59 protein-coding genes and 1 pseudogene are annotated in these 49,129 nt (G+C 43.6%); 30 read left to right on the top strand and 30 right to left on the bottom strand.

The window, feature by feature from the left end; all coding sequences use genetic code 11:
- Positions 1-46: 46 nt before the first annotated feature.
- The 3 genes from OSCI_RS16885 to OSCI_RS16875 all read right to left on the bottom strand — a co-directional run bounded on the left by OSCI_RS16885 (position 47) and on the right by OSCI_RS16875 (position 2,152).
- Positions 47-637: an anti-sigma factor family protein gene (locus OSCI_RS16885; protein ID WP_007356258.1), complete on the bottom strand. Its 591-nt coding sequence runs from the start codon at positions 635-637 to the stop codon at positions 47-49.
- A 141-nt stretch (positions 638-778) separates the two neighbouring features.
- Positions 779-1,438 (bottom strand): sigma-70 family RNA polymerase sigma factor, encoded by a 660-nt coding sequence (locus OSCI_RS16880; RefSeq protein ID WP_007356257.1) that lies wholly within the window; start codon positions 1,436-1,438, stop codon positions 779-781.
- Positions 1,439-1,666: 228 nt separating this feature from the next.
- Positions 1,667-2,152, bottom strand: a complete 486-nt coding sequence (locus OSCI_RS16875) for a molybdenum cofactor biosynthesis protein MoaE (RefSeq protein WP_007356256.1) — start codon at positions 2,150-2,152, stop codon at positions 1,667-1,669.
- Positions 2,153-2,483: 331 nt separating this feature from the next.
- Between OSCI_RS16875 and OSCI_RS16870 the strand changes: the two genes are divergently transcribed.
- Together OSCI_RS16870 and OSCI_RS16865 are read left to right on the top strand one after the other, a co-directional pair.
- Positions 2,484-2,885 (top strand): SH3 domain-containing protein, encoded by a 402-nt coding sequence (locus OSCI_RS16870; protein WP_007356255.1) that lies wholly within the window; start codon positions 2,484-2,486, stop codon positions 2,883-2,885.
- A gap of 273 nt (positions 2,886-3,158) precedes the next feature.
- Complete coding sequence (locus tag OSCI_RS16865; protein WP_007356254.1) at positions 3,159-3,926, top strand: Uma2 family endonuclease; 768 nt, start codon at positions 3,159-3,161, stop codon at positions 3,924-3,926.
- A 33-nt stretch (positions 3,927-3,959) separates the two neighbouring features.
- On the opposite strand, the gene OSCI_RS16860 is transcribed toward OSCI_RS16865, so the two are convergent.
- Complete coding sequence (locus OSCI_RS16860) at positions 3,960-4,163, bottom strand: hypothetical protein (RefSeq protein WP_148288868.1); 204 nt, start codon at positions 4,161-4,163, stop codon at positions 3,960-3,962.
- A 63-nt stretch (positions 4,164-4,226) separates the two neighbouring features.
- Between OSCI_RS16860 and OSCI_RS16855 the strand changes: the two genes are divergently transcribed.
- Positions 4,227-5,147 carry a macrolide 2'-phosphotransferase gene (locus tag OSCI_RS16855; protein WP_007356252.1) on the top strand — a complete coding sequence of 307 codons (921 nt, stop codon included), beginning with the start codon at positions 4,227-4,229 and terminating at the stop codon, positions 5,145-5,147.
- A gap of 64 nt (positions 5,148-5,211) precedes the next feature.
- On the opposite strand, the gene OSCI_RS16850 is transcribed toward OSCI_RS16855, so the two are convergent.
- A complete protein-coding gene (locus OSCI_RS16850; protein ID WP_007356251.1) occupies positions 5,212-6,201 on the bottom strand; it encodes an aspartate carbamoyltransferase catalytic subunit in 990 nt (329 codons plus the stop codon).
- 98 nt (positions 6,202-6,299) lie between these two features.
- Between OSCI_RS16850 and OSCI_RS16845 the strand changes: the two genes are divergently transcribed.
- Both OSCI_RS16845 and OSCI_RS16840 read left to right on the top strand, forming a co-directional pair.
- Entirely contained in the window at positions 6,300-6,839 is a 540-nt protein-coding gene (locus tag OSCI_RS16845; protein ID WP_007356250.1) for a hypothetical protein, read from the top strand.
- Between the two features lie 317 nt (positions 6,840-7,156).
- Positions 7,157-7,375 (top strand): DUF4327 family protein, encoded by a 219-nt coding sequence (locus OSCI_RS16840; RefSeq protein WP_019487428.1) that lies wholly within the window; start codon positions 7,157-7,159, stop codon positions 7,373-7,375.
- A 72-nt stretch (positions 7,376-7,447) separates the two neighbouring features.
- Here OSCI_RS16840 and OSCI_RS16835 read toward each other — a convergent pair whose 3' ends face one another.
- Complete coding sequence (locus tag OSCI_RS16835) at positions 7,448-8,701, bottom strand: FHA domain-containing serine/threonine-protein kinase (RefSeq protein ID WP_007356248.1); 1,254 nt, start codon at positions 8,699-8,701, stop codon at positions 7,448-7,450.
- 195 nt (positions 8,702-8,896) lie between these two features.
- Here OSCI_RS16835 and rplL point away from each other — a divergent pair, with 195 nt between their 5' ends.
- Complete coding sequence (rplL, locus tag OSCI_RS16830) at positions 8,897-9,283, top strand: 50S ribosomal protein L7/L12 (RefSeq protein WP_007356247.1); 387 nt, start codon at positions 8,897-8,899, stop codon at positions 9,281-9,283.
- 272 nt (positions 9,284-9,555) lie between these two features.
- On the opposite strand, the gene OSCI_RS16825 is transcribed toward rplL, so the two are convergent.
- Positions 9,556-11,895 (bottom strand): PAS domain-containing sensor histidine kinase, encoded by a 2,340-nt coding sequence (locus tag OSCI_RS16825; protein WP_007356246.1) that lies wholly within the window; start codon positions 11,893-11,895, stop codon positions 9,556-9,558.
- A gap of 395 nt (positions 11,896-12,290) precedes the next feature.
- On the opposite strand from OSCI_RS16825, the gene OSCI_RS16820 reads away from it, so the two are divergent.
- The 3 genes from OSCI_RS16820 (at position 12,291) to OSCI_RS16810 (ending at position 13,373) form a co-directional block, all read left to right on the top strand.
- Positions 12,291-12,503 carry a hypothetical protein gene (locus OSCI_RS16820; RefSeq protein WP_007356245.1) on the top strand — a complete coding sequence of 71 codons (213 nt, stop codon included), beginning with the start codon at positions 12,291-12,293 and terminating at the stop codon, positions 12,501-12,503.
- Positions 12,500-12,928, top strand: a complete 429-nt coding sequence (locus OSCI_RS16815; RefSeq protein WP_007356244.1) for a type II toxin-antitoxin system VapC family toxin — start codon at positions 12,500-12,502, stop codon at positions 12,926-12,928. Before OSCI_RS16820 ends, OSCI_RS16815 begins: the two co-directional genes overlap by 4 nt.
- 178 nt (positions 12,929-13,106) lie before the next feature.
- Positions 13,107-13,373 carry a hypothetical protein gene (locus OSCI_RS16810; RefSeq protein WP_007356243.1) on the top strand — a complete coding sequence of 89 codons (267 nt, stop codon included), beginning with the start codon at positions 13,107-13,109 and terminating at the stop codon, positions 13,371-13,373.
- Here the strand turns inward: OSCI_RS16810 and OSCI_RS16805 are convergent.
- Both OSCI_RS16805 and OSCI_RS16800 read right to left on the bottom strand, forming a co-directional pair.
- Positions 13,292-14,437, bottom strand: a complete 1,146-nt coding sequence (locus tag OSCI_RS16805; RefSeq protein WP_007356242.1) for a fatty acid desaturase family protein — start codon at positions 14,435-14,437, stop codon at positions 13,292-13,294. The genes OSCI_RS16810 and OSCI_RS16805 overlap by 82 nt on opposite strands.
- Positions 14,438-14,959: 522 nt before the next feature.
- Complete coding sequence (locus OSCI_RS16800; protein WP_007356241.1) at positions 14,960-16,435, bottom strand: leucyl aminopeptidase; 1,476 nt, start codon at positions 16,433-16,435, stop codon at positions 14,960-14,962.
- A 498-nt stretch (positions 16,436-16,933) separates the two neighbouring features.
- Here OSCI_RS16800 and OSCI_RS16795 point away from each other — a divergent pair, with 498 nt between their 5' ends.
- Positions 16,934-19,111: a transglycosylase SLT domain-containing protein gene (locus OSCI_RS16795; RefSeq protein ID WP_007356240.1), complete on the top strand. Its 2,178-nt coding sequence runs from the start codon at positions 16,934-16,936 to the stop codon at positions 19,109-19,111.
- 78 nt (positions 19,112-19,189) lie between these two features.
- A complete protein-coding gene (locus OSCI_RS16790; RefSeq protein ID WP_007356239.1) occupies positions 19,190-19,549 on the top strand; it encodes a DUF5678 domain-containing protein in 360 nt (119 codons plus the stop codon).
- Positions 19,550-19,608: 59 nt separating this feature from the next.
- On the opposite strand, the gene OSCI_RS16785 is transcribed toward OSCI_RS16790, so the two are convergent.
- Positions 19,609-20,493 (bottom strand): pentapeptide repeat-containing protein, encoded by an 885-nt coding sequence (locus tag OSCI_RS16785; RefSeq protein WP_007356238.1) that lies wholly within the window; start codon positions 20,491-20,493, stop codon positions 19,609-19,611.
- 107 nt (positions 20,494-20,600) lie between these two features.
- Here OSCI_RS16785 and OSCI_RS16780 point away from each other — a divergent pair, with 107 nt between their 5' ends.
- Entirely contained in the window at positions 20,601-20,972 is a 372-nt protein-coding gene (locus OSCI_RS16780; RefSeq protein WP_007356235.1) for a phage holin family protein, read from the top strand.
- A 37-nt stretch (positions 20,973-21,009) separates the two neighbouring features.
- Here the strand turns inward: OSCI_RS16780 and OSCI_RS16775 are convergent, their stop codons facing one another.
- From OSCI_RS16775 to OSCI_RS16765, 3 genes are all read right to left on the bottom strand, one after another.
- A complete protein-coding gene (locus OSCI_RS16775) occupies positions 21,010-21,519 on the bottom strand; it encodes a cobalamin biosynthesis protein (protein WP_267879571.1) in 510 nt (169 codons plus the stop codon).
- A 372-nt stretch (positions 21,520-21,891) separates the two neighbouring features.
- Positions 21,892-23,466 (bottom strand): NAD(P)H-quinone oxidoreductase subunit N, encoded by a 1,575-nt coding sequence (locus tag OSCI_RS16770; RefSeq protein WP_007356232.1) that lies wholly within the window; start codon positions 23,464-23,466, stop codon positions 21,892-21,894.
- A 123-nt stretch (positions 23,467-23,589) separates the two neighbouring features.
- Positions 23,590-23,799 carry a CsbD family protein gene (locus tag OSCI_RS16765; protein ID WP_007356231.1) on the bottom strand — a complete coding sequence of 70 codons (210 nt, stop codon included), beginning with the start codon at positions 23,797-23,799 and terminating at the stop codon, positions 23,590-23,592.
- Between the two features lie 111 nt (positions 23,800-23,910).
- Here OSCI_RS16765 and OSCI_RS30070 point away from each other — a divergent pair, with 111 nt between their 5' ends.
- From OSCI_RS30070 to OSCI_RS16755, 3 genes are read left to right on the top strand one after another with little or no spacing between them, the layout of a single operon-like run.
- On the top strand, positions 23,911-24,054 hold the full coding sequence (locus OSCI_RS30070) for a hypothetical protein (protein WP_007356230.1): 144 nt from the start codon (positions 23,911-23,913) through the stop codon (positions 24,052-24,054).
- Entirely contained in the window at positions 24,054-24,386 is a 333-nt protein-coding gene (locus tag OSCI_RS16760) for a DUF6883 domain-containing protein (protein WP_007356229.1), read from the top strand. The genes OSCI_RS30070 and OSCI_RS16760 overlap by 1 nt, the downstream gene beginning before the upstream one ends.
- A 17-nt stretch (positions 24,387-24,403) precedes the next feature.
- Complete coding sequence (locus OSCI_RS16755) at positions 24,404-24,646, top strand: DUF4926 domain-containing protein (protein ID WP_234708764.1); 243 nt, start codon at positions 24,404-24,406, stop codon at positions 24,644-24,646.
- Positions 24,647-24,798: 152 nt separating this feature from the next.
- Here the strand turns inward: OSCI_RS16755 and OSCI_RS16750 are convergent, their stop codons facing one another.
- The 3 genes from OSCI_RS16750 to OSCI_RS16740 form a co-directional block, all read right to left on the bottom strand.
- Positions 24,799-25,842: a DUF6745 domain-containing protein gene (locus OSCI_RS16750; RefSeq protein ID WP_007356226.1), complete on the bottom strand. Its 1,044-nt coding sequence runs from the start codon at positions 25,840-25,842 to the stop codon at positions 24,799-24,801.
- Positions 25,843-25,918: 76 nt separating this feature from the next.
- Positions 25,919-26,254 carry a XisI protein gene (locus tag OSCI_RS16745; RefSeq protein ID WP_019487943.1) on the bottom strand — a complete coding sequence of 112 codons (336 nt, stop codon included), beginning with the start codon at positions 26,252-26,254 and terminating at the stop codon, positions 25,919-25,921.
- The gene (locus OSCI_RS16740) at positions 26,242-26,661 is read right to left on the bottom strand and encodes an element excision factor XisH family protein (protein WP_007356224.1); all 420 of its coding nucleotides are present in this window, start codon (positions 26,659-26,661) and stop codon (positions 26,242-26,244) included. The genes OSCI_RS16745 and OSCI_RS16740 overlap by 13 nt, the downstream gene beginning before the upstream one ends.
- A 329-nt stretch (positions 26,662-26,990) precedes the next feature.
- Between OSCI_RS16740 and OSCI_RS16735 the strand changes: the two genes are divergently transcribed.
- The 5 genes from OSCI_RS16735 (at position 26,991) to OSCI_RS16715 (ending at position 28,593) form a co-directional block, all read left to right on the top strand.
- Positions 26,991-27,191 (top strand): type II toxin-antitoxin system VapB family antitoxin, encoded by a 201-nt coding sequence (locus OSCI_RS16735; protein ID WP_007356223.1) that lies wholly within the window; start codon positions 26,991-26,993, stop codon positions 27,189-27,191.
- A 122-nt stretch (positions 27,192-27,313) separates the two neighbouring features.
- Positions 27,314-27,607, top strand: a complete 294-nt coding sequence (locus OSCI_RS16730) for a DUF433 domain-containing protein (protein ID WP_007356222.1) — start codon at positions 27,314-27,316, stop codon at positions 27,605-27,607.
- Positions 27,604-27,948 (top strand): DUF5615 family PIN-like protein, encoded by a 345-nt coding sequence (locus OSCI_RS16725; protein WP_007356221.1) that lies wholly within the window; start codon positions 27,604-27,606, stop codon positions 27,946-27,948. Before OSCI_RS16730 ends, OSCI_RS16725 begins: the two co-directional genes overlap by 4 nt.
- A gap of 170 nt (positions 27,949-28,118) precedes the next feature.
- Positions 28,119-28,376 carry a hypothetical protein gene (locus tag OSCI_RS16720; protein WP_007356220.1) on the top strand — a complete coding sequence of 86 codons (258 nt, stop codon included), beginning with the start codon at positions 28,119-28,121 and terminating at the stop codon, positions 28,374-28,376.
- Entirely contained in the window at positions 28,366-28,593 is a 228-nt protein-coding gene (locus OSCI_RS16715) for a hypothetical protein (protein ID WP_007356219.1), read from the top strand. The genes OSCI_RS16720 and OSCI_RS16715 overlap by 11 nt, the downstream gene beginning before the upstream one ends.
- Before the next feature lie 73 nt (positions 28,594-28,666).
- Here OSCI_RS16715 and OSCI_RS16710 read toward each other — a convergent pair whose 3' ends face one another.
- The 3 genes from OSCI_RS16710 to OSCI_RS16700 form a co-directional block, all read right to left on the bottom strand.
- Positions 28,667-28,891, bottom strand: a complete 225-nt coding sequence (locus OSCI_RS16710; protein ID WP_007356218.1) for a DUF433 domain-containing protein — start codon at positions 28,889-28,891, stop codon at positions 28,667-28,669.
- 350 nt (positions 28,892-29,241) lie between these two features.
- A complete protein-coding gene (locus tag OSCI_RS16705; protein WP_007356217.1) occupies positions 29,242-29,766 on the bottom strand; it encodes a hypothetical protein in 525 nt (174 codons plus the stop codon).
- Complete coding sequence (locus OSCI_RS16700; protein ID WP_007356216.1) at positions 29,763-30,146, bottom strand: hypothetical protein; 384 nt, start codon at positions 30,144-30,146, stop codon at positions 29,763-29,765. Before OSCI_RS16700 ends, OSCI_RS16705 begins: the two co-directional genes overlap by 4 nt.
- 476 nt (positions 30,147-30,622) lie before the next feature.
- Between OSCI_RS16700 and OSCI_RS16695 the strand changes: the two genes are divergently transcribed.
- On the top strand, positions 30,623-30,880 hold the full coding sequence (locus tag OSCI_RS16695; protein WP_007356214.1) for a hypothetical protein: 258 nt from the start codon (positions 30,623-30,625) through the stop codon (positions 30,878-30,880).
- Positions 30,881-30,932: 52 nt separating this feature from the next.
- Here the strand turns inward: OSCI_RS16695 and OSCI_RS16690 are convergent, their stop codons facing one another.
- From OSCI_RS16690 to OSCI_RS30065, 4 genes are all read right to left on the bottom strand, one after another.
- The gene (locus OSCI_RS16690; RefSeq protein ID WP_007356213.1) at positions 30,933-31,964 is read right to left on the bottom strand and encodes a DUF6745 domain-containing protein; all 1,032 of its coding nucleotides are present in this window, start codon (positions 31,962-31,964) and stop codon (positions 30,933-30,935) included.
- An 11-nt stretch (positions 31,965-31,975) separates the two neighbouring features.
- Positions 31,976-32,278 (bottom strand): type II toxin-antitoxin system RelE family toxin, encoded by a 303-nt coding sequence (locus tag OSCI_RS16685; RefSeq protein ID WP_007356212.1) that lies wholly within the window; start codon positions 32,276-32,278, stop codon positions 31,976-31,978.
- Positions 32,275-32,499 (bottom strand): hypothetical protein, encoded by a 225-nt coding sequence (locus OSCI_RS16680; RefSeq protein WP_026103884.1) that lies wholly within the window; start codon positions 32,497-32,499, stop codon positions 32,275-32,277. Before OSCI_RS16680 ends, OSCI_RS16685 begins: the two co-directional genes overlap by 4 nt.
- 103 nt (positions 32,500-32,602) lie before the next feature.
- Positions 32,603-32,809, bottom strand: a complete 207-nt coding sequence (locus OSCI_RS30065) for a hypothetical protein (RefSeq protein ID WP_234708763.1) — start codon at positions 32,807-32,809, stop codon at positions 32,603-32,605.
- A 41-nt stretch (positions 32,810-32,850) separates the two neighbouring features.
- On the opposite strand from OSCI_RS30065, the gene topA reads away from it, so the two are divergent.
- The 3 genes from topA to OSCI_RS16665 all read left to right on the top strand — a co-directional run bounded on the left by topA (position 32,851) and on the right by OSCI_RS16665 (position 36,272).
- On the top strand, positions 32,851-35,547 hold the full coding sequence (gene topA, locus OSCI_RS16675) for a type I DNA topoisomerase (protein WP_007356210.1): 2,697 nt from the start codon (positions 32,851-32,853) through the stop codon (positions 35,545-35,547).
- Positions 35,548-35,696: 149 nt separating this feature from the next.
- Entirely contained in the window at positions 35,697-35,927 is a 231-nt protein-coding gene (locus OSCI_RS16670) for a hypothetical protein (protein ID WP_007356209.1), read from the top strand.
- A gap of 84 nt (positions 35,928-36,011) precedes the next feature.
- On the top strand, positions 36,012-36,272 hold the full coding sequence (locus OSCI_RS16665; RefSeq protein WP_007356208.1) for a hypothetical protein: 261 nt from the start codon (positions 36,012-36,014) through the stop codon (positions 36,270-36,272).
- Here the strand turns inward: OSCI_RS16665 and OSCI_RS32280 are convergent.
- Positions 36,269-36,406 (bottom strand): hypothetical protein, encoded by a 138-nt coding sequence (locus OSCI_RS32280; protein WP_007356207.1) that lies wholly within the window; start codon positions 36,404-36,406, stop codon positions 36,269-36,271. The two genes, OSCI_RS16665 and OSCI_RS32280, sit on opposite strands and share 4 nt — an antisense overlap.
- Positions 36,407-36,628: 222 nt before the next feature.
- Complete coding sequence (locus OSCI_RS16660; protein WP_019487948.1) at positions 36,629-37,060, bottom strand: Spy/CpxP family protein refolding chaperone; 432 nt, start codon at positions 37,058-37,060, stop codon at positions 36,629-36,631.
- A gap of 519 nt (positions 37,061-37,579) precedes the next feature.
- On the opposite strand from OSCI_RS16660, the gene OSCI_RS16655 reads away from it, so the two are divergent.
- Entirely contained in the window at positions 37,580-37,996 is a 417-nt protein-coding gene (locus OSCI_RS16655) for a hypothetical protein (protein ID WP_007356205.1), read from the top strand.
- Positions 37,997-38,049: 53 nt separating this feature from the next.
- Here OSCI_RS16655 and OSCI_RS16650 read toward each other — a convergent pair whose 3' ends face one another.
- The gene (locus tag OSCI_RS16650) at positions 38,050-39,396 is read right to left on the bottom strand and encodes an N-acetylmuramoyl-L-alanine amidase (RefSeq protein ID WP_007356204.1); all 1,347 of its coding nucleotides are present in this window, start codon (positions 39,394-39,396) and stop codon (positions 38,050-38,052) included.
- A gap of 166 nt (positions 39,397-39,562) precedes the next feature.
- Positions 39,563-39,747 (bottom strand): annotated as a pseudogene (locus tag OSCI_RS31560) (transposase); the annotation flags it as partial.
- Between the two features lie 259 nt (positions 39,748-40,006).
- Here OSCI_RS31560 and OSCI_RS16645 point away from each other — a divergent pair.
- The 4 genes from OSCI_RS16645 (at position 40,007) to OSCI_RS16630 (ending at position 43,872) form a co-directional block, all read left to right on the top strand.
- Positions 40,007-40,273, top strand: coding sequence for a hypothetical protein (locus tag OSCI_RS16645; RefSeq protein ID WP_019487949.1), 267 nt, complete (start codon positions 40,007-40,009; stop codon positions 40,271-40,273).
- 159 nt (positions 40,274-40,432) lie between these two features.
- On the top strand, positions 40,433-41,971 hold the full coding sequence (locus tag OSCI_RS16640) for a DEAD/DEAH box helicase (RefSeq protein WP_007356202.1): 1,539 nt from the start codon (positions 40,433-40,435) through the stop codon (positions 41,969-41,971).
- Between the two features lie 209 nt (positions 41,972-42,180).
- On the top strand, positions 42,181-42,642 hold the full coding sequence (locus OSCI_RS16635) for a DUF3598 family protein (RefSeq protein ID WP_007356201.1): 462 nt from the start codon (positions 42,181-42,183) through the stop codon (positions 42,640-42,642).
- Between the two features lie 15 nt (positions 42,643-42,657).
- Positions 42,658-43,872, top strand: coding sequence for a DUF790 family protein (locus tag OSCI_RS16630; RefSeq protein WP_007356200.1), 1,215 nt, complete (start codon positions 42,658-42,660; stop codon positions 43,870-43,872).
- Between the two features lie 373 nt (positions 43,873-44,245).
- Here the strand turns inward: OSCI_RS16630 and OSCI_RS16625 are convergent, their stop codons facing one another.
- Complete coding sequence (locus tag OSCI_RS16625) at positions 44,246-45,949, bottom strand: SulP family inorganic anion transporter (protein ID WP_007356199.1); 1,704 nt, start codon at positions 45,947-45,949, stop codon at positions 44,246-44,248.
- 704 nt (positions 45,950-46,653) lie between these two features.
- On the opposite strand from OSCI_RS16625, the gene OSCI_RS16620 reads away from it, so the two are divergent.
- Positions 46,654-47,433, top strand: coding sequence for a hypothetical protein (locus OSCI_RS16620; protein WP_007356197.1), 780 nt, complete (start codon positions 46,654-46,656; stop codon positions 47,431-47,433).
- A 32-nt stretch (positions 47,434-47,465) separates the two neighbouring features.
- Here the strand turns inward: OSCI_RS16620 and OSCI_RS16615 are convergent, their stop codons facing one another.
- Entirely contained in the window at positions 47,466-48,755 is a 1,290-nt protein-coding gene (locus tag OSCI_RS16615) for a recombinase family protein (RefSeq protein WP_007356196.1), read from the bottom strand.
- On the bottom strand, positions 48,755-49,114 hold the full coding sequence (locus OSCI_RS16610; RefSeq protein WP_026103886.1) for a VOC family protein: 360 nt from the start codon (positions 49,112-49,114) through the stop codon (positions 48,755-48,757). The genes OSCI_RS16615 and OSCI_RS16610 overlap by 1 nt, the downstream gene beginning before the upstream one ends.
- Between the last annotated feature and the right edge of the window lie 15 nt (positions 49,115-49,129).

The raw sequence follows: 49,129 nt of genomic DNA, 5'->3' as shown, positions 1-49,129 counted from the left end.
CCCAATTACCCATTACAGTTAACAGTTAACAGTTAACTATTACCAATTACTGCCCTCTAGAAACTCCCGAACCCGGCTTGGGAATTTCCACCACAGGCTCGTTCACAGTTAACATCAAATCATTAGGATTCACTATATCCATTACAGGCTCATTCAAAGCGAGCATCAAGCCATCAGCAGTCGCAGGAACTGGAGCTCCAGCTAACTGTGGAGAAAATAATTGTTGGTCGGATACAATACCGGACATCATCGCCACAAACATCGCCGCGATCGCACTTCCCGCCCAAACCAGAGTCCGATTCCGCCTGCGGTCAACTTGTTGGAAAACCCGATTTGCCAAATCTTGTGCAGGTTGCTGTGCAGGTGGTACAGGCATTACCTGTAACTCGTGTCGTAAAGACAGCAATCGATCGTATAAGCCGCGAACCGAGGGATCTGCGGTCAACCACTCTTCAACTTGGCGGCGTTCAGCAGCCGTCACTTCACCATCCAGGTAGGCACTCAGCAATTCAAAGCGATCTCGCATCATAGTGTTTATGGCACCCTGCCGTTGATTGTTAGAAGCTGGATTCCTAGTTAGTGAATCCCGTAGGAAGTGCTCTTGATGATTTTTATCGGACTCAAATTTAGGATTCATTAGTCACACCACCTCATGGAATTTCGGAACTCACGCGCTGGTTACTCAGCAAAATATCCTTTATTTACGATCTTAAAAGAGAAGTTTGGAGTCAAAGGAAAACTTTACCAAAACCTCACACTACCGTCTCAAAAAGCTAAACTAGCGACCATCCAGATACTTTTGCAATTGTTGCTGGAGTCTCTGGCGAGCACGAGCAATTCTGGACTTTACAGTTCCCAGGGAAACACCAGTTATTTCGGCTATTTCTTCATAGGCTAACCCTTCGATTTCCCTAAGAACAATAGTCGTGCGGAATACTTCTGGTAGATCTGCGATCGCTTCGTGTAGCTGATCGTAAAACTCCCTCGTCGTCAAATCTTCATCAGGCCCCGGAGAGTCAGCAGCAATTTCCCAATCTATCTCTCCATCTTCTAGAAAGCGGGGAGCATCTAGAGACATGGGGGGACGAACCCGCTTGCGTTTTCGCAACTCATCATAAAACAAGTTTGTCGCGATCCGGCTGAGCCAGCCCCGGAACTTAGCAGGCTCTTGCAAGCGCTTAATATTCCGGTAGACTCGAATCCAGACCTCCTGAGCCAAGTCTGCCCGATCTTGCCAGTCCGGTGCCAAGTGATATAGAACCCGATCGACGTGAGACTGATAGCGACGCAGCAGTTCGGAAAAGGCAGCGCGATCGGGGCGCAACCCTTCTTGGCATCGCAACACTAAGTCGTAGTTAGAAAGTTTTTCGGCTGGCAATTGCACTTGAGGAACGGTCGCCTCAACCGTAGACCAGGGTACAGAAATAAAGTGACTCATGGGCGGAATTCGCTGTGTCAAACTTTCCGCTTTTAATGACGCGCCCCTGAATGCGTGAGTTCCCTAAATTTTGGTACATTTTCAGGATATTTTTTGGGCAACCGGAACAAACCGGACTTTCAAAAATATTTACACAGCATCACTTACTCAAGGTAAATAGAGTACCCAAAGCTTTTAGCATTATGTTAAAAGCTCTTTTGTCTAAATAACTGAATCTGACACTAAAACTTAACAATTAGCTTCACACGCTCCTATGCTGACCCAACTACTAGAGCCATCAGTAGAAAATTCTTTCTTCCAGATCGGAGCATTGTGTTTCAAAGTGTCCATCCCGTACTGGCAAGCTGCAAATGCTTCTGAACGGTGGGGACAACCAACAGCAACTAACACACTGATTTCCCCAATCTCCAATCGCCCAACGCGGTGGTGAATTACTACTCGATTAACATCTGGCCACTGACGGCGAATCTCGGTTGCTATCTGCCGGAATACTCGGACAGCCATCGGTTCGTAGGCTTGATATTCCAGAGCCACTACAGGTTGACCATCAGTTTGATTGCGTACAGTACCGCTCATCATTACCACAGCCCCATTAGCTGCGTCATCAGCTAAAGTGTATATTTCTGCGACTGATAGTGGAGCAAAAGTAATAGCAAAACTATCTTTAGGATGATTGTCTGAAAGAGTGTTGAGGGAAATTGTAAGGGTATTCATGGGCTAATAATAGTTGTGATGCAACTGAATATTGAATCTATTTTCAGCGATCGCCTATCCATAACTCTAACTCAGCACCATTGATAAGCTTCAGTTACAGATGTTCCGAGCTTACTTCTAGGATTTGTAAATTTTATTAGATTTTTCTTTGCGAAAAACAAGCCAAGTGCTATGGTATTGGCTATAAACTCGGTAAAATTCCCCAAACTTCGACAAAAATAGAAAATAACCAGGGTTACTGATGTGTTTTCCGACCCATGAGTAATTCTTCTGAAATTAGGAATTTTTGCCTGAGTTTAGCCAGACCAATCTGACATTAAATCAGGAAATTATGGAAACACTAGCATTTACTCATTCCTACGTTACCTACGAAAACCCCGGCCCAGAACTTAAGCTGAGATCCCTTGAGCAACTAGGCTTAAATATTCCCAGTTCTGCATGGATGGGTCTTGCAGGTATTGCAGTTGCTCTATCTGTCTTAGCCGTACCTAGTGACGCATACGCCGCCTATGTCCGCACCAATGGCGGTCGGCTAAATGTCCGTTGCGGGCCTGGCATTGATTATTGCGTACACTCCAAGCTACACAATGGTAGTCATGTCAAGCTTACGGGTCATTATAAGAACGGGTGGGCTCAGATCAAAGGCGGTGGCTGGGTAGCTTCCCAATGGCTAGGCTACCGTCGCGCTTCTTCCCATTCCCACAGCCAGAAATGCAAGCATTACTATCATTAATAAATTGAACGATCGGAATTAGTTGAACTTTGCTAAGCCCAACCAATGGGCTTTTTTTGTGCAATAACTAGCAGACTAGGGGCTAGGGCGTGTTTTCAAACCCTGGGGGCTAGGGAAGAAGGGAAGAAGGGAAGAAGGGAAGAGAATAAAAGTAAGAGCTTTGTCGCGATCGCGCTTGCCGAACGGTTCGATCGATTTAGAATACCCTAATGTTCTTGGCGGTTGCTATACTATATAAATTTGCACAAAATTTATTGGTTGAGGGTTAATATAATGGTACTTGAAGCCCCTTCTATAAAAGCTAAGCCAACTGTCACTTGGGAACCCTTACCAGCCAACTTCGTATTACCAGACGATCCTGTGGAGAATATTCAACAACCTTCTCTCGCGGCTGCTCTCACCGATACACTGGGAGCCGCAGGATATATCCAGCCAGAAATGCTCATTGCCTCTAATTTGGGGCTAGTTGCTACTGTCAATAAAAAGATTGTAGTCAAAGCACCAGACTGGTTTTATGTAACTCAAGTGCATCCTTTAGCAGCGGGGGTCATTCGTCGTAGTTATACTCCTAATACTGATGGTGCTAATGTTGCGATCGTGATGGAATTTCTCTCAGAAGCAGATGGAGGAGAACTATCAATTCGATCGACTCCCCCCTATGGCAAACTCCACTTTTACGAACAAATTCTTCAAGTGCCTACTTATGTCACTTATGACCCCTACGAAGTTAATTTGGAAGTGCGTTATTTGCAAGATGGACGATATGTTTTACATCCAGCAAATGCACAGGGCCGGGTGTGGATTCCACAACTGGAACTAGATCTGGGGATTTGGTCGGGGCAACGGTTGGGACAAACGATGAACTGGCTGCGCTGGTGGGATAACTCAGGTAATTTGCTGCTATGGAGTTCAGAACAAGCAGAACAGGAACGCCAAAGAGCAGAACAGGAACGCCAAAGAGCAGAACAGGAACGCCAAAGAGCAGAACGATTGGCAGCAAAGTTACGTGAATTGGGAATCGATCCCGATTTGCCAGATTGAAAGCTGATGCGCGATCGCGTCTTTCTTTATTAATTAAGACACTGTTTCAACTAGCAGTCTCCCTAATAGTTTCTCGTAGCCGCTCCACATCGCGTGTGCAATCAGCTCAGTCAGTTCGTCTCTGTGGGCTTGCGCTCTGTCTGCCTCACGCTTTGCCTGCGGGTCGTTCATTAACTCCATATCGGACTTTTCACTCGTTTTGGCAGCGTTAATTTCTAAGTTTGCAGGATTGTACAACAATGTTAGACGATAGTTCTATATATAGATGTTAGCCAATGCTCATGAAGGAGCGAATTTAAAATGACTAAATCTATTAGTGAAGACTACCAAATCAGGACACTACTTAGCATAGCCGACAAAAATGGCTTCATTTTGGACGCAGACTTAAATATTAACAAATCGGGAATGGACTTCATAACTACGTTTGCTACTGCCAAAGAGAATAATACAAAATGGGTATTGCGATTTCCCAGAAGACTTGATGTTCTTGAGCGTATGTATTATGAAAGAGAAGTTCTTGAACTGGTTAAAAGCCAAGTCGATGTGAGCGTTCCCGTCTGGAAAATTGTTTCGGATGAACTGGTTGCCTATCCGCTATTAAAGGGAATTCCTGCCGGAACCATAGATCCAGATATCGGCGATTATGTATGGTACATCGATCCGAAGTCTCCGCCTGCTGTATACATTTCTTCTGTGGCAAAAACACTGGCACAACTCCACAAAACACGCATTGAGGTAGTGAAACAATTCAGTATCCGAGTTCAAACAGTCGATCGAGTGCGGCAATCTATGGGAGAGAATATGGAGAAGACCAGAGAACTGCTTGGTGTTTCTGATAAACGCTGGGCACGTTGGCAAGACTGGATTGCCAATGATGCCTTGTGGCCTCAGCATTCGGCTTTGATTCACGGAGACTTTCACCCTGGTCATACGCTTGTGGACAAAGACGGAAATTTGATGGGACTAATCGATTGGACAGAAGCCGCAGTAAGCGATCCTGCCAAGGATTTCGTCTGTTTCTATGCCACCTTCGGTGAGCAAGTTCTCCAGGATGTGCTTGAGCATTACCAAACTGCTGGTGGGATCGTATGGTCTTATATGAAGGAACACATCATAGAACTCTGGAATGCTAATCCCGTGGAATACGCCTTATTCGCCTTGCTAACTGGAAAGGAAGAACATATTGCGGGGGCTCGAGCCTCTTTAGCTTGGAGTGGATGATATTGGTTCAATATTCTTGAACTGGCTAACCTCACATAGATTTTTTCTGAATTCGCCAACAGTGTTAATTAAGCTTACCACCCCCCATCAGATAGAGCAAAGCCATCCTGACAGCAACACCACTGGTAACTTGTTGGGAAATTAAACTAAATTCGGCATCATCCATCAAGTCAGAACTAATTTCTACACCTCGGTTAACTGGGCCTGGATGTAAAACTTTAACATTGGGTTTGCAGAGCTTAAGGCGATCGCGCGTAATCCCAAACAACTGATGATATTCTCGCAAACTCGGCAACAAATACTGACCCATCCTTTCCTTTTGTAGCCGCAAGGCCATCACAAAATCAGCATCTTGTAAAGCAGGTTCAACTTGCCAATGTAAAAATAAGTTTCCTTCCCTACCATTGCCACACTCAGCAAATAATAACGGCAACAAAGTAGGTGGCCCCGCCAAATGAACTTCAGCTCCAGTTGCAGTTAAACTCCAAATATTAGACCGAGCTACTCGCGAATGCAGAATATCGCCAACAATAGCAATTTTTTTACCAGCTAAAATTTCTAGGCGAGGGTGTTCGGGGTCTAAGAGCGAACAGATAGTAAATAAATCTAACAAACCTTGAGAAGGGTGTTCGTGCTGACCATCTCCAGCATTAAGGACGCTCACCTTTGAACCCAAACGATCCATTTCCTGCGCGATCGCCATCGGTACTCCAGCCTGCTCGTGGCGAATTACCATCATATCCGTTCCCATTGCCAAATAAGTCTTCGCCGTATCTAAAATAGTCTCCCCCTTGGTCAGAGAAGAACTTCCCGGCGTAAAATTCAGCGTATCTGCCGACAACCGCTTCGCCGCCAACTCAAAACTATTACGAGTCCGAGTAGAAGGCTCAAAAAATAAATTAGCCACCACTTGACCTTGTAGAGCCGGCACCTTCTTTGTGCGGCGACCAAGCACTTCTCGAAAACTCCCAGCAGTTTGCAGTACCGCGTCGTATTCACCGCGAGTAAAATCAGCAAGAGAGAGAATGTGGCGGCGAGTCCAAACCATAGCCATTTTAGATTTTAGATTTTAGATTTTAGATTGACTGCTGTTTCCTGCGGAGCTGTTAAAAACCTCACCGAAATTCATATAAAGAGTTTGGTGGTCGATCGATGAACAGTATCCAGCAATATCAGGCGGCCTTTGCTGCCAGCCTGATTATATTTAGCTTAAATAGTTGCACTCCGCTACCCCCTGAGCTGGGAGAGTCCATTCCCCCGATACCATCACCCACAGCTACGCCACAGCCTGAAACTATCTATCCCCCAATACTGCCAGCAGTTGAGGCTCCTGTAGCGCCTGATACGAAGACAGTCACCATTTATGGAGTAGACAGTCAGTGCCAAGCTTTAATTCCTGAAGATGTCACCGTTCCGGTAGAACACTCCCTTGAGGCAACAGTGGCACAAGTTTTAGAACAACAGTACACCACAGACTTTGAGTTGAGTTATCGGGTAATTCTCGATCGCCAGAAGAGTTTAGCTATAATAGATTTGCGTATTCCTCCCAACTCCAAACGCCGATTAACCTCTCTTTCCAACTGCGAACAGTTAGCCTTGTTTGGTGGTCTGCGCCAGACTCTCATGGCAAACCGGGGGTGGAAGATTAAAAATGTGCGCTTTACAGAGGAAGGTAAAGAAATTTGGCTCTAGTGTGGCGATCGCTCCCACAATTGCTATATTTTTCGTCATTGAGGCCGAAAGTGTGGTAGAGCCCACTCTCAAGATTTAACTTCTTCCTGGTTCCTTGACCTTCGCCGGTAGCTATAGCAGCCTGAAGCCCTCAACTCCATGATTAATTCTTTCAACTTAGCCTTAAATCTTCAGTCTTGCTTATACCTACTTGTCAAAAGTAACGATAGTGCGCTAAAAGGTTAGATGGTGACTTTCCAACAAAAATCTACACATAGGCAAAAAGTGAGAGCAGGAAAGTCTTAATTCGAGAGGATTTAAACAATTCAAGAGGTATTATGAGCCAGCAGGTTATACACCCGATGGTCAAATTTCAACGTCAGGTGCAATCACTTGTGAAATCCAACATCATCAAACCGACAGATAGTCTGTGGAAAATCGCTTTACTGTACGGAGACGAGTGGCCGTACTGGAAACAACAACTCCAAGAGTTTGATTTTTCCATGCAAGACCCCGTTAGCGAGTTGCTAGTTGTCGAAGGTTGGGATGAGGACTAGAAAAGTTTTGAGTTTTGAGTGTTTAGTTTTGGGTAACTCTTTTAACTAAAAAGGGTTTCAGTGTACTTTTGCCTAGAGGCAAGCTGCTAAGGCTTCGGCTAGTTTTTTAGCTGTAGGATAGCGATCGCCTGGTTTAGGTTCCGTTGTCCGCGAAATCACAGTCCGCAATTTCGGCGCGATCGTGGGTACCCTTTCCACGTTGAACCCAAAATCTCGACCTCTCTTGCCGTAAAACTTTTGGGGGCTTTCCCCCGTTAGCAAAAAAATCAGCGTTGGGCCAATAGCATACAAATCGGATTGACTTAGCGGCTGACCCCGATCCTGTTCCGGGGCAGTGTAGCCCTCAACGCCAATGCGAGTACCAGGGGGCGTGCCAATTTCTTTGACGGCCCCAAAATCGATTACCGCGATCCCATTGTCGCGGTGGCGTACCAGCAAATTAGCAGGCTTAATGTCTCGATGAACGATCGGGGGCTGTTGCGAGTGAATGTAGTCCAACACCTCACAGGTTTGAATCATCCACTCGATCGCCTGTTGGGGAGTAACCGGCCCCCGCTGATAAATCCGTTTTTCTAAATCTTGACCGTGAAGCATCTCCATTGCCAGGTATTTCTTCCCCCCTTCCACAAAAAAGTCAAAAAACTGAGGAATACCCGGATGGTGTAGCGCTTTAAGGGTACGGGCCTCCCTTTCAAAAAGTTCTTGAGCTTTGGCGATTTGGGCCATATCCGCATTCATTTCCTTAAGGACTACCAAAGATGCGGCCGGGGGAATTCCAGGCTGTTGCGATCGCGCCTTCTGGCTATCCCAGGCTAAAGTCGTAGTCCCCATCCCCCCTTGACCTAAAGTTCGCAACACTTGATATTGGCGAATCGTGCGTTCCACGCTAATTGGTTTGCCACAATGGATGCAGAATAAACTCCCTGGCGGGTTGCCAACATGATTGCAAGTAGGGAGGGGCGCAGGATGCGGACTTGGGGAGGGAGAATGGGGCAAATTAGCCAATATATCTGAGCTTACCTGGAATTTCAGGATGGGCCCGCCTCGTGCTAGCTGGATCAGGGAACCGTCGGAGACAACACCCTGAGACATCAAAACACCATTGACAAAAGTCCCATTGGTGCCTTGATTAACAAGCAACCAAGTGCTGTTAGATGGTGAATTATTAATTTTTCGTAACTCTAGGTGTTGCCGGGAAACTAGGGAATCGACAATAATAACGTGATTTTCTGGAGAGCGGCCAATGCGAATGATTGACTCGCTATCAAAGATCCAGCGTTGCAGAGGAGTCTGTTTTTGGGGGTCTAAGAGAGTGAGAGTCAACACATTTATAGCTAGGGACTAGGGGAAGAAGGGACTAGGGGCTAGGGGTTAGGGACTAGGGGAAGATGGGGGAGAGGGGGAAGAGGGGGAAGGTAAGTAGCTAAGGGATTCAGAGAATTAACAATTAGCAATTAGCAATTAGCAATTAGCAATTACTATGACTTACACTCATCCAAAATCGAACTAGGAGTTCAACAAATGTCTGCTGCAACCGATCAAATTCTCGAACAACTCAAATCCCTAACTCTGTTGGAAGCTTCCGAATTAGTGAAGCAAATTGAAGAAGCCTTTGGCGTTAGCGCTGCGGCTCCTACTGGCACTATGATGATGGCTGGCCCTGGCCCTGCTGCTGTTGAAGAAGTAGAAGAGCAAACTGAATTCGATGTGATTCTCGAAGAAGTTCCTGCTGATAAGAAAATCGCTATTCTTAAGGAAGTGCGGACTATTACCGGTCTGGGTCTGAAGGAAGCCAAGGACTTGGTAGAAGCTGCACCGAAGGCTGTTAAGGAAGCGATCGCAAAGGCTGCTGCTGAAGATATCAAGAAACAGTTAGAAGCCGTCGGCGCGAAGATCGCTATCAAGTAATTAACTTGACTAAGTATTAGCATCTTTGCTTACCCCCCCTTAAAAAGGGGGGTTTTTTGAGTTTATTATATATAGTAACCGCTTTCGTGGGTTAGGACTTTCTGATTTCCACCAAAGTCGCTGATTGTTTCCCCCTTCTTTCTCTTCTTTCCCTTCTTTCTCTTCTTCCCCTTCTTCCCCCTTCTTTCCCTTCTTCCCCTTCTTCCCCTTCTTCCCCCTTCTTTCCCTTCTTCCCCTAGCCCCTAGCCCCTAACCCCTAACCCCTTCTTTCCCTAGCCCCTAGCCCCTAACCGCTGAAAGCGGTTGCTATCTTTCCGCCGCACTGGAATGGCGATCGCAAAGGTAGCGCCACAGCCAGGTTCTGAGATGCACTTGAAAACGCCACCGTGCTTCTGGACAATAATCTGATAACTGATAGACAAGCCTAAACCAGTACCTTTACCCACCGGTTTTGTGGTAAAGAAAGGGTCAAATATCCGACGGCGCACCTCCTGGGACATTCCTGGACCATTATCGGTAATCCAAATTAGCACAAATTCAGGATTGGGGAGTTTTGAGTCCTCAGTCCCCAGTTCCCCGTCTGTAGTCAATTCCGGGTAAGAACTCGGAGCGATCGCCAAATCCTCAACCCTATTTTCCCAGTCCCCAATCCCTACTTCCGTGCGAATCGTAATCAAGCCAGGGGAAGGTTGAGTATCCAGAACGTCGATCGCATTGACCAGGACATTCATAAACACCTGATTTAACTGACCGGGGAAACAATCAACTTTAGGCAAATGACCGTACTCCTTAATCACTGCGATCGCGGGTTTTCCCGGCTTTTCTCGCAGCCTGTTCTGTAAAATCAACAGCGTACTATCAATACCTTCGTGAATATCTACAGGCTTCATCTCAGCTTCATCAAGCCGAGAAAAATTTCGTAAACTCTGGACAATTTCGCGGATACGCTCTGCTCCTAGCCTCATGGAATCGAGAATTTTGGGCAAATCTTCTAGTAGGAAATCAAGTTCGATCTCGTCAATAACTGTTTGAATTTCAGGTATAGGATCGGGATAATACTGCTGGTAAAGACCGACAATTTGCTGCATCTCTGCAAAATAGGAATAAGCATGGGAGATATTGCCATAAATGAAATTGACAGGATTATTAATTTCGTGAGCGACACCTGCAACCAACTGACCGAGGCTAGACATTTTTTCAGTTTGAATGAGCTGAGATTGAGTCTGTTTTAGTTCTCGCAAAGCCTCTTTTAACTGCTCATTTTTCTCTGTTAGTCGCACTTCCGATTGTCGCAGGGCCAAATTTTGCTCCGATAATTCCTGAGTGCGTTCCTCAACTCGGCATTCTAACTCAGCTTTTGCCTGTTGCAAAGCAGCTTCAGCACGTTTGCGCTCAGAGATGTCAGTGCAAACGCCTACTAATCCTAAGCGATTGCCAGTATCATCAAAAATGCAGTCAACACGTAACAAAGTTGGTACGATCGCACCAGATTTAGTTCTGAGTTCGATTTCACCGCTCCAACAACCAGTATCGTTAATAATTTGATAGACCTCAGAGCCTACTTCTGGAGTGAGGTAGAGCGCAATTGGGCCGCCAATGGCATTGAGTTCATCGACTGTGTAACCAAACAAGTCGATGAAAGCTTGGTTGTGATAAATTGATTGGTTATCGGCGTCAGTTATTCTGATTGCACTACCAGTGAGTGCGATCGCATAACTATAGCGCAATAATTTTTCTTGCAACATTTTGCGCTGCGTAGCATCGCGAGTTACTTTCGAGAAGCCGCGCAACATTCCAGCTTCATCCCTCAGCGAAGTAATCGCAACATTTGCCCAAAATCTAGATCCATCTTTTCGTAATCGCCAGCCTTCTTGTTGAAAATGACCCTCAGCTAAGACTATTTCTAAGAACTCTTCAGGTTTCCCCAAACGGACTGCTTCTTCTTCGTAAAAACAAGAGAAATACTGACACATAATTTCCTCTGCCTTGAAGCCAGTAATTCTTTCTGCACCGCTGTTCCAACTAACAACTTTGCCTTCAGGATCGAGCATCACCAGAGCATAATCTTGGACACCTTCAACTAATAAACGAAAGCGTTCTTGACTTTCGCGCAATTGTGCTGTCCGCCGGCTAACTCGCAGTTCCAGTTCGGCATTAAGTTGAGAAATTTGTGCTTGAGCCGCCGTGCGATCGCGAATTTCTTGTGCTAGTTTTTCATTAGCCGCCTCTAACTGTGGGGGACTAGGAATACTCAGAGCTTGCGGCATCAGCGGTAACAGCGATACAGCAGTATAAACTGAGATTATAGCAGTAATAAATTTAACTATCCCAGACAGCCAATAAGTCGGATACCAGAGCGTCCAAACATCTATTAAATGGCTAGTTCCGCAGGCGACAATAAAAGATCCAAACAACCAAATCACCCAGGGAAAAGGCAAGTCCCGCCGCCGATAGAGGAAATAGGCCATCATCAGGGGAATTGAATAATAGCTCAGAGCAATCAACGCATCAGAGGCGGCGTGCAGCCAGATTAATTCAGGATTCCAGAGGTAGCAATACCCCTGCGGGAGAAATGGGTTTGAGGTCAAAAAGTTTGTCAGGAGTTCCGGCATAAACTTTAGAGTTTGGACGATGGATTTGAGACTTTAGACTTAAAGGGATTTGTCTATAATCTGGCTGTTTCCCATTTTGGCAGAAATTTTATTTTTTGGCGGGGTGGATCGCAATAATTATATCAATGAGTATTTAAAGGGCTAACTTTCTCTTGCTCTTTACTCTATCTTTTCTTGTTCTTTATTTTCTCTGATTTTAGTTTTGGTAAGACCGACTAACCATCAGTGTTATTTCGATTGGTTAGGATGGGGAGCGAAAGATAAAAATATTTTTTGATAGCCTTTTGACATCTTACCTGTGTATAATTTATTAAGGCGATAGCGTAAAATAAAACAGACATCTGTACTTAGCAAACTTAACAGCTAAATCATCGCTGATACTTTTAGGAGGGAAAATGTTAAACGAAACGACCATTGAACAACGCTTAGTAACTCTCGAACAAGCGGTTGCTGACCTCCAAAGCAAGTCCCAGAGCACGTCTGAAAATTGGCTGGAAAAATTTACCGGCTCAATTTCCGATGAAGCAGCTTTTTTGGAAGCTTTAGAATATGGACGCGCTTTTCGTCAAGCCGATCGACCTCTTGATGAAGGCGATGAACGATCGTGAAATATTTACTCGACACCGATCGCATTAGTTTCCTACAGCGACGTTCAGGCTTAGAATTTACTCGTTTGACGGCTCGAATGAGTCAACACTCACCATCGGATTTTGCTTTATCGGTTGTGAGTTTTCACGAACAAGTTCTTGGCGCACACGATTTCATCAATCGTGCTAAAACAAATACCGAAACCCTTCGCGGATATACTTTATTGTTAGAAATCCTTCAAGGTTTTGCACAAGCTCCCGTTTTCCCTTTCGATCCAGTTGCGATCGCAATCTTTGAGCAAATGCGGTCGCAACGGGTTCGCGTATCTACAATGGATTTGAGAATTGCAGCGATCGCCATATCTCGTAACTTGGTGTTATTGACTAGAAACTTTAGCGATTTTAGCAAAATTCCAGGTTTGAAAATAGAAGATTGGACGGTATAGCGTAAGTAGGAACTTCTTTGCGTGTTTGTAGGATGGCGATGCGCCTGCGGTGAGACTCCCCTAAAACAATCCCAACTCGGCAAAACCTAGTTATGATAGATGCGATCGCATAAAGATAGCGATCGCCTATCTTTGCTAGAATAGCCTCCAGAAGTTTAATCCTAAAGGAAATAGCTTAATGGCAATTATTGTTACTCTCAGCCCAGAATTAGAAGCGCAACTCCGCGATCGCGCTATTCGGAAAGGTCAAGATGTCAATCTCCTGGCATCTGAATTGCTAACTAACTTCCTAGAGTGGGAAGCGCAAGACTCAGAAGAAGCGATCGAGGCTATTCAGCAAGGATTAGAGAATTTTGCCGCAGGTCAGTTCCGGTCTTTTGATGAATCCAAAGGCATGACATCAGAATTATCCAGAGGGCAATTTACCGAAACTTTACCCGAATAATCAGTTAAGGTGACATCATCTTTGTAATGGCGGGGAGTTTCCATTAACAATTGCCAAGCTTCACCCGCAGTCAGTAAATTCATCCGGCCAGGATAGTGAATTTCTATCAACTCTTGAACTAGAGGATAATAGTCTGAGTTGAGACTAGGGAAAATATGATGTTCCGTGTGATAGGAAAAGTTAAAGTGCAACAGATCGACAATTTTAGGAACCCGGAGAGAAAGACTATTGATCAACGGATCGTTAATACTCGTCATCCGGCAAATCAGGTGATTCGTGTAAATATAAAACATGATTCCTGAATGACCAATTGCTAGCGGTAGAAAGTAACCAAGAGCAAGTTTGAGCGGATGAAAGTCTAGATAGAATAATATGCTGAAATGCAGGCCAAAAATTGCCAGTAATTCAAGGGCAATCGTCCATCTATCTTTTTCACTGACTGTAAAAGCAGCCGGCACATAATCAACTGACTTATTATTAAACAACAGGATCGAAGAGAGGTTAGAAAAATTATGAAATAACCACGAACCAGCCATCCCAATTATGAAAAACCAAACTGGATTGAAGTCAAGGGATGGGACAAAGAAATCTTGAATCTTTTTTCCCCAAGTATTAGGTTGTTCGTAAAGGTAATTGCGGTCGGGATCTGCCACAGAATTTGTTTGACTGTGATGTACAATGTTGTGTAGAGTTTTCCACTGAGTCGGGGGCATAAACAACATTGCAAATCCTAGAAAACTAATGATATAACTCAGTCTAGACTTTTTCTGAACGCTACCGTGCATGAAGTCATGGGAGATAAATGACATAGCTACGATACTATTACCCATAATCAAAGCTAAAGGTAAATAAAGCCATAAAAGATAGATAGGCCACTGGTTTAAACGATCGGCAATTCCCCAACCTAATAGTAAAATGCCCATATTAATTAACAATATGACTAACTTACTAGAATCTGGTTGAAAAGCTGCTGGTGGCAGCAAAGGACGCAATTTTTTAGCATACACCGATTGGTGAATCAGCATTCCGGTGTCTACAGTATCATTCAATTTTTCTGACTGCATTGTGTAATTCCTAAATCTTGAGCATACAGCTCTGAATTATTTTATAATAGCACTTCTGTGAATTATATCATATTGGGTAAAGAAATGAAAAAAATCAAGTTTAATTATATCCTTATAAATATGTCGTTGTAAATATGTCATCATAAATATGTCATTGTCAATATGTCATTATAAATTATGCCATCGTCAATATGTCATTGCGAAAAGCCGAAGCCGCGAGCGAAGCGTGGCGGGAAGCGAAGCAATCGCAAAGCCTTGAGATTGCTTCGCTTCGCTCGCAATGACAAGGAAGATCAGCTCGCAATGACACGGAATATTAGCTCGCAATGACAGGGAATATAGTAGTTTTCAATTGGATAGGTATTGCTTTTAATTACCAATTACCAATTAGCCATTAGCGATTAGCCATTAGCCATTACCAATTACCAATTACCAATTACAGTTAACAGTTAACAGTTAACAATTACAAAGAGAAAGAGGGCGCAAAGCACGCCCTAATTGCGTTATTAAATCGGTTCTATTCTAACCATTACCCAACACCCAATTTACCAAAGTCCGAACTCCAAAACCAGTTGCACCAGCACTGTTATAACCATTTTCCTTGTCAGTCCAAACTGGCCCAGCAATGTCTAAGTGAACCCAAGGAGTATCCTTAACAAATTGCTTCAAAAACAGTGCCGCCGTAATCGAACCGCCGGGACGTGGCCCCGTATTTTTCATATCAGCGTGCAAAGCTTTCAAACCTTCAAAATACTTCTCTTCCAAAGGCATTCGCCAGAATTTTTCTCCGGCAAGTTCAGAGGCAGTAGCAAATTGAGCAGCAACCTTATCATCAGGACTCCATAAACCAGCAATATCATCACCCAAAGCAATGATACAAGCACCTGTTAAAGTAGCAAGATCGACAATGGCATCTAATCCCAACTTATCAGCATATACCAAAGCATCTGCTAAAGTTAAACGCCCTTCAGCATCGGTATTGTTAACTTCAATAGTCTTACCATTAGAAGCTGTCAAAATGTCTCCAGGGTGCATGGCTTTGCCACTGATCATATTTTCAGTGACGGCACTAATAAAGTGAACTTCGACATCTGGCTTTAAATGTCCGATCGCTTTGGCTGCACCTAAAGTAGCAGCAGCGCCACCCATGTCTACTTTCATCATTTCAATACCGCCAGCAGCTTTAATATTCAAGCCACCAGAATCGAAGGTTAAGCCTTTACCAACGATCGCAACTTTCCGCCGAGGTGTTCCCTCCGGTTTGTAAATCATGTGAATGAATTTAGGCGGCAAGTCGGATGCTAAAGCAACTCCCAAAAATGCTCCCATGCCTAGTTTTTCGCAGTCTTCCCGCTCTAATATTTCTAAAGCTAGGCCGCATTCAGAGGCTAGAGATTGAGCAGTCTCGGCCATCGTTATCGGCGTGACAGAATTAGCGGGTGCGGCTACCAATTCCCGTGCTAGAATCACTCCAGCAGAGATTTGATAGGCGCGGGTAATGGCGGCTTCAGTGCCACCTAAACCTAGCAAGTCTATTCGCTCGATCGCAGGCCCTTTGTCGTCAGGTTCGGACTTGAATCGGAGATCTTGATATAAAGCTAGTTCTATGCCTTCTGCGATCGCCTGCACTGTAGCATCCCGTCCATCCTCTAAGGCGGGAAAGCTAATTCCCAAGGTTTTGCATTTTTCCTTTTTGGCCAGTCTAGCAGTGGCGGCAGCGGCGCGGCGCAAAGTTTCTAATTTTAGTTCTTCTGGTTTACCCAAACCAACGATGATGATTTTGCGGATCTGACTGTGACTACCAACGCGAGCGATCGCACTGCTGCCAGTTGTACCTTTAAATTCTACCTCATCAATGAGTTCTTTTAAAGTACCAGCTAGCTTTTCATCTAGTTTTACGAGTTCATCGGTTAATTCTACCGCTTCCTCGAATAAACCAATAGCAAGAGCGTCTCCCGTCCATTCCAAGCGGGCTGTATCAGTGGGTTGAAATTCCATGTTCCAATTTTTAGATTTAGATTTTAGATTTTAGATTGTACTTTGTAGATGGTGGTTTAGTTGTTTATCAAGAGTTAGGCATTACTTGGGTAACGCCGCCTCTGGGGGGTTGATTCATTCTCCCGAAAGCCACCAGGGAATAAATTCCCTCTCTCATTACTGAAGTCGGTTGAAACCGACTGAAATACTAGGTCTGTAGTCGTCTTCAGACGACTTAAACTATCAGACAGGGGTTTTTAACCCCTGGCGGACTATAGCTTTAAAACAATGAATCAGCCCTAACCTTTGGGGGGTTGTCGATCGCCGCCCAGAGGCGGCGTTATAGCAACCGCTTTCGTCAGTTAGGACACTCGCTCATCGCTGAAGCCTTGATTCTATTCCCCTCTTCCCCTAGCCCCTAGCCCCTAGCCCCTAGCCCCTAACCGCCCTGGCGGTTGCTATACAATCTCGGATTTAGTCCTATTATCTTGTACTTTAGTCCCCATTCTCTAATTTCCTATGCTCAAGCAACGCAAAACCACAGTTCCTCTATTGATAGGTGTTTCCGTTTGCGCTCTGGCGATCGGAGCTTTTGCACCGGTGACAAAGTGGATTGGATTTGGTTCGTCTGTGAATCAGAATCCCCAGGATACGGCGATCGCGGAGGCGGAAGTTAGGACTTTGGTATCGCTCTCGCCAATAGAGCGATCGCAGAAGTTGGAAGCGATCGCACAACAGCCACAATCTAAGGCTCGTAGCGAAGCGCGTTATCTGCTGGCGAAAGATTTAATGGCAAAGGGAGAAGCGGCAAAAGCTCTCACTTTGTTAGAGAGATTAGAGCAAGATTATCCGATTTTAGCATCTCACATTGTGATGCTACGCGCCCAAGCTTACGAAGCAGCAGGTGAAGCAGGTAAAGCTGAAAATACTTGGCAGGATTTGCTCAAACGCTATGAGAACGATCCAGTGGCGGCTGAAGCTTTGTATATTTTAGGAAAGACGCAGCCGGAACATTGGGACAAGGCGATCGCGCAATTTCCGTCTCATCCCCGCACTATAGAAATGGCGCGATCGCGGCTGAAAACCAATCCCAATCAGCCAGAATTGCTATTACTGATCGCCAAACATGGCTTGTACCTCAAAGATTACGGCTCAATAGTAGAAACCTTAGCCCAGAAATATTCTGCCTTCTTGAAACCCGAAGATTGGGAAGCGATCGCCTTCGGCTATTGGGAGAAACAGGATTACGGCAAAGCTGCGATCGCCTACGCCAAATCTCCCCGCACCCCCCGCAATCTCTACCGTAAAGCGCGAGGTTTATGGTTAGACGGAAAAATACCTGAATCTAAAATTGCTTATAAACAACTGATAACTGAATTTCCCGATGGAGGCGAAGACACCGCTTTAGGTTTAATCAGAATTTCGCGGCTTTCCGAACCCAAAGAAGCTTTAGTTTACCTCGATCGCGCTATTAGCAAATTCCCCGATCGCGCACCCGAAGCACTGTTAGACAAATCTAAAATTCTTGACAAGCAAGGAAGCGAAAAATTAGCCTCCCAAACTCGTCAACTGTTGCTACAAAAATATAACAATTCAGATGCCGCCGCTGAACTACGGTGGACGATTGCCCAACAAGCCGCGAAGGCGGGAAATTTAAAAATAGCTTGGCAACAAGCCAGAGATATAACCAATAATAACCCCGATAGCATATTAGCACCAGAAGCAGCATTTTGGGTAGGAAAATGGGCGCAGCGAATCGGTCGTCAGGAGGATGCACAAAAAGCATTTGAATATACCATCGCCCGCTATCCAGAATCTTATTTTGCTTGGCGTTCTGCGGTATTTCTGGGTTGGCCTGTAGGAGATTTTACCACAGTGAGAAGCTTATCTCCCAATGTAGTCCCACTCGCTCAAAGACCAGAACCTCCCGTCGGTTCTGAAGCATTAAAAGAACTCTATCAATTAGGTCAAGATCGTTCGGCTTGGACGCTATGGCAAGTTGAGTTTAAAAATCAGATGAAGCCGTCAATACCGGAACAATTTACTGATGGTTTGATGCGAATAGGAGTAGGAGATAATCTAGATGGACTGTGGATGATTTCAAGTTTACGGCAACGAGAAGAACCAGAGGATAAAAACCAATATTTATCCTTAAGACAGCAACCTGCTTACTGGCAAGCATTATACCCATTTCCCTACTTAGAAACAATTGTCAAGTGGTCGGGAGAAATGCGTTTAAATCCAGTATTAGTTACCGCCTTAATTCGGCAAGAATCGCGATTTATGCCAGGGATTAAATCAGCAGTCGGCGCAACTGGTTTAATGCAGGTTATGCCAGAAACAGGGGATTGGATTGCTAAGCAAATTCAACTCAAAAACTATTCTTTAGAGAATGTAGACGACAACATTAAACTCGGCACTTGGTATCTCGATCACACCCACGATGAGTACAAGAATAATTCAATGTTAGCAGTAGCCAGTTACAATGCCGGGCCTGGTGCAGTCGGAGATTGGTTACAGAGATTTGGCTTTAACGATCCCGATGCTTTTGTGGATAAAATTCCCTACGATGAAACTAAGGGATATGTGAAGTCTGTGTTTGAGAATTACTGGAATTATTTAAGGATTTATAATCCCGAAATAAATCAGTTGGTAGCACAGCATAATGCAGCGAAGCAACAACCAACTAAACCTTAATCCCGACGGAGGTTAAAACCCCTGTCGGACTCAATGTTTACGTTAAGCTACAATAGCAATAAATACAGAGGTTAATCTATGACTTATAATTCCCCAGAAGAATACATCGAAGCCATGCGAACTATTTTGAATAGCGGCGATTTTGCAGGAGCACAGCAGCTATCATTTAAAGCCGTTGAGCATTACCCCGATCATGCTGAAATTAAGAAGATCGCTCGCATCTTAGCACCATCGGTAGTTAGAGTCAGTAAACGCCCCCCAGATCGAGATACGCTGGTCAATCAAAACTGGATCAAGCAGAACCGGATGCAATATCGGGGAAACTGGATTGCTCTGAAGGATGGTAAGCTATTGGCTATTGGGAAAAATGTTGATGAATTAGTGGAGCAGGTAGGTGATATAAAGGAAAAACGTATATTTGTGACAGCGATTTATTAATGGTACTGTTTTTTCCAAATGGGGATACTTTTGCAACGGGGGCGATTCGCTAGTTGCTCTTACTCCTTAGTTATAAAAAAGTTTACTGCAAACCATCCCATTAACATACCTATTATTATAATAATTGTATTTGAAGCAAGCAACAAAATGTTTTTGAAAAGCCCTGCGGAATATATATTTGCGTAGTCTTTCCTTACTACACACATTGTTAAACATACTGACACTTCATAAAAATAGATCAAGATTGCCGGAGTCATAGAAATTAAAATAACATCAATAATAGTAATATTGCTATCTAAAAAATAACGTAATAATAAAGAAATTAAAGCAATTATAATATGAAAAAAGAAGACCAATAAATAGCCAAATAAAAAACTTGAATTTTGAGCGATCGCATCAATTACTCCCGATCTTTTTTGATAGGAATATATATCTTCAAAAAAATCGAGAGGTGGTGTAAGTATAAAAAAAGTTAGGCGATGAAATATTATCAATTTAAAGAGTAAGGCTACTCCTACAATCAAGTTTGAGAACAACTGGCTACTCATAAGTAGGTGGACATAAATAAACGCTATAAATTGTATCGCTTCCGAGAAAACAGTATCGCTTAAATCAGCATTAGTAAAATTCACCTGATCTGCCATTGCGTAAGCTAAATCTGCACCGTGTAAATTTGCTTTTACCATTACAGAAGCACTCATAATTGCTCCTCGTAAATCGGCATTACTAAAATTACTTAACTCCATGTTAGCATTAGAAAATTCAGCCGATCGCAGCATTTGACCAGAAAAGTCGCGGCGCGTGAGTTCAGCATTGCTATAAGATAAGGGAGGAGCGTAATATTTAGATTGAGCTTGGGCTGGTAGCGACCAAGTTAAAAGAAAGAGTGCGTAGGCGTAGCCCACCGTAAGTATCGCCAATACCGCTAGTTTCCGAATTATCATAAGTCTGTTTTCCTTGCAAGTAGATATGGGAGTAGTGTATGCCGAACTCAGCTCAACGGCAAAAACGGGTAAAATCATCAATAGTAATGATGAACTTCTAAAAAGCTATGCTAAATTTTGCTTTAACTTGGCTAGTTGCAGCCGTTTCACTGGTAATTACTGCCAATATCGTACCAGGTATTGCGATTAGTAGTTTTCCTGCTGCTTTGGTAGCTGCGGTTCTGGTCGGTTTCGTCAATGCGATTGTGAGACCGATTATCACACTTTTGACACTACCTCTCACAATTCTTTCTCTGGGTTTGTTTTTGTTGGTGGTGAATGCGATCTCCCTGTCTATGGCAGCATGGTTGGCGGGAGTATTCGATATTGGCTTTAAGGTTAGCGGTTTCTGGCCTGCATTTTTCGGTGCGATCGTTCTCTCTTTTGTTTCTGGATTGATCGGCAGTTTTGTGAATGTGGATAGGACTGGGATCGAATAAACGTTACGGATTGAAAGAGTTAGTCAGTGCGATCGCTTTATTCTGTTTCTGCTGAGGCGATCGCAACTGTCACCGCACCCCCCCTAGCCCCCTGTTGACAATCGGAACGAAAGATTTGTTTAGGAACTAGGAGGTTTTTTTTTGAACCGCAGATCGAAGCAGACGATCCTGGATAATGATTAGATATCTGCTTGTATCTGTATTCGTCGGCACTCGATAATTCTAGGTTAATTGTAGCACAAATAGCTGCCGCTTCTGCTACACTGGGAACACCGATTGATTGAGCAACAATTTTTGAAGGGTTGGGTACTTGAATTGAGTTTAAAACCTTAGCAGAGAAGGTTTTTAGTTGCCAATTCCGCCCTTGACAAAGTTCTATTAATCCAACTTCATCAGCCTTAGTATCAATAGTAGCAATGCCTGCGATCGTACTTTCTGCTAAATCATAATTGCGGCATACTTGTTTGATAGCAGATTCTATCACGTCTCTAGAAGTTCCGCTTTGGCAACCTATTCCTATCCATAAAACTCTACAATGCTGTTGCACTTTTGGGATATCCAAATCAGGAGGCAGGAGGCAGGAGGCAGGAGGCAGAAGGAGGATGTCGGTTGTTTGAAGTTCACTCAACAATGCAGATTGTATCAATAATTTGGATAATTGGGATAAATAATCAAAGGGATGACTAACCAGGATTTTGTATTATAGCAACCGCTTTGGCGGTTAAATTCATGAAACCATTGATTCTCTATCTCTTCTTCCCCTTCTTACCCTAGCCCCTAGCCCCTAGCCCCTAGCCCCTAACCGCTGAAAGCGGTTTCTATAAGTCTTTTTCGCAAGTCGGATACTCCTTGAAGGTTAGCAATAAAAAAACGCCCAACTCTCAATAGTCAGGCGTTTTACCGATTCCCAAAAAACAAATTAATCCTGTTGAGATTGGGAAAGATTTGATTGGATCGAAACCACTGCCACAGGTTGCGTCTGACTCAAAACAGCCTGTAATATGGGAGTGCGATTGACAGAACTGTTGGCTAAAGTCAATATCGGATTAGCCAAAATTCCCGCTAAGGATGTGGCAATTAATGTCAAAATCAGACTGACTTGTAAAGGTCGCATTCCGGGAAGAGTCCAGTTAGCTTCTGGATAATTCTTGACCGAACTTGACATTTCTTGAGGTTCCTTAACTACCATCATTTTTACTACTCGAATATAGTAGTAAATCGAGACTACAGTAGTAATTAACCCCAACAATACTAAGAGGTAAAGACCTGCTTGCCAGCCTGCCCAAAACAGATAAATTTTGCCGAAGAAACCGGCTAGGGGCGGAATGCCTCCCAATGATAGCAGGCAAATGCTTAAACACAAGGTTAAAAGCGGATCTTTTTGATACAAACCGGCATATTCGCTAATTTGGTCTGTACCAGTTCGTAGGGAGAATAAAATCACGCAGGCGAAACCGCCTAAGTTCATAAATAGGTAAACCAACAGATAAAATATCATGCTGGAATAGCCTGCTTCACTGCCTGCGATCAAACCGATCATTACGAATCCAGCTTGTCCGATGGAGGAGTAAGCTAGTAGCCGCTTCATGCTAGTCTGGGCGAGGGCGACGACGTTACCCAAAACCATGCTGAGTATGGCGAGGGCGGTAAAAACTAAGTGCCACTGTTCTGTAACTAGGGGGAAAGCGGTAGTGAGGAGGCGGATGGCGAGGGCGAAACCGGCCGCTTTGGAACCGACGGAAAGGAAGGCGACGACTGGTGTGGGTGAACCTTCGTAAACGTCTGGTGTCCACTGGTGAAAGGGGACGGCGGAGATTTTGAAGGAGATGCCTGCGATCGCGAATACTAAGGCGATCGCTAAACCGAGGGAGTTACCGCTATCAGCAGCAGCAAGGCCCTGGGCGATCGCGGTTAATGTGGTTTCCCCTCCCGATAATCCGTACAGCAAGGAAAGAGAGTATAGAAATACCGCCGAAGAAGCGGAACCAATTAGCAGGTATTTCAATGCTGCTTCGTTGGAACGCGGGTCGCGCTTGGTGTAACCTGTCAGCAGGTATGATGAGATACTGAGAGTTTCCAGCGAGACGAAAATCATCACCAATTCGTCGGCCCCACAGAGGAACATCCCCCCCAAGGTAGCGGTAAGCAAAATGCTGATGAATTCTGCCAAGGATGTACCCGTTTGCTGGATGTAGCGTACCGACATCAAAATAGTAACAGCGGCAGAAAGGGCAACAATGCCGCGAAATGCAATACTTAGCGCATCGCTGTTGAAACCGCCGAAGAATGAAATCGTGTTAGTGCTCTCCCACTGGTAGCAGAGGGCCGCGATCGCAGCGAGTAAACCAGCAACGGCAACGTAGGGAGTCCACGCTGAGGAACTACGGCCTACGATCAAGTCGCCGCAGAGCACTACCAGGAGGGTGACGATGACTATTCCTTCTGGCAAGATGGTTCCAGCATTTAGCTGGGCAACAAGAGTAGCAAAATCCATATTTTCAGCCAGGTTATACAGTAGTACAGACTGAAAAGCCTGCAATGGCGGTGAATTTGTTAAAAATTCTTAACCAAACTGGATTGTAACCTGATTTGGATTTTAGTCTCTACAACTTACTCTCTACAACTTATCGATCGCCTTTTTTGCCTTATCTGCGATCTCTTTTGCAGTTTGCTTGGCATCTTCTACCACATGGCGGGCGGCGGATTCAGCTTGTTTGGCCTTACCTGTTGCTTGGTCTTTTTTGCTACCTGTGATATTTCCCCAAACTTCTTGGAGTTTACCTTCAATGTTTTTGCCAACGGCCTTTGCTCTATCTTCAGTGCTCATGTTGGACTCCTTATACCGATTAATTATCCTATCAGTAAGTTGAGCTTACCATAACTTAGGCACTCTCATCTTATAATTTTATTAAGAAGTAAATTATCCTCTCATGCAGGAATGACCTATTATTACGATCGCAGAGAAGAAATCGATCGCTACACTGCTGAAAGTCGAGCCATTGTGGAAGAATTAAAGCGCAATAGTCCACCATCTCCGTTACAAGAAAAATTGAGTGCAATTAGAGGTGATGAGAAGTTATAATGAAACTACCGAATGGCAATCATGCAGAAATTTCTCTGCAAAAGCTAGTTGGCTACTGCTTAAATCAAGAGCACTCTAGTGGAAAGCACAAAGCTAGAGTCTTTGCCTCGGTTTTGGGAATCACCGCTAATAATGCAGAGGTTTTGCGAGAGCTTATTCAAAAAGCAGCGATTGAAGGTGAAGTTATCCAACAAGATACTACTGATTTTGGGCAACAGTTTAAGGTTGATTGGATTGTACCCGATACGTCAGGTATTGAGCTGCGGACAATCTGGGAAGTTACTACAACTAATTCTAATCCTCGTTTAATTTCAGCTTTTCTTAAACCATGATAAAACACTTTAAACTTTTGGATTCTGTTGCTATTCTCAAGCCTGTGTCAAATACGAGATTAACGCTAGTGGAACCAGAATACGCATCTATCTCTAGTTTGCCAGTAGGACTTGTGGGAACTATTGTTGAAGTGTATGATACAGGAAATGACTATCAATATTTAGTGGAGTTTGCTGATAATCAAGGGATTGAATATGCTATGGCTATTTTGAAAGAAGATGAAATTTTAGTTCTGCAATATGAACTCGCAGTTGCTTAGAAAGCAGTGGTTCTACACACATATCTCGAATTGCCGCTATTTTTTTAATTTATTCTAAAGTATCTGTTGGGATTTCAATCGAGACTATTTCGGAGATACGTGACCGCAATTGCATTTTTATTTCTGTTTCAGGATTGTTCATATAATTTCCGTTAAGTTTGTACAGCAAATTCCTCTGGATCGATTCCCCAATTTACCCACCGAATAGCCTCCCTAGCTGATTCTACATCAGGCGGTACGCGCAAAACATGAAGGTATCCGGTACTAGGACAAGTCATCTTTAACAAATAAATTGCCTCAATATCGACATTATTATCTATTTTTAACAGCGTGTATTGTTGCCAAGTATCTAACTCTACTGCTGCCAATTCTTGGCAAATTCTATCATAACCTATTCCTTGAATTAGCACTCGTCGAAGTTCGGCGTTATCCTCCGATAATAGCCATTCTGAACGCCACTGTTGAGGGTGAAATTTTCCGTATTTTTCAGGTAATCTCACGCCATGATAGGCGTACACGCTGAAACCATCAGCAAATTGAATTGCGGGCGATCCTTCTGCGTGGAGTCGCTGTTGAGAGTCTAAGGAAAGGATGCGGGGGCGATCGCACACATAGCAAATTTCTTCTAAAGTATAAATCCAGCCACAATTCTCGGCTAGGGATTGATACAATTCCCATTTATACTGACTTTTTCTAGAAGATAGTGTTAAGCCGGAAATACAGTAGTCCATTATTGATGCTTCCTCAGCCAAATCCTCCTGCATAATTACTCCCCAAAAATATGCTTCTATTTCTACTGCTTCTTCCTCCGTTATTTCGCCTATAATTTCATTGCCAATTTGAATACTAAAACACGAATCAAATTCTATTGTAAACAATTTTCCTATTTCCTCCCATAGTTTAATATTTAACTGGCTTCCCAATATTATTTTGATTGCAATCCTAACTTCAAGGCGAATTAAATCATATAGGGAATAAGGTAAACTGCCGAGCGATAAGAGATTTTGATGGGCAGCACAAGGACTATCAAAGAAAATAATTTTTGGCTCTTGTTGACCGATCGCAGCATAGATAGCTTTGACTGCATCAGCGGCTTTCTCGCGGTTAATTGGCTCAGTAGAAAGCGCGATCGCTCTCCATTTTTCCCGATAGACTGGAATCAAAGCCTCTTGCTCAGGTGTAAGCTTGTCAATCATAAATTACTGTTTTTACTCTAAATTGACAATCATATTTTTAGAGAATTGCAAACTCGATTAAGTTACATTCTTCTGTCTAAGCCACACCATAGCTGGTAAACTGTCTTGCATAGGGAGGCTGAAGCCCCAAAACAATATCTTCCCGTGCCACACCCATCAGCACTAAATTTTCAGCAATCAGTTCATCAGTTTGATTGCGCTGAATCCAGACTTTTCCATTTTGGATATCTAAATGAATCAGACAGCTATAAATCCGATGGTGGCCTTCCCAACCTAAGTCCACTAATTGATAATGATCGTGTTCAGTGTCACATAAAACCTGTACTTCAATATCGCCATTGATGGGTTTAGTCTTGCTATATTCCATCAGGAAAGTACGCACAATTTGCCGATATTCAGCTAGTCTATCCATTGCACAATCACCTCATTCGTAGGGTCATATATTAACAGCTTCAATTGATACTCAATCATCGCTGCTTGGGGTAAAGCACGATAGAAAAATGAATTGTATGCAGCGATCGGAATTGCCAAATAAAGCGATCGCGACGGCTCTAGTCTCCTAAGCGCTAAGCGATAATTCAGAAATTGACCGAGGGCTAAGTGGAAATCAAACATCGCTGATTCACTCAGAAAGCTTTTAACCTCCACTGCAATCTGCTGCAAACCACGCTCTGCGGCTAAAAGCTGTTCTGCTCCCAAGTCAATACTAAGCCGATCGTCTTCGCCAAACTTTAGCCTTAGTGGATCGTGGGTAATTACCCAATTATCCTTCTGGAGAGCAGATATCACAGATTCATGGAAGACATCCCTGGCAGACATAAATTTTACTGAAAGACTTAGCTCCCATACAATTTTGACTATAATTTAGCGCAATTTCCCGCAATCAAGGTAAGCTGAGGCAGCTTTTGCCAAAAAACTAGCCCCCCATCACCTCCCACACGATCGCTCGGCATTAAGTTAAAAATTGAGATAGCGTGAAATGAGGTAGCCTCCGCCTTGGCAAAAAGCGATCGCTCCCTTGCCTACCGCTTGACATCCGGCTTAAACGATCGCTCAGTTGCAGTAAGGCTTTTAGTCCGTCGAGAACGAGATATTGGTACGATAGTATAATACTATTGCCTCATACCCTACTTACACGAGGAAAATACATGGTAACTACGCTCGAAATTGACAAAACTCTTCTTCAAGAAGCCCTCGATCTGAGTAACCATCCAACACCTACTACATTAATCGAAGCGGCTTTACGCGAGTACATTCAGCGTCGTAAACAACTAAAAATATTGGAATTATTTGGTACTATTGACTACGATGAAGAGTATAATTACAAGCAACAGCGACAAACGTTATGAATGTTCTTGTTGATAGTTCCGTTTGGTCGCTGGCTTTGCGGCGCAACACAACAAATGATGCGATCGCTAACGAGTTTTAGCGTAAGTTATAATCAAGATCGATGTGTCCCGGTTAATCTCGTATGACTACACAATCTGCTTCGCGTTATGTAGCACGTCACCCTGAAATTTTGCAGGGGGAACCAATTATCGCAGAAACGAGAACTTCCGTTCGTGCGATCGTAGAATTGTGGCGTTTGGGTATTACTCCTGAAGAAATCCCGATGCACTTACCTCATCTGAAATTAGCTCAAGTTTTTGACGCACTAAGCTTTTATTTGGATAACCAGGAAGAAATAAATACTTATATTGAGCGTAATCGAATTCCTGAAGAATTGATTCATCCTGCTGTTAAAGCTGCAATGAAAAAACTGTGAAATTATTTGCAACTATTTATACAGATGAAGATGTTTCTAAGCTTGTAGCTACTTTGCTACGGGCTAGGGGTTTTGATGTGACGACAACGAGCGAACAGGGAATGCTGAGTCAATCGGATAGCCAACAATTAGCTTATGCTACATCTATAGATCGATGTTTGCTCACTCATAATCGTGTGGACTTTGAGCGATTACACTTAGAATATATGACAGAAGGACAGGAACATTCTGGCATTATTCTGATTCCTCAAAAGAGTGCCTATGAAATTGTCCAACGGGTTGCTATTTTGTTAAATACGTTAACGGCTGATGAAATCGCCAATCAGCTTTTATATGTGTAAAGCGATCGCGCTTTGAGGTTGGGGATGGGAGAGGCGCGTAGGCGTATTCAGTCGCAGGCATCGCGACAAAATAGTAAAATAAGTTTAACACTTGAAAAATGAAGATTAGGTTACATTAAAGTGTAATCAACAAGACCGCTTTTGCACCGTAACGCACAGGAATCAGTGCCATGTCTATTTCTAAACCTGAAAAGCCACAGTCTTTAAAACCGATTAATTCCACCGATCTGCAAATGCGAGCGATCGCCTACAGTTTAGATACTTTAATTCCAGGGTTCTACATTTGGCTAGGTGCCATCAAAATTCGGATTGGAGGTAGTTTACCAGAAGACAGTTATCCGGGGACAATTCACAGTCCAATTGGCATTGCTTTAGTGTTCCCTGGCTACCGGATTTATAGCACTTATCAAGGTAGCTATGACCCTTGATAAGCATAAGCTTGATGGTATCCCTCAAATTACTGTGAAAACTTTGCTATCTACAGAATTTGAGTTAATTCTATTGACAGCAGGTTACGCTAAAATTGGTACTGCTCCGGCTCAGGGAAATCGCTTGAAAGTGTGGTGGACTCATTCTACTTTTAGACGCATTGAAGCTATTTACAGTCCTGATGGAACTGTTGCTATTACTGCTTATCATGTTTAGATTTGTAGTTAAAAAAACTAGAAGTTTTTATTGATTGATGAAGGGCGATGATCGATAAACAATCTTAAACTCATTAGGCAACTGTTTCAAAATCTGACAAATCGCGGGCATAATCCAGGCAAGCATCTATCTGTTCTTTAACTAGATTGGGAAACTCAGAAATAATGTGTTCGACAGTATTACTTGATGCTAAATAACCTAAAATGAGACTAACGGGAATTCTAGTTCCTCTGATTCTTGGTTTACCTCGCAATACATCGGGGGTACTGACGATATGTTCTCTCCAGTTTACGGGCATAATTCTTCCTTTTTGACTCTGATAACTTATATCTTAACATTGTAGCTGTAAATATTTGAGTCCGATATTGATAAGGATTTGAAATGGCGATCGCGCTTGGGATTGGGGATGGGAGAGGCAGGGCTGTTTCATTCTCAGGTTCAATTTGCGATCGCGGTGTTTCCAAAGCCTCTCCCAGTAAGCAAAACAGGAGTTTTTAATAATTTCTGCCTTCTTACTAGGAAATATCGCCTAAAACCCTTGATTCGCAATGGCTAAAGCCATTGCAAAATTTGAGAATGAAACAGCCCTGATGGGAGAAGCGCGATCGCGCTTGGGAAGGAAAGAGCGATGCCTGCGGCTGTCTAAGCCTATGCGCTTTGAGATTTGGGGATGGGAGAGGCGCGATCGCTTAACGACTGCTGGAAATGGCCTGTCATTAAATTAATAGTAAAACTATCTCTTTCTAGCATTTTAATTGTTAGATACTCGCCAATGGCTGACATCCTGGTTGCTTGATCTGGTAAAGCTTCACTAAATCTGATCGCTCCTTCCGGGTTGAAAATCAGCACTTCCTCTTGAGTCAGTACAGCGGTAACACTGTCTAAACTTAAGATTTGAACGATGTAGGTAGTGAATGGTAACGCTACAATAATGCGACCATCAAGCAGATTAATAGCCGCTAACTTTTCGTCTACTCCAATCCAAAGTTCACTGCCATTTTGTGATACTTTGATGATTGGTTCAATTAGGTCACTTCTCCAACTGATGCCGTAGTATCCCAAGCTTATACCGAGGTCGATAGCTGCAAATTTGTGAGCATAATCGTGGGCAATTACCCTTCTGGGGCTATCAATTTTCTCAAATTCTGATCTGTCTATAATTTTAATTTTCATGGTGTTTCCTCTTCGTATATCATAGGGATAATAGATGTAATTTGAGGGATGGTGTCTAGGTTGCCACCGGGGTAAAAGTAGCAAACGAGAATAGCTCCTGTTGCTTCTGTACCAATTGCTTCGACTTTCCGAGTGATGTTGAGTCCATGTTTGGTGGGTTTCCTATACTTGATGACTTCTGGAGCATTTAATCCCTCAGCAAAGATTTGTAGTAGGCGATCGCGCCCTCCGGTTGTTTCATCAATTCCTAGTCTATTTAATTCTTTCAAGTTCTGCAACGAACGCTTTGTATTTTCGGGGTCTGAGGTAACTCGACCAAAAAAAAAGTCAAATTTGCTGGCTCTAACTGTGAATCCTGTACCTTGAATCACTTTATCCATTGTGGAAAGGTTGACCACTCCTAAAAATATTGCACTTAATGTATGATGGTATCATAACAGAACATTGGGAAATTAACTCAACTAATTCTAATCCTCGTTTGATTTCAGCTTTTCTTAAACTATGATTAAATGCTTTAAACTTTTGGATTCTGTTGCTATTCTCAAGCCTGTTTCAAATACGCGATTAACGCTAGTGGAACCGGAATATGGATCTATTGAAATTTTAGTTCTGCACTATGAACTCGCTGTTGCTTAGAAATGTATGGGAATAGAAGTTAGATAAAAGCGATCGCATCTTGTAAAAAAGAGCGATCGCGCTTGGGATTGGGGATGGGAGAGGCGCGTAGGCGTAGTCTGTCGCAGGCATCGCGACAAAATAGTAAAATAAGCTTAACACTTGAAAAATGAAGATTAGGTTACATTAAAGTGTAACCAACAAGACTGCTTTTGCACTGTAACGCACAGAAATTAGTGCCATGTCTATTTCTAAACCTGAAAAGCCACAGTCTTTAAAACCTATTAATTCCGCCGATCTGCAAATGCGTGCGATCGCTTACAGTTTAGATACTTTAATTCCAGGGTTATACATTTGGCTAGGTGCGATCAAAATTCGGATTGGAGGTAGTTTACCAGAAGACAGTTATCCGGGGACAATTCACAGTCCAATTGGCATTGCTTTAGTGCTCCCTGGATACCAGATTTATAGCACTTATCAAGGTAGCTATGACCCTTGATAAGCATAAGCTTGATGGTATCCCTCAAATTACTGTGAAAACATCGTTTCCTTTAAGTTTGTACAACAAATTCCTCTGGATCGATTCCCCAATTCACCCACCGAATAGCCTCCCTAGCTGATTCTACATCAGGCGGTACGCGCAAAACGTGAATGTGTCCGGTACTAGGACAAGTCATTTTTAACAAATAAATTGCCTCAACATCGACATTATTATCTATTTTTAACAGCGTGTATTCTTGCCAAATATCTAACTCTACCGCTGCCAATTCTTGGCAAATTCTATTATAACCTATTCCTTGAATTAGCACTCGCCTAACTTCGGCGTTATCCTCTGATAATAGCCATTCTGAACGCCACTGTTGAGGGTGAACTTTTCCGTATTGTTCAGGTAATCTCACGCCGTGATAGGCGTACACGCTGAAACCATCAGCAAATTGAATTGCTGCCGATCCTTCGGCGTGGAGTCGCTCTTGAGAGTCGAAACAGAGTATGCGGGGGCGATCGCATACATAGCAAATTTTATCATAAGGAAAAATCCAGCCACAATTCTTGACTAGGGATTGCACCACTGACCATTTTTCATCTTCGTATTTAAAGTTTAATATCGAAATACAGAAGTCGTAATAACTACATTCACGAGCCCATGAGTCAGGTTCAATAGAATAATAATAGTTACTCCCAAAAAGTGGTGTACCTAATTGCCGGGGTAGTTCGTCTACCAGTTGCCTAGAGAATCCACTTCCTAAAGCGTGATTGAATTTTTTTAAAAAATTTCTCCAGTTTATGCAATTTTGCAATTTGCCTTGTTGCTTGTATAGCTCCGTATTTAACTCGTAGAATTCCACCCTGCGCTGATACTTCAATTCACTCTCTTCATCGTTAAGAATAGCATTTAAAGGTTCATACGGACTGCTACTAAAAATAAATTCTGGAGGTTTCACGTCCAGCAAAGCATAGGCAGCTTTGACTGCATCAGCGGCTTTTTCGCGGTCAATGGGTTCAGTAGAAAGCGCAATCGCTCTCCACTTTTCCCGATAGACTGGAATCAAAGCCTCTTGCTCAGGTGTAAGCTTGTCAATCATTTTTATTACCTTTACTCTAATTGTTCAAACAATCTCTCCAAATCTCCATAGTCATAAGGTGGGCGTTTACGGACGGCCACAATATCTATCAACTTATCTGGTTCCGTAATTGCATAAACTATCCGCCAATTATCTATACGTTGCCGCCATAGTTCCCGATCAAAATTAGGTGTATCTAACAATTTACTGTTAGAGGGACGCGGATTTTCCCCTAACTCTCTAATGGCTTGCCTAACTCGCTGCCGTATATTGCCAGGGAGATTTTTGATTTCTTGAAATGTTTCTGGCGCGATGTAAACAGTGTAATTGCTCACTCTAACTCCTGCTCTACATCATCCCATTTCAACCAGCCGGCAGACGTGCGATCGCCCCCCGCAGCTTTCAAATTAGCAAATGCTTTCTGTGCAATTTGTGCATCTTCCAAATTCTCTAACCATTCAATCAACACATCCCAATCTTCGGCACTCAGAACAGCTAAATGCTTTCCTTTGACAGTGACAAATTGGACAGAATGTAAAACTTCCAGCCCAGTCATGCAAATCGCTCCCATACAATTTTGACTATACTTTAGCGCAACTTTCCCCATAAACTAGAATCAGCGCATCTTCCTAAACCCGATCCTTCAAACCCGCCGTCAGTCACAATTTCCCCCAATCTAAGCTAAGCTGAGGCAGCCTTTGCCAAAAAACTAGCCCCACATCACCGATCGCCCCATTACCTCCCACACGATCGCTCACCATTAAGTTAAAAATTGAGATAGCGTGAAATGAGGTAGCCTCTGCCTTAGCAAAAAAAGCCATTGCTTCGAGCCGACCCCTTGACATCCGGCTTAAACGATCGCTCACTAGAAATTACTAGCCTCGCCGCTATCCTTAAAAGATGTGCTATGTCAACCCTCGTCATCGTCGAATCTCCTACTAAAGCCCGCACCATTCGCAACTTCCTGCCCTCTACCTACCGCGTAGAGGCATCAATGGGTCATGTGCGCGACCTCCCATCCTCCGCCGAAGAAATTCCCGAAGCCGTCAAAGGAGAAAAATGGGCGCAATTGGGCGTAAACGTGGAAGCTGACTTTGAACCGCTTTACGTTATCCCCAAAGATAAAAAGAAAATAGTTAAAGAACTCAAAGACGCACTCAAAGAAGCCGACGAACTTATTCTGGCTACTGACGAAGACCGCGAAGGTGAAAGCATCTCCTGGCACTTGTTGCAAGTCCTCCAGCCCAAAGTCCCGATCAAACGGATGGTCTTTCACGAAATTACCCGCGAAGCCATCCGCAGCGCCTTAACTCACTGTCGCAGCATCGACGATCGCGTAGTGCAGGCCCAGGAAACGCGGCGAATTTTGGATCGGCTGGTGGGTTACACTGTTTCTCCTCTGTTATGGAAAAAAATCGCCAGAGGCCTATCAGCGGGGCGGGTTCAGTCAGTTGCAGTCCGGCTTTTAGTCCGCCGAGAACGCGATCGCCGCGCTTTCCGCCAAGGGAGTTACTGGGATTTAAAAGCAACTTTGACTCCGCCTAATGCCAAGAAAGGGCAAAAGGGCAGTGAATTTGATGCCAAACTCGTTACCGTCCGCAATGTGAAAGTTGCCACAGGCGCTGACTTTGATGAAAGTACGGGGCGTATTGCTGCCGGCCGCAATGTGTTGTTGCTGAATGAGGAAGAGGCTAATGCGTTGCGCGATCGCCTCCTAGATAAACCCTGGAATGTTGCCAACATCGAGGAACGGCCCGTCACCCGCAAACCCTCGCCACCCTTTACCACCTCGACTTTGCAGCAGGAAGCTAACCGTAAACTGCGGTTGAGTGCCAGGGAAACCATGCGAGTTGCCCAAGGCTTGTACGAACGGGGTTTTATTACCTATATGCGGACTGACTCAGTGCATTTGTCCGAACAAGCGATCGAGGCCGCCCGCAGTTGCGTTCAAGCACTCTACGGTAACGAATACCTCAGTCCCCAACCGCGTAAATACACTACCAAAAGCAAGGGCGCACAAGAAGCCCACGAAGCGATTAGACCCGCAGGTAGCACTTTCCGCACACCCCAGGAAACAGGGTTAGAAGGTCAAGATTTCCGAGTTTATGACTTAATTTGGAAACGTACAGTCGCCTCGCAAATGGCTGACTCGCGCCAAACTCACATTACCGTACAGTTGCAGGTAGAAGATGCAGGGTTTCGATCCTCCGGGAAACGCATCGACTTCCCCGGTTTCTTGCGGGCCTACGTGGAAGGTTCCGACGATCCGGATGCAGCTTTGGAAGACCAAGAGGTAATTTTACCGCCTTTGAAAGTAGGCGATCGCCCTAATTGTACAGAATTAGAAGCGATCGGTCACGAAACTCAACCCCCCGCCAGATTTACCGAAGCTTCTTTAGTTAAAACTCTAGAAAGTGAAGGCGTTGGTCGTCCCAGTACCTACGCCAGCATCATCGGCACAATTATCGATCGCGGCTATGCCAAGTTAGTAGCAAATGCTTTAATTCCTACTTTCACCGCCTTTGCAGTCACGGCATTGTTGGAAAAACATTTTCCTGACTTGGTAGATACTAGCTTTACTTCTAAAATGGAAGCAACACTAGATGAAATTGCCACCGGCGAAGCTCAATGGTTGCCTTACCTGCGAAAATTTTATCTAGGCGAAACTGGTCTACAAACATTAGTTAAAAGTGGCGACACTGAGATTGATGCTAAACTTGCCCGGACTGTAGAATTAGAAAATTTACCCGCCAAAGTCTGTATCGGCAAATTCGGCCCTTACATTGAGGCAGAAAGTCCCGAAGGCATGGTGACAGCTTCTATTCCTGGTGATTTAACACCAGCAGATTTAGATCCCGAACAAATTCAAAATATTCTGCGGCAAAAAACCGAAGGCCCAGAAAAATTAGGAATGCACCCGGAGTTAGGGGAACCTATCTACATTCTTGTCGGAAATTACGGCCCTTACGTGCAGTTAGGTGTAGCAACTGAGGAGAATAAGAAACCTAAACGGACTTCTTTACCAAAAGGGGTGACAAAGGAAAATGTCACGATAGAAATGGCCGTTGGTTTACTATCTTTGCCGCGCAATTTGGGGTTACACCCAGAAACGGGGGCAAAAATTCAGGCAAGTTTAGGGATGTATGGGCCCTATGTAGTTAGCGATCGCGGTAAGGAAGGCAAGGAATATCGCTCTTTGAAAGCTGGCGATGATGTAATCACAATTACTCTAGAACGTGCTTTAGAGTTGTTAGCACAGCCAAAAGCTAGTCGGGGAAAAAGTAGCAAAACTGTCGAACCTTTGCGAGTTTTGGGTAATCATCCCGCCGATGGCGAACCAATCAATGTTTATGATGGACGTTACGGCCCTTATGTGAAACATGGCAAGATCAATGCTTCTTTACCGAAGGATGAACCTGTGGAGAATTTTACCCTAGAAAGAGCGCTCGACCTTTTAGCCGCTAAGGAAAGTTCCGGGACAACCTCTACTAGCAAGTCGAAGAAGTCAACTAAGACAACTACGGCCGCTAAGTCCTCAACTGCGGCTAAGACAACTACTAAGAAAGCGACAACTACAACGGCGACGAAGAAGAAAGCTAAGTAAGTTATTAACCTGGTTTCTTTCAAGGAACCAGGTTATTTTACAGTACAAATAAAGAGCGATCGCTCTTACCCAACTACTTGAATTATTTTACTAGACAGGCTAGAATTTAGAGATATATCTGTCTACAAGAACTAAAGAGGCAAAAACCAATGACAAGACAAGCAACGACAAACACCAGTGAAAGCCGTCCCATAAGTGAGATAGTTGCTGAAATTGCCAAAAGAGAGCTAGCTCAACTTAATCCAGATTACCGAGTAGCTTTCCATGAGGTCGGTGCAGCCGCAGAAACAGAGAAATCTCTTAGATTCGAGGAGCTTTCTGCGGAAGAGCAAGATGCTATTCGCAATGCTCTAGTTAGGGCGGGTGGTGTCAGTGCATAATGTATGAATAATTATCTCAACCAACTAAGATAGAACAATCTCTTCCTTGCTCCAACATCAGACTAACTAGAAGTAATATAAAGGATGCCCTATAGAATTGAAGCTTTCCCCGTATCAGAAAAACTGGAATACCTAGAACAAAATGATAACGAGATTTATCAACTGATCTGGGCTGAACTGAACAGAATATCACTATACGTAGAAAATTTTAGAACTGGCAGCCCAGAAATACTTAGAGTTTTCGCTGTAGGAAAGTATAGAGTTATTTATGCTGTAGATCATAAATACACGCTGCTTATAGTTTTGGAACTTTTAGAGATGCCACCTCCATCACCTCTGGGCTAATATTGTTTGAGTTGTGCTACAGCAGTTTCTAATTCTTCTGATTCATAACGCCCTGACTCTACCTCTAATGCAGCCCCATCGATTGCATCTGGATAAGCTTCTTCTAAGGCAAGGCGTAACTCTTGAGGTATCAAGTAATAACCACCTGCTTTACGTCGCTTATTCTTGCTCTGAATTTGGCGTGATGAATTGCGAATTGAAATATCTCAAGAGCGAGTTGTACGATTTTCTACCTGCTGTATTATTAGCAGTATATCACAATTGGTATTAATTCAAAAGCAGAAAGCGAAAGAGAATAATTTATCTTTCCCTTCCGCTTTTTGATTAAATTAAATAACCATTACAGACTGTCTGTTTTATTGAGGCTGACCTGGCTTATTCCCCTGACGAGAAGAGCGCATTTCCTGAAGTTTTTGCTTTTGCTCAGCAGTCAGAATCGCATCCATCTGACTCTTTGTATTTTCCCGAATCGCTTTGAGTTGCGCTTTTTGAGCTTCACTCAAATTCAGGTTAGGCTTTTGTCGTTGTTGCCGAGCTGTACGCAGTTGTTCTTTTTGCTCTGGAGTGAAAATAGCATCCATTTGTTGGCGGCTAGATTCTCGAATTTGCTTCATTTGTGCCTTTTGAGCATCAGTCAAATTCAGTTGATTAGATTTCGCTCTCGCTCCACCTGCTCTACCTGGTTGAGCATCAGTAGCAACGGCATTATTGGTAAATGCAGGAATTACAGGAGCAGCAGCAATAATTAAGGCAATTACTCCGGGCAGAAATAACAAATGTTTCTTCATTTTGATCGCTGTGATAAAATTTAAGTGGTTGGTGTAAACCAGCCTGTTTGCTTGTTGTATTCTTTTAGACAGGGTGAGGTTGGGGAAAGGTTCACTGTTCGGAAAAATTTGTTTTTTCTGTGACTTGAAAGATAGATCACCATTGACCTTGAGTGCGAAACCCGATTAATAATGGCAGGCTTTATTAAGTAGGACTTAAGCTTGGCTTCAGAAACCGGGTTTTTGAGATCGTATGTGGGTAAGGGCGAAGTATTTTCGTAAAAAAACCCGGTTTATGAGGTTGGGTGCGTAAGCCCTGTTAAGCCTACTGAGTGTATGCTGGCTTTTCAGGAAGATTCCCAGGAATGCACGCAATTAAATTAATGCAATCAATCTAAAGGCAGATATTTATAGTATTTTATAAATCTAATTAGAGTACCCTAAACTACAACCAACGATAGTTTATTCCTCATTTTGTTTAAGCTAGTCTTGAAATATAAAGCAAAGATTTTTTTTGAATAAATACTCAGGAGTAACCTCATGTCTATTAGCAAACAAACACCTACAGACGAACGCATTGAAGAAAATATGGAAGCTCCTCACTACGATCGGGGAATTACTCCGGCGGAGACAGCAGCGCGTCAAGAGCGTGAGGGAGAGGGTTTTATGCACATTCGCACAGAAACAGATTTACAAGATTCCAATATTGACGAGCCAGCCGATCCTGATGCTATTCGGACTACGGATGGTTACACCGTAGATAAAGAGGGTTTAGTCAACAATTATGCGATCGAACCCGAAATGTACATTAATGAACCCGGCGACTTGCGGGCAAAAGAGGAAGCAGAAGCTCGCGAGCGTGCCGAAGCAATCAAAGCACTCAAAAAAGACAACGACGAAACTGGAAAGCTGACAATGGAAGAGGACGCGCGCGGTAAAGGGCCGGGAGTTATCTAGGGTGAATAGTTAACAGTTAACAGTTAACTGTTAACTGTTAACTGTGGCGAATTTTACATCAAACCTGCGATTTCGTAGAGCCTTTTAACGAGAGTCAAAATTTTAGAGCCGTACTGCACATCAGCCGCCCAGCGTCCGCTAAGCTGATCTACTAAAGGAGCAATTCCCCGTGTGACAAAGCGAAATCGGGGATCGACAAGCTCCTGCACTAATGGCTCTGTGCTGGCGTAAGCTTTTAAATGTTGAATGTGAGCTCTTACGCCAATTCTGGCACTAGGAAAAGATGCAGTTTCCGTAGAACCTCCTACAGAGCCCAAAGCGGCAAAATTATTTTGAGTCGGGCGGATTTCTCCGCCAAATCGCAGGAAATTAGTTTCTAGGCACATTTGAGAAAAGGCAAGATCGTAGTTAACGCCCTCAATAGTCCCTTCCTCTCGATAAAGCTTAGCTATATCGGGAAAATTATTTAAAACATTCTCGTTATTCGTCTTTAAAAACATCATTAACTGCACTTCAGTTGCACTTCCTGGTGTCATAATTTTGTCGATGTTACCCGGATCGATCTTAAAGTTAGACCGCAAAACTACAGCGCGGTTGGGATTGTCCCAAGTCACGGAAATATTAAAGTCTCGCAGTTCAATTGCTTTGACATAAACGATGTTTTTGTAGTTGACGCGGTTAACTCTGGAAAGCTTAGATAAGTCAATTTTCAATCTATCTACTAAATCAATGGGGATGTAGGAATTGCCATTAATTAAAACTCCCTGCTCTCCATAAATTTGACCGTTGATGTTGATTTTGATCGGAAAATATGTATTGGGGGGGGGAGTGGGGATGGAACCGCCTGTAATCCACATTGACAAACCATCAGCGATTCCCAAGGCGATGTCGCGGCGGCGAGTTTGAATTAAGGCGCGATCGTCGGGGTTAGTGAGATAGCCAATTTCAAGTAGTACCGAAGGAATGAGAATCCATCGGCAAAATATCAATCGCCCCAAACCAGTAGCGCTGTCTGGTTTCGCTCCACGATTGGGCAATTGGGGAACCCGCCGCAGCAAGGCCATGATTAGCATTTCAGCATCAGCTTTGCGTTCGTTATTGGCTGCAATGTAAAAAATTGTTGCGCCGCGAACAGAAGGGTTAGAAGCCCCGCTAGCTTGGATTTCTAAGGCTAAATCGCCTTTGCGAGAGCGGGCGTTAATCCAGTCAATAGTTTGTTCTTGAGAGAGTTCGTCGGGTGCTGCTATAATTTCGACAGCTCGCGATCGCAATTCAGCTACCACCAAGTCGCGAATCAGGATCATTTCCTTGGCTTCTGTTGTACCACCTGCGATCGTTCCGGGATCTCTTGCTCCATTTTCAAAGCCACCGTGAGCTGCTGATAAAAAAATTCTAGCCATATCTTTTGGATTTTAGATTTTAGATTCAACTAAGTCAATTTAAAATGTTATAGGAATATTTGATAATTTGTGAACTATATTTTTTTGAGCGAACCGCAGAGGCGGCACAGGGGAAGAGTCACAGCAGAGATGATGTTTTTTATAACTGATTTGGGGTAGCTCCCAGTATTTTATTGACCATTCGTTCATTGAATCTCTTGATTAAGTTTCCTCTGATACGCCCGTCGAAAGTGGACTAATTAGTGATGGGTCAAATGGTAGGTAATTACTGTAGGTTGATTGACCTATAAAGTATTGCCAATATTGGTTTTCGCGAAGTTGTTTTACTGTTTCAAGCGTTCCGATGCTCAGGAAGAAGGGAATAGGTAAGTCTTAACCGCCAAGGCGACATCAGACGCGATGCCTCCGACTGGCTACGCCTACGATTGCTTCCACCCTCTTTGATTGCCTCCTGCCTTCTGCCATATTGTAAAGTTTTGAGACAAGCACTCACGTTATCTCTAAAAAATCTGTATCATAAATTACAGAATTAATTTTTCTGCGCCTTCGCTTTGTGTTGAAGCCTACAACCTCACCTTGGCGCAGCCCGTTCGCCCCATAAGGATTAATTATGAAACTTCAATCAGATATTCGCGCTTGGCAACCGCCAGCAAGTATTGTAAACGCAGGCGTGTGGGATAAATTTCGCGATCGCTCTACCTCAGCTTCACCCAAGTTTGCTCCCTCCACCTGGGTCAAATTATTTAACCCTCCGACAGCCTTCAGCTTTGATGAAGCTTGGCTTTTGTGCCAATATTCTGAAGATAAATGGCTAGCTTGGATTCCTGACTATGGCGAAATTTTGCTCGGCATTGATGAATTTTGTAGCCAGATTTAGATTCAGTCTCAAAGTAAAAAACGAAATTATTTGGAGGATGGGTTGAGCGCTTTGGGAAACCCATCCTACTCTTGCGATTTGTTAACAGTTAACAGTTAACAGTTAACCGTTAACAATTAACAATTAAAATAAAAGAGGCATGAATAAATCCCTCAGCCAATGCCTCGGACTCCTACCTTAACATTCGATCGCGGTACTCTACTCCTGCATCCACCACCCAGAGGCAAAGCCTGGGTGGACTTTGCGACGTGGGACGATCGCGTGGAAAAATTTCGGATTCCGGCTATTCACTATCGGCCTCTGCTAGAAGCGTTGCAAGCGGAACGCCTTAACTACACTGACGACGCAAAGGGATATCAACAACTCGAACTCGTCCCCAGCGTTGAAATGCCGCCCTATCAGCATCAAGAAGAAGCCTTAGCAGCTTGGCAACAAGCGGGTAGTAAAGGCGTTGTGGTACTTCCTACGGCATCGGGCAAAACTTACCTCGCACAATTAGCGATGCAAGCAACTGGTCGCAGTAGCCTAATTGTAGTGCCAACTCTGGATTTAATGCACCAGTGGTATGCGAATTTAAAGGCAGCTTTTCCCGATATTGAAATCGGATTGCTAGGTGGTGGTTCGCGGGATAAAACGCCAATTCTAGTGGCTACTTACGACAGTGCAACCATTCACGCTGAAACTTTGGGTAATAAATATGGTTTGCTAGTTTTTGACGAGTGCCATCACTTACCGACTGATTTTTATCGAGTGATCGCTGAGTATGCGATCGCACCCTTCCGCCTTGGGTTAACAGCAACACCCGATCGTTCCGATGGCCGTCACAGCGACCTCAACGCCCTGATCGGCCCTACAGTTTTCAGTCGCACGCCCGAACAACTGGCAGGGGGCGCTTTAGCTGAACATAAGATAGTTCAGATCATGGTCAAATTGTCAAAGGAAGAGGGCGATCGCTACCAAGAACTGATTAAAATTCGTAACGAATTCTTAAAACAATCCAATATTAAGCTATCCAGCCTTGAAGGTTGGAAAAACTTTGTGATGATGAGTGCGCGATCGCCTCTCGGTCGTCGTGCCATGTTAGCACACCGCGAAGCCAAAGAAATCTCGCTTTGTACAGATGGAAAAATCAGAGTTTTGGCAGGCTTACTTGCCCAACATTACCCCCATCGCACTCTAATTTTTACCGCAGATAACGCCACTGTTTACCGCGTTTCCCAAGAATTTTTAATCCCAAGTATTACCCATCAAACGCCAGTTAAAGAGCGCCATCAAATCCTTACCCAATTTCGCAGCGGCGAATATAACACTTTAATTGCTTCCCACGTTCTAAATGAAGGTGTTGACGTTCCCGATGCCAGAATAGCTATTATTTTATCCGGGACGGGAAGCGAACGGGAATACATACAACGTTTAGGACGAGTGCTTCGTAAAGGCAATGATGAAAACAAGTTAGCAATTCTCTATGAAGTAGTTACAGAAAACACCAGTGAAGAACGCACTTCTCAGCGGCGGCGGGGGGAAAGCAAACCGGAAAAACCTAAAAAATCTAAAGAGAAAGAACAAGAACAACCAGAATATGAGCAATTGGAATTTATTAAGCCAACACTAATCTATGGTGTAAATCAGCCCACTACTAGGCTAGCTGCTGAAACTCCGGCGAAATGGGGAGAAAATCATGATGAAAGTCAAGATTGAGTATTACTAATTAGTGTAATCTCATGTTATAATCTTATAATTATAATACTTACTCAGAGAACCACAGAAACCGGGTTTCTTCGCTTATTGATCGCCAGAAATCGGTTTTATTCAAGAAACCCGATTTCTCTGTACCTCACTTACCTGGAAAGTGCTGTAACATGGAGAGTGCGTAAGTCCTAAATCGTTCGACTTAGATAGCAAAAAAAATGAGCAATATCTTACAACTAAGTAACTTTAAAATTTTCCAGAAAAATACTGGAGTCTGGGAAGGAAACTGGACAATTCTCGATGGAGACTGCAAGGAAATCCAGAGATTTATAGCGGTTGTTACCCAGAGAATAATTGACAATCAGTGGAGACAAACCAATGTTCAGACATATAGCAATGGCAAAATTGAAACTCAAAACTTTATAGGTTATGTTGTTGGTGAAGGAAAAGTGAAAATTGAAAGTCCCAACCCGCCTTTTTCCAACTATAATACATTAGCCACAGAATTTGGAGACGATCTGATAATTTTTCAAGTGTGGGACAACGCCAATGGTAGTTTGAGGGCTATTGAAACTATTAATCTGGTCAGTGCTTATGAACGAATCCGCACTACTCAAAGCTTGACACCAGAAGGAAAACTCAGAGGAGTGATGGTAATTACTGAACGGAAAATTGAGTAAAAAATTTCCCTGCTTATGTTACCGAGTGATTTATTAAGTCATCGCCAAAATGGTGAGTCAATCATCCCGCTACGCCTCAATATCGATTCCAGAAACCTAGATACAGCTAGCGAAATGATTGCCTGTTTTCAAGCAGCAATTGGCACAACTCAAGGCGAACTAGATCGAGGTTTACAAGAATTAGAAGGCGATAGTCCAGACTATCGCCTTAAGCGAGGATTTGCTCATCTTCTCAGAAGTGGTTTTTGTACATTTGAGGTAGTTAGTCCCCTAGAACCATCTGAGTTAAGGCAGCGAATTTTTGCCTTAGCTTCTCAGTCAATACCTAGCAGTAATTCTACGCTGTTAACTCTTGAAAAAGTAGCAATTGAACTGAGTCAAGAGTTAAATAGAGAGGTTTTGCCTACAGAATTGAGTTTTGGTTTATACGCAGATTTAGCCGAGAATAAAATCCTTACTCAATTTGATGCACCAACGCCAGAAGATTTATTACATAGATATAATGTTTCTCAAGTCCAAGGTATATTTTATCGTGCCAGTCACGTTCAATTAAACGCCCATCGCAACGATCCAGGGGAGTATAAACTATTATTTCGCTATCTTAAACTCTTTCAATTAATGACTTATATTGAAGGTGATGCCGATCGAGGTTTTACTCTGACAATTGATGGGCCTGTAAGCTTATTTAAGCCAAGCACTCGTTACGGTCTTGCTTTAGCTAAAATGATACCAGCGTTGCTGCACGTTACCAAATGGAGTTTGCACGCGACTTTACAAAATCGTGACCCTTATAGTGGTGTTTGGAAAACAGGTAAATTTACTTTTAACTCGGATTGCGGCTTGGTTAGTCACTATCCCCCCGGTAAACCTTATGATAGTATGTTAGAAGCGTCATTTGCTGGTAAGTGGGATGCGCTAAAAACAGAATGGCGACTGGAGAGAGAAGTTGATTTAATCCCAATTCCTGGTAGCGTGATGATTCCAGATTTTCGGTTAGTTCATCCCGATGGCAGGTCATTTTTATTGGAAATTGTCGGTTATTGGCGACCAGAATATTTGCAAAAGAAATTTTCTCAAGTTCGACGTTCTGAATGCGATAATTTGATTTTGGCGATTTCAGAAAGATTGAATTTAGAAAAAGCGGGGGTGCAGGTGAAAGATGTGCCGGCTAAGATTATCTGGTTTAAAGATAAATTATTGCCCAAGGCAGTGCTGGAAGTGCTAGATTAAGTAGTCGGATATAAATATAATTTACCATGTCATTGCGAGCGAGTAGTCGGATATAAATAAATTTACTCATGTCATTGCGAGCGAAGCGGAGCTTTTCTCTTGGCCTTGCGATTGCTTCGCTTCGCTCGCAATGATAGATCAAAGAAACCGGGTTTTTTACGAAAATACTTCGTTTTTACCCACAGATTCTCTCAAAAACCCGGTTTCTGGGGCCATAAACGAGCAATAGAGTGCTTAATAACACTCAATTATAAGAGGGTTGAATAATTATTTGGTGAGTACATTTCAATATTATTAGATGAGTGACTGGGTGGCATTGACGATCGCTTGCAGTTGGCGATCGCTACTCTTGAAATCACAACGATGGACTTCCTTAAAGAATCTTAGGTTGAACGATCGCTAAAGCCGATCGCAACGCCTCAAAGCGGTTCTCCATCAGGTGAATTTGTGGCGACACACCCCCATCTTCCACCTGAGACAATTTGTTGCTTGTAGAAAAACGTTGCAACTGAAGTTTTTCAATGCGGCGCTGAACCTGTCCGGGTGTCACCACAATCCACACATGACGTTGACGCTTCACTGCATTTTCCACCATCGTTTCCACCGCCAAGGCCGCTGTCACCCCAATTGACGGCACTTCGCTCAAATCTAACACCAGAGCCTGATAGTCTTTAACCATTGACATCCGCTCAGAGATGATCTTCGCAGCTCCAAAACTCAAAGGCCCCCCCAATTGAAATAGCAAAATATCTTCCCCGGACTGGATTAATATCTCTTGTTCCCCCAGACTCAAATTATGATTAGACTGAGCCGGATTAGTAATAGCTTGAACGCGATCGCTCTGCAAATCCGTCAAGCGTTTAATCGTTAGTAGGTTAGCAATAAACGCCCCTACCACCACAGCCGTAATCAAATCCACAAAAACCGTCAGCAACAGCACCAAATACATCAATCCTGTGCCTTTGAAGGATAGATGATGGGCGCGTTTAATAAATCCCCAGTCAATAATATCAATCCCAACTTTCAGCAAAAGACCCGCCAGCACAGCGTGAGGAATTACCGTCGTTAAAGGCCCCGCCCAGAGCACGATCAGCAACAGCACCACCGCATGAATCATCCCCGATAAAGGAGTTTTGCCCCCAGCCTGCACATTTACCACCGTTCGCATAGTGGCTCCCGCCCCTGGTAAGCCCCCAAATAAGCCAGAAATACAATTGCCAATCCCCTGACCGATTAACTCCTTATCAGAATCATGCTGCGTATGTGAAATACTATCTGCCACTAAAGAGGTTAACAAAGAGTCGATCGCACCTAAAATTCCCAACATCAGCCCATAGCGAAAAATCTCCTTCATCTCGCTAAGGTTAAATGCAGGGATTCGCAACGTCGGTAATCCCGTAGGAATTGCCCCAATGCGCGGGATATCTGCATCGCGAAATAACACCACTGAGATGATAGTAACGACCACCAACGCCAACAGAGGCGAGGGTACGATGCGATTAATCTTGGGCGGTACTGCAAACACTAATACCAGCGTCAGCAGCCCCAGCCCCGTTGCCACAGGGTTTGGCTGACTGAGATAGGTCGGTAACTGTTGTATTGTTCCCCAGACTCCGCCTGTTCCTTGATAGCCCAGTAGCGGCGGAATTTCGATCGAGATAATGATGACCCCAATCCCCGACATGAAGCCAGAAATCACGGTATAGGGCATCAGGGTAATGTACTGTCCCAGACGCAACACTCCGAACAGAATTTGGAAGAGTCCCCCCAAGATGACGACAGTAAACGCCAGCGCCAACCCCGTATCCGGGTGACGTGCGACCAAAGCAGCGATGACAGTAGTGATCACCACCGTCATCGGGCCAGTGGGCCCCGAAACTTGAGCGGGAGTGCCACCAAATAAAGCAGCGAAAAAGCCGACAAAAATTGCGCCATAGAGACCTGCGATCGCTCCCGCCCCAGAGGAAACTCCAAAGGCTAACGCCAAGGGTAACGCCACAATTGCCGCAGTCAAGCCACCAAATACATCGCCCCGCAGGTTCCGCAAATGAATGCTGTTTACAAGTTTGATCGACACGGTGTTATTTAATATCCAGGGTTTGAGCAGATGATACTGCTGTTGTTACTGGAATAGCAATACAGGAATATTAATGGTGCGAAGCATTGGCACGGTTGTGCTGCCAATAACTAGATGCCGAGCGGCTATGCTCATAACCACTTATATAGCTAGGGACTACGATGCTCAGGGCTAGGGACTAGGGACTACGATGCTTCGATGCTCAGGAAGAAGGGAATAGAATCAGCGCGTTCCAGCAATCGATCGCCTCTGGAATTAAGACCAGCGCCACAACTGCAATCGCTACAAGATATTTTTGAGTGTATAAAACCGCTCTTTCTGGCACGATTGAGCGACGATTCTCGGACAAACCTAGTTTTTTGCTTAATCCTATCCCAGTCACAACTTACACATTCCGACCCAAAAAAGAGGGTCAATTGTTGCAGATTTTACCGTAATGTAATTCCCCCAAAAGTAAGGAAAAAAATAAAAAAATTTCTTACTTTTTCCGCGTTTTTTTATACCTAAAGATATATAACCAAAGATTTAACTTACCGTTAAGCTAAAGTTAACCAAGTTCACTCACCATCGTTATAGCTGAGGGCAAAAAATCTGCTTGCACGTTGAGTTAGCTTAGATTTAGCTCAAAGCAAGCTCAGTCAAACATTCAATTACTCTGCCCTGGGTGTGAACCAAAGTTTAAGTAAAAGTTAAAAATTAGGTTCATGAAATTTACCCTTTCTCTCTCTCCCTGGACAGTTAGCCGCTTCCTGATCCAGGTAATCTTAGGTCTTGCCTTACTCTCCATTGCTGGGCAGTTGATGCTTTATTTCCTACCCGAACACCCGTTTATAACTTACTTCGCAAACGCCTTCAATTTAGATAGCGAACGTAACATTCCTACGCTTTACTCGGCTACAACATTGCTGTTTTGTGCAATCTTACTAGGCGCGATCGCCTATGCTAAAAATTTAGAAAAAGCTCGGTATACGCGCCACTGGATGATTTTATCGGCTATATTTTTTTATCTCTCTGTGGACGAGGCAAAACAATTACACGAGAAATTAATTGACCCGATGCAATCTTTACTTAACGCCAGCGGCTTTCTTTTATTTACATGGGTTGTTCCCGCCGCCATTTTTTTAGCGATATTCGGGCTATATTATCTGAAATTTGTCGCTCACCTTCCTATCAAGTTCAAAAAGTTATTTTTGATGGCAGGATTTGTATACGTTGGAGGAGCCTTGGGTATGGAATTACTTGGGGGATACGAGGCTTCTGTGAATGGGATAGAGAGCGTAATCTACAAAATCTTAGCGACTATTGAGGAGGTTTTAGAGATGCTAGGCATCGTTATCTTTATCCACGCTTTGCACTCTTACATTATCGTATTATTAAATGAGTTGATTCTCGAAGTTACCCTAGAGGATGCTACTCAGATTTTCGCCAGAAAAATGAGAACTGCAACACTTACTCCTGAGAGTTACTCACAAGATGTAACTTAGTCGCAGTATACTCAAAACCGTTATTTCCACCCTCAAAAAATAAAGACAATTTGAATCTCCCAGCTTGTATCCTGACGAATAATTTCAATTTGACTAATAAATTCTCGAAAGTAGAATCGGCGCTCTGATTCTGACAAATCTAGCCAGAATTGCGGTAGAGAAACAGCTTGAGCAATTGAGCGCAAATTCACAGGCGGAAGCTGTGCGAGTTTGCTTTGCAGTTCGGAAATTTCTGTACGCAGTTTATAACTTCGCAATTCTGCGGTTTCTACATCTAAAATCCCCTCTTCAGTCAAAATAGGTAATCGATCGATAATTTCTTGCTTAGCTGCGATCTCGCTCACAATTCCTCCTTTAATTCCCTCCATATCTGGCATTGTTAATTCTGCCACAGCCAGGGGCAGATCTCGACAAATTACCTCAATAGTTTGTGATAATATCTTCTCATAAGATAAGGCTTTGCACTTAGGTTTTTGGGGACAGCTAATCGGCCGCAAATAAAGATATTCTTGGTCTTTGCGATGGGATGTAACTTTAGCAACTGTCATGGCTGAATCGCACTCTTTACAAACTACTAAACCCGCCAAAGAACGGGGGGCGCTAGCAGTGCGGGGAGGGAGCCTCTGATTGCGGCGCAGAAGGCGGTCTATTTGGGCCGCTTCTTCTCTGGAAATAATCGGAATATGAGTATTAGAAATTACCTGGTCGTTTTGATATTCTAAATCCCCTCGATAGACGGGATTTGTCAACCAGCGGCGACCCGTGCTGACAGAGATTTTCTTGCCGTACTTCTTGGCTAAATAACGAACAGAACCCCGCAAGGAACCATAGAGCAAAAAGTGTTCAAAAAAGTCTTTAACGGCTGGTGCAGCGCTGCGATCGACAGTATAGCGGTCTTTTCCCCGCCGATATCCATAGGGCGCTTTTCCGGGAGGTGGAAGAGCTTTGATCCGGTTTCTAGCGTGTCCTTTGCGAATGCTGCGGCTGTGTTGACTCTGTTGAATTTCGTTAAGTAATTTGAGTAAATCGGTAATAGTTGAAACTTGACTATTAGCTGTTTTTCCCTCTATAATTAACTCAATACCGAGAGCTTCAATTTGGGAGAGGCGATCGCAGACTTGCTGCACAGTATCGCCCAGTTCTTCCACGCGCTGAATTAATAGATATTCTGGGGGTTCCGATTGGCAGTCTTTTAAGAGTTGTTGCAGTTGTTCGCGTCCCCCTAAATCTTGATAGATGCGATCGACTTCCCTTTCCCAAATTGATGCTGGCGGTGCTATTTCAAGTAGAGGATCGCTATAAGAATAAGCAATTATTTTCATTATTCGCTGAGTTCAATTATGTTACCATCTGGGTCTTGAGTAAACAAAGCATTGCGACCTGATGCACTCATTTGTATGGGGCAATTGTGGGCAATCAATTGTTCTTTAGCTTGGTTTAAATTCGCAACTGAAAATGCTAGATGTCGGTTGCGCCCCCATTTTTCAGAATCTCCGCGATCGTCTATAATTGTTGACGCGGCTAGTAAATGGATTTGGAAGTTACCAATTTGATACCATGCACCTGGAAATTTTAAATCTCTGTCAACTTTGGAGAGGTTTAAGACAGTTCCATAAAAAAATTCTGATTTTTCGAGGTGACTAACAACTATAGCAGCGTGGAGAAATTGAGTGATTTGCATAATCATTAAATTGGT

The organism is Kamptonema sp. PCC 6506 (assembly GCF_000180455.1).
GTDB classification, from domain to species: Bacteria; Cyanobacteriota; Cyanobacteriia; order Cyanobacteriales; family Microcoleaceae; genus Kamptonema; species Kamptonema formosum.
The sequence above is the reverse complement of the archived record's forward strand: the minus strand, read 5'-3'. Positions and strand labels throughout refer to the sequence as shown.

Excerpts from the sequence above, each read along its gene's own strand:
- OSCI_RS16650 (WP_007356204.1), bottom strand. The coding sequence starts at position 39,396 with ATGGCTAGAATTTTTTTATCAGCAGCTCACGGTGGCTTTGAAAATGGA.
- OSCI_RS16745 (WP_019487943.1), bottom strand. The coding sequence starts at position 26,254 with ATGGATAGACTAGCTGAATATCGGCAAATTGTGCGTACTTTCCTGATG.
- topA (WP_007356210.1), top strand. The coding sequence starts at position 32,851 with ATGTCAACCCTCGTCATCGTCGAATCTCCTACTAAAGCCCGCACCATT.
- OSCI_RS16760 (WP_007356229.1), top strand. The coding sequence starts at position 24,054 with ATGAAACTACCGAATGGCAATCATGCAGAAATTTCTCTGCAAAAGCTA.
- OSCI_RS16765 (WP_007356231.1), bottom strand. The coding sequence starts at position 23,799 with ATGAGCACTGAAGATAGAGCAAAGGCCGTTGGCAAAAACATTGAAGGT.
- OSCI_RS16865 (WP_007356254.1), top strand. The coding sequence starts at position 3,159 with ATGGTACTTGAAGCCCCTTCTATAAAAGCTAAGCCAACTGTCACTTGG.
- OSCI_RS16840 (WP_019487428.1), top strand. The coding sequence starts at position 7,157 with ATGAGCCAGCAGGTTATACACCCGATGGTCAAATTTCAACGTCAGGTG.
- OSCI_RS16750 (WP_007356226.1), bottom strand. The coding sequence starts at position 25,842 with ATGATTGACAAGCTTACACCTGAGCAAGAGGCTTTGATTCCAGTCTAT.
- OSCI_RS16670 (WP_007356209.1), top strand. The coding sequence starts at position 35,697 with ATGACAAGACAAGCAACGACAAACACCAGTGAAAGCCGTCCCATAAGT.
- OSCI_RS16695 (WP_007356214.1), top strand. The coding sequence starts at position 30,623 with ATGTCTATTTCTAAACCTGAAAAGCCACAGTCTTTAAAACCTATTAAT.
- OSCI_RS16645 (WP_019487949.1), top strand. The coding sequence starts at position 40,007 with ATGAAACTTCAATCAGATATTCGCGCTTGGCAACCGCCAGCAAGTATT.
- OSCI_RS16805 (WP_007356242.1), bottom strand. The coding sequence starts at position 14,437 with ATGCAGTCAGAAAAATTGAATGATACTGTAGACACCGGAATGCTGATT.
- OSCI_RS16620 (WP_007356197.1), top strand. The coding sequence starts at position 46,654 with ATGAAATTTACCCTTTCTCTCTCTCCCTGGACAGTTAGCCGCTTCCTG.
- OSCI_RS16660 (WP_019487948.1), bottom strand. The coding sequence starts at position 37,060 with ATGAAGAAACATTTGTTATTTCTGCCCGGAGTAATTGCCTTAATTATT.
- OSCI_RS16845 (WP_007356250.1), top strand. The coding sequence starts at position 6,300 with ATGAACAGTATCCAGCAATATCAGGCGGCCTTTGCTGCCAGCCTGATT.
- OSCI_RS16785 (WP_007356238.1), bottom strand. The coding sequence starts at position 20,493 with ATGATAATTCGGAAACTAGCGGTATTGGCGATACTTACGGTGGGCTAC.
- OSCI_RS16855 (WP_007356252.1), top strand. The coding sequence starts at position 4,227 with ATGACTAAATCTATTAGTGAAGACTACCAAATCAGGACACTACTTAGC.
- OSCI_RS16770 (WP_007356232.1), bottom strand. The coding sequence starts at position 23,466 with ATGGATTTTGCTACTCTTGTTGCCCAGCTAAATGCTGGAACCATCTTG.
- OSCI_RS16790 (WP_007356239.1), top strand. The coding sequence starts at position 19,190 with ATGACTTATAATTCCCCAGAAGAATACATCGAAGCCATGCGAACTATT.
- OSCI_RS16740 (WP_007356224.1), bottom strand. The coding sequence starts at position 26,661 with ATGTCTGCCAGGGATGTCTTCCATGAATCTGTGATATCTGCTCTCCAG.
- OSCI_RS16610 (WP_026103886.1), bottom strand. The coding sequence starts at position 49,114 with ATGCAAATCACTCAATTTCTCCACGCTGCTATAGTTGTTAGTCACCTC.
- OSCI_RS16710 (WP_007356218.1), bottom strand. The coding sequence starts at position 28,891 with ATGCCCGTAAACTGGAGAGAACATATCGTCAGTACCCCCGATGTATTG.
- OSCI_RS16690 (WP_007356213.1), bottom strand. The coding sequence starts at position 31,964 with ATGATTGACAAGCTTACACCTGAGCAAGAGGCTTTGATTCCAGTCTAT.
- rplL (WP_007356247.1), top strand. The coding sequence starts at position 8,897 with ATGTCTGCTGCAACCGATCAAATTCTCGAACAACTCAAATCCCTAACT.
- OSCI_RS16635 (WP_007356201.1), top strand. The coding sequence starts at position 42,181 with ATGAGCAATATCTTACAACTAAGTAACTTTAAAATTTTCCAGAAAAAT.
- OSCI_RS16735 (WP_007356223.1), top strand. The coding sequence starts at position 26,991 with ATGGTAACTACGCTCGAAATTGACAAAACTCTTCTTCAAGAAGCCCTC.
- OSCI_RS16615 (WP_007356196.1), bottom strand. The coding sequence starts at position 48,755 with ATGAAAATAATTGCTTATTCTTATAGCGATCCTCTACTTGAAATAGCA.
- OSCI_RS16800 (WP_007356241.1), bottom strand. The coding sequence starts at position 16,435 with ATGGAATTTCAACCCACTGATACAGCCCGCTTGGAATGGACGGGAGAC.
- OSCI_RS16630 (WP_007356200.1), top strand. The coding sequence starts at position 42,658 with ATGTTACCGAGTGATTTATTAAGTCATCGCCAAAATGGTGAGTCAATC.
- OSCI_RS16870 (WP_007356255.1), top strand. The coding sequence starts at position 2,484 with ATGGAAACACTAGCATTTACTCATTCCTACGTTACCTACGAAAACCCC.
- OSCI_RS16730 (WP_007356222.1), top strand. The coding sequence starts at position 27,314 with ATGACTACACAATCTGCTTCGCGTTATGTAGCACGTCACCCTGAAATT.
- OSCI_RS16810 (WP_007356243.1), top strand. The coding sequence starts at position 13,107 with ATGGCAATTATTGTTACTCTCAGCCCAGAATTAGAAGCGCAACTCCGC.
- OSCI_RS16880 (WP_007356257.1), bottom strand. The coding sequence starts at position 1,438 with ATGAGTCACTTTATTTCTGTACCCTGGTCTACGGTTGAGGCGACCGTT.
- OSCI_RS16655 (WP_007356205.1), top strand. The coding sequence starts at position 37,580 with ATGTCTATTAGCAAACAAACACCTACAGACGAACGCATTGAAGAAAAT.
- OSCI_RS16820 (WP_007356245.1), top strand. The coding sequence starts at position 12,291 with ATGTTAAACGAAACGACCATTGAACAACGCTTAGTAACTCTCGAACAA.
- OSCI_RS16700 (WP_007356216.1), bottom strand. The coding sequence starts at position 30,146 with ATGGATAAAGTGATTCAAGGTACAGGATTCACAGTTAGAGCCAGCAAA.
- OSCI_RS30070 (WP_007356230.1), top strand. The coding sequence starts at position 23,911 with ATGACCTATTATTACGATCGCAGAGAAGAAATCGATCGCTACACTGCT.
- OSCI_RS16875 (WP_007356256.1), bottom strand. The coding sequence starts at position 2,152 with ATGAATACCCTTACAATTTCCCTCAACACTCTTTCAGACAATCATCCT.
- OSCI_RS16720 (WP_007356220.1), top strand. The coding sequence starts at position 28,119 with ATGTCTATTTCTAAACCTGAAAAGCCACAGTCTTTAAAACCGATTAAT.
- OSCI_RS16705 (WP_007356217.1), bottom strand. The coding sequence starts at position 29,766 with ATGAAAATTAAAATTATAGACAGATCAGAATTTGAGAAAATTGATAGC.
- OSCI_RS16825 (WP_007356246.1), bottom strand. The coding sequence starts at position 11,895 with ATGCCGGAACTCCTGACAAACTTTTTGACCTCAAACCCATTTCTCCCG.
- OSCI_RS16795 (WP_007356240.1), top strand. The coding sequence starts at position 16,934 with ATGCTCAAGCAACGCAAAACCACAGTTCCTCTATTGATAGGTGTTTCC.
- OSCI_RS16715 (WP_007356219.1), top strand. The coding sequence starts at position 28,366 with ATGACCCTTGATAAGCATAAGCTTGATGGTATCCCTCAAATTACTGTG.
- OSCI_RS16640 (WP_007356202.1), top strand. The coding sequence starts at position 40,433 with ATGCCTCGGACTCCTACCTTAACATTCGATCGCGGTACTCTACTCCTG.
- OSCI_RS16680 (WP_026103884.1), bottom strand. The coding sequence starts at position 32,499 with ATGACTGGGCTGGAAGTTTTACATTCTGTCCAATTTGTCACTGTCAAA.
- OSCI_RS16665 (WP_007356208.1), top strand. The coding sequence starts at position 36,012 with ATGCCCTATAGAATTGAAGCTTTCCCCGTATCAGAAAAACTGGAATAC.
- OSCI_RS16780 (WP_007356235.1), top strand. The coding sequence starts at position 20,601 with ATGCTAAATTTTGCTTTAACTTGGCTAGTTGCAGCCGTTTCACTGGTA.
- OSCI_RS16850 (WP_007356251.1), bottom strand. The coding sequence starts at position 6,201 with ATGGCTATGGTTTGGACTCGCCGCCACATTCTCTCTCTTGCTGATTTT.
- OSCI_RS16885 (WP_007356258.1), bottom strand. The coding sequence starts at position 637 with ATGAATCCTAAATTTGAGTCCGATAAAAATCATCAAGAGCACTTCCTA.